Below are 56,724 nucleotides of genomic sequence, written 5' to 3' on the forward strand. Positions count from 1 at the left end.
GATACCCCGCAGAGCGTCACCGTGCTTTCCGAGACGCTGCTCAAGGAGCAGAACGCCCAGAGCCTGAAGGACGCCCTGCGCAACGTGCCGGGCATCACCTTCAACTCCGGCGAGGGCGGTGGTGGCGTCGGCGACAGCCTGACCATCCGCGGCTTCAACGCCGACGGCAATATCTACCGCGATGGCGTGCGCGACCCGGCCAAGTACTCGCGCGACGACTTCTTCAACACCGAAGGCGTGGAGGTCTTCAAAGGCTCCAGCACTGCCGCCTGGGGCGTCGGCGCCGTCGGCGGCGCGGTCAACCTGGTGACCAAGACCCCACAGCTGGACGACTTCAACCTGCTCAGCGGCGGCGTCGGCACGGCCAACTTCAAGCGCGGCACGCTGGACGTGAACCACCGCATCGACGGCCTCGGCGAAGGCGCGGCCTTCCGCGTCAACGTGATGGGCGCCAACACCGGCACCGACGGCCGCAACTGGGTCGGCGACGAGCGCTACGGCTTCGCGCCGTCCCTGGCGCTGGGCCTGGGCACCGACACCCGCGTCACCCTGGCCTATGAGTACCTGCACGACAACGCCACGCCCGACTACGGCATCCCCACCGTCAACGGCAGCAACGGCAGCTCGCCGCACCGCGCCGGCGGCGCCAGCTGGAGCAGCTACTGGGGCTGGCGCAACCTCGACTACGAGAACAACGAATCGCACCGGGTGAACCTGAAGTTCGCCCACGACTTCAACGACGCCCTGAGCCTGGACAGCCGTTTCACCTGGTTCCACCTGGACCACGACTTCTTCGTCACCACCCCCGGCGGCGACCCGAACGCCGGCGCGCCCGGCATCCAGGCCGGCAAAGGCATCTACCGGCGCAACATCAACACGCCACTGCGCGAGCAGACCAACGAGACCTACAGCAACCAGACCAACCTGACCTGGCGCGTCGACACCTTCGGCATCGGCCACACCCTGGTCGGCGGCTTCGACCTGAGCAAGCAGACGCTGGACTCGAAGACCGGCGCGCTGTCCGCCGCCAGCCGCAACGCCATGGGCAACCTGCCGGTGACCAGCAACGACTGGTCGAAGTACCCCTACGCGCTGGACACCTACACCTCCGCCAAGCAGTCGGTGGAGCAGCTGGACAAGGCCTTCTACCTGCTCGACACGCTGAAATTCGACGAGCACTGGCAGCTGCACCTGGCTGCCCGCCAGGATCACTTCGACACCCGCGTGCTGGACAGCCAGACCCGCGCCAGCCAGAGCGCCGCCTGGGTCGACAAGGGCAGCTCCTCGCAGAACGAGAAGCTCACCAGCGTGCACACCGCGCTGACCTACAAGCCGGTGGAAAACGGCAGCCTCTACGTCAGCTACGCCAACGCCAGGCAGCCTTCGGGCGTGCTCGCCGTGGCGCAGACTGGCAGCATCGCGTCGACCAAGGGCGACCGTGGCAAGACCTACGAAGTGGGCAGCAAGTGGGAGTTTCTCGACGGCCAGTTGGCGCTCAATGGCGACGTTTTCGAGACCAAGCGCCAGTTGACCTACATCGATGACGAGGAGCTTTCCGCCTACACCGGCGGCGAGGAGCGGGTACGCGGCGTCGAGCTGTCCGCCAGCGGCAACATCACCCGCAACTGGTCGCTGTACGCTGCCTACGTGCACCAGAACAGCAAGCTGGTGAAGCCCTACAACGGCTCGGACAAGGGCGTGCAACTGGCCAACACCCCGCAGAACGCCCTGAGCCTGTGGAGCACCTGGCAACTGCCGGACGACCTGGCTCTGAGCTATGGCGTGCAGTACGTCGACGACGTGAAGATCTACCCCGGTCTGGGCTCGACAATGACCCGCGCCGGCCAGACCACGGTGCCCGGCTACGTGGTGCACGACGCCATGATCAGCTGGCAGGCGACCCAGGACGTGCAGCTGCGCCTGAACGTCAACAACCTGTTCGACAAGCACTACTGGAGCCAGTACAACGGCCGCGGCTACGGCGTGCCCGGTGCGAGCCGGGGTGCGGTGCTGAGTGCGGACTATTCGTTCTAAGTGAGGACAGCCTGCGCCGAGCCTGCTTTTCGTAGGATGGCGTGGAGCGAAGCGATATCCATGCTGCAGTCGGGTATCGAGGCCGCTCGGGGCCGGTTACGGAAACGCTGCTGGCCCGTCCATCTCTTCAACCGCGAACCTGTCCGCCAACAGGACTCCCTCCCCGGAAACCCGGCGTGCGGGTTCGCGACCCAATCCCCGCTCCTGCAGGGGAATCGAAACCTGTCGATTGTCCGCACGAGGGCCGGCGGGATTTTGTAGGGGTGTTCTACTTCAGGCCCCGCGGTCGAACAGCAGCGTCGCTTCCAGCCCGCCACCGTCGCGGTTACGCAACTCCAGCCGACCATGGTGCGCCGCGGCGATGGTCTGGGCGATGCTCAGCCCCAGCCCATAGCCGCCGGTGGAGCGATTGCGCGACGGCTCCAGCCGGTAGAAAGGCTCGGTCACTCGCTCCAGCTGCTCCGCTGGAATACCTGGCCCGCGATCCAGCACACGGATACGCAGAACCTGTTCGCTGTCCTCGACCTCGATATCAGCACCACCGGCATAACGGATGGCGTTCTCCAGCAGATTGAGCAGCGCCCGCTGCAGGCTCAGCGGGTAACCGGCCAGCGGTTGCAGCGCGCGCCCGGACAGCGAAACCCGCTCGCCCTGCTCCTCGAAATCCGCCTGCAGGCTCTGCAGCAGCGCGTTCACATCGAGGTGCTGCCGCGCCTCGTCGAGGTCGCTGCCGCTGATGAAATCCAGGGTCGCGGTGACCATGCCTTCCATGTCGTCGAGGTCCTTGCGCATCTTCTGTCGCGCGGTCTCGTCGTCAAGCATCTCGGTGCGCAGGCGCAGGCGGGTGATGGGCGAACGCAGATCGTGGGACACGGCCGCAAGAAAGCGCATGCGCTCGCCGAGGTTGTGGATCAGCCGCTGCTGCATGGCATTGAATGCGCGGGCGGCGCGGCGCACTTCCAGCGGGCCTTCCTCGGCCAGCGGCGGCCGCTGGATGTCCTTGCCCAGGCCTTCGGCGGCGCGCGCCAGCTTGTCCAGCGGACCGATGGCCAGGCGCACTGCCAGCAGGGCCAGCAGCACCACCACGAGGATGCGCAGCAGGTACAGGCGCAGCAGGTAATCCAGCGCCACGTCGAGGGTCGACTGGCTGCTCCAGCCCTGCCCTTCGATCATCGCGATGCGCAGCCAGCGGCCATCGTCCAGCGGCGCCTCCAGCAGCAGGTGCGCCTTGGCGCCATTGCCGGTGAAAAGCCCGGTCAGCCCGCTGCGCTCGCTGGCGCCCTCATGCAGTTCCACGCGCAACAGGCGCAGCCCTTGTGAGTCGCCGCCCTGATCGTGAACCGCGCGACGAAGCAGGCGCTCGGCCGCTGGATCGAAGGAGCCATCCGGCTCGTCCGCCGAATCCACCAGGCGCGCCTCGAACCCCGGCCGATCGAGCGCGCTCAGCGCCTGCGTAAAGCTCTCCGGCTGACGCTGGTGCAGGTGCTGCAGATCAGTCAGCCGCGCGGCCGCCAGGCGCAAGGGAATCTCCAGCGCCTGGGTGTGGCGCACGTCGTACCAGATGCTGCCGGTGAGCACCTGGGCGGCGATCATCCCGCCCACCAGGATCACCACCAGCCGCCCGAACAACGTGCGCGGCCACAGGCGCATCAGGCGCTGACCACGTCTTCGGCGGTGAGCATGTAGCCCTGGTTGCGCACGGTGCGGATCAGCTTCGGTGACTTCGGGTCGTCTTCCAGGTGCTGGCGCAGGCGACTGACGCAGACATCGATGGCACGGTCAAATGGCAGGCGCTCCTTGTCGAACACCTGGCGCAACAGGAAGTCACGGCCCAGCGGGCGATTGGGATGCTGCAGCAGCAGGCGCAGCAGGCGGAAATCCGAGCCGGCCAGGGCGATGCTCAGGCCGGCCGGCGAGCGCAGGTGGCGGGCGCGGGTGTCCAGCTCCCAGCCGGCGAAGCGCAGGGTCGCCGCCTCGTCCACCTGGGCGCGCTGCGGGAAGCTCTGCACCCGTCGCAGCACCACCTTGATCCGCGCCAGCAGCTCGCGCGGGTCGAAGGGTTTGGGCAGGTAGTCGTCGGCGCCCATCTCCAGGCCGATGATGCGGTCGATCAGCGTGCCGCGCGCGGTGAGCATGATCACCGGCACGTCGCTGCGCGCGCGCAGGTCGCGGCACAGGGTCAGGCCGTCCTCGCCGGGCAGCATCAGGTCGAGCACCACCAGGTCCACCGGCTGCACTTCCAGCTGGCGCTGCATCTCGCGGTCATCAGCGGCGGCGGACACCTGGTAGCCCATGCCCTTGAGGTAATCGGCCAGCAATTGGCGGATCTCGGGATCGTCGTCGACGACGAGGATGTGGTCTGGCCTGGACATCGGGAAACTCGCGGCGGGTCGCTATCGTTCCGGCTGTCGGCAGGGGCTGCACGGCGCAAATGTAATGGAATGTTGTGGCGCGGGATTTCGCGCCCCTCCAATACAAAGCCGCCCGGCTCGCCCGCGACGGCAGCGGTAGAGTGGATTGCAAATGCGATTAATTCTACTTCATGCCCAGGTCGTTCCGCATGCCCTTCCTGTCGTCCCGCGCTTCCCGCTCCCGCCTGACTCAGTCCCTCGCCACCCTCGCCCTGCTCTGCCTCGGCTGGTTCGGCCTCGCCCTGCCCGCCCAGGCGCTCACCGTCACCGACGTGCTCGGGCGCAAGGTCGAAGTGAACGGCAACGCCCAGCGCGTAGTGCTGGGTGAAGGCCGACTGTTCTTCGCCCTCGCCCTGCTCGACCGCGACAATCCCTTCCAGCGCGTGGTCGGCTGGCAGAACGACGTGCGCCTGCTCGACCCGCACACCTTCGACGTCTACGCCCAGCGCTTCCCCCAGGTGAAGCAGATTCCGCTGATCGGCCAGGCCTCGGAGCAGAGCGTCAGCGCCGAACAGATTCTCGCGCTGAAGCCAGACCTCGCGGTGTTCAGCATCGCTGGCGAAGGCCCGACCCAGCACAGCCCGATTGCCGACATCCTCGCCGCCGCCGGCGTGCCGGTGCTGTTCGTCGACTTCCGCGTGCACCCCATCGAGGGCGTGCGAACCAGCCTGACCGCGCTGGGCTCGGCGCTCGGTCGGCAGGCCGAGGCGGACCAGTACCTGAAGTTCTACGACACCCACCTGCAGCGCATCCGCGATGGCGTGGCCGGGCTGGACGACGCGCACAAGCCCAGCGTGTTCCTCGAACTGCTGGCCGGCGTCTGGCAGGCGCCGGGCCACACCACCGGCAAGAGCGGCCTGGGCAGCGTGATCGACACGGTGGGCGGACGCAACATCGCCGCCGGCGTGGTGCCCGGCGCACTGGGCGACATCAGCGTGGAGTACGCGCTGTCGGCGAAACCGGATATCTACATCGCCACCGGCAACCGCAATCCGGGGCTGATCCTCGGCGCCGGCGTCAGCCAGCAGCAGGCCCGCGAGAGCCTGCAGAAAGTCCTGCAGCGCCCCGAGTTCGCCACCCTCGACGCCATCCGCAACGGCAAGGCCCACGGCCTCTGGCACGACTTCTACAACTCGCCGTTCAACATCCTCGCCATCGAAGCCATGGCGCGCTGGGTCCACCCGGAACGCTTCGCCGATCTCGACCCGGCAAAGACGCAGGCGCAGATCAACCAGGACTTCCTGCGCATCAGCCTGGACGGCACCTACTGGATCGACGCCGGCCAGTCTGAATGAACGCCGCCCTGGACAAGATCGACCTGCAGCAGGCACGCCACGAGCGCCGGCTGCAACTGCGCCGCCGAGGGGCGGTGCTGGTCGCGCTGCTCGTCTTGCTGCTGGGCTCAATGGCCTGGGACCTGCTCAGCGGGCCGTCCGGGCTGACGCCCGCCGCGCTGTTCCATGGCCTGCTGCATCCGGGCGAACTGGAGCCGAGCCAGCGGGTGATCATCTGGAACGTGCGCCTGCCCTACGCGGTGATGGCGCTGCTGGTAGGCGGCGCGCTGGCCCTGGCCGGCGCGGAAATGCAGACCATCCTCGACAACCCCCTGGCCAGCCCCTTCACCCTTGGCGTGTCCTCGTCCGCCGCACTGGGCGCCTCGCTGGCGATCTTCTTCCATCTGGGCAACGCCTGGCTCTCGGCCAACGCTGCGGTGTCGCTGGCGGCCTTCGTCTTCGCCTGCCTGTCGCTGGTGCTGCTGCAACTGCTTTCGCGCCTGCGCGGGGGCGGCGTGGAAAGCCTGGTGCTGTTCGGCATCGCCCTGGTGTTCAGCTGTAATGCGGCGGTGGCGCTGCTGCAGATGATGGCCAGCGAGGACGTGCTGCAGCAGCTGGTGTTCTGGACCCTCGGCAGCCTCGCCCGTGCCGACTGGCACAAGGCCGGCGCGCTGGCCCTGGTGCTCGTGCTCTGCCTGCCGTTCTCCCAGGCGGCGGCGTCAAGACTCACCGTGCTGCGCATGGGCGAAGACCGCGCCCGCAGCCTCGGTGTGGACGTGCGCCGCCTGCGCCGCTTCGCCCTGTTGCGTATCTGCCTGCTGTCGGCGTGCGCGGTGGCCTTCGTCGGCACCATCGGCTTCGTCGGCCTGGTCGGCCCACACATTGCGCGCATGCTGATCGGCGAGGACCAGCGTTTCTACCTGCCGGCCAGTGCGCTGGTCGGCGCGCTGCTGCTATCGCTGTCGTCGGTGGCCAGCAAGCTGCTGATGCCGGGATTGATCGTGCCGGTGGGCATCGTCACCGCGCTGGTGGGTGTGCCGATTTTCATCACGCTGATCTGCCGGGGAGGACGCAGCGCATGAGCCTGCTCGCACAGAACCTGACGGTTGCCTACCGCCATCACGCGGTGGTCCACGACGTGACGCTGCCGGAGCTCAAACGCGGCACCCTCACTGCCCTGATCGGCCCCAACGGCGCGGGCAAGTCCACCCTGCTGCGCGGCCTTGCGGGCCTTGAGCGTGTACGCGGCGTCCTGAGCCTGGACGGTCAGTCACTCGCCTCGCTGTCGGTTGGCGAACGCAGCCGGCGCATCGCCTACATGCCGCAGAACCTGCCCGGCGGCATCGCCCTGAGTGTGCTCGACGCGCTGCTCGCCAGCCTGCGGGTCAACCCATTCGACACCGAACTGCGTCGCGCCGACCCGCTGGCCGCCGCCCTCGAAGCGCTGCGTCGGGTCGGCATCCTGCACCTGCGCGACCAGCGCCTGGACCGCCTCTCCGGCGGCCAGCGGCAGATGGTCAGCCTGGCCCAGCTGCTGGCGCAACGCCCGCAGGTGTTGCTGCTGGATGAACCCACCAGCGCGCTGGACCTGAACTACCAGCTGCGGGTCATGCAGTGCGTGCAGGAAGAAGTGCGCCGCCACGGCCTGATCGCCATTGCCGTGCTCCACGACATCGGCCTCGCCGCGCGCTATGCGGATCAGCTGGCGGTGCTGAACCAGGGCCGACTGGTGGCTGCCGGGGGCGCCGAATCCATCCTCACGCCGCAACTGTTCGGCGAGGTGTACGGCGTGCAGGCGCGGGTAGAACGCTGCTCGCGGAAGACCTTGCAGATCATCATCGACGAATTGGCCTGCTGAGCCCTCAACCTTCGCGGCGCTCGGGCTGGGTGGCGTGCACGAACACCGTGTAGGTGTCCGCTGGGTGCGCCACGCCGGCCTGATCCAGCGCGCGGGCAATGGACCCACGGTGGTAGGTGGCGTGGTTGAGGATGTGGAAGAAGATCTCCTCGCGGGTCAGGCTGCCGCTGCGGCCATCGGTGAAACGGAAGCGGATGACTTCCGCCGCGCGCTCCGGAGTCAGCGCGGCAAGCTGTTCGACGTACCACTGGCCGGAGGTCAGCAGGCGCTCGCGCAGCTCGGCATAGCCAGGCACCGACTGGGTATTGGTGGCCGGGTGCGGGTCCGCTTCGCCCTGCAACCGCGCGCGGAACAAGTCCTCGACGATGGCCAAATGGTTGAGCTGCTGGAGGGCAAAGGCGTGTTCCTCGGGGAAACGCTCGGGCTCGATCCGGGCGATGGCATCCAGTGTCCGGCGGTCCGACCAGCATTTGTAGGCGAAGGCCTGGATCAGCATCGCGATTCCTTGTCAGCAGCTACTCAAGACGAAGGCCGCACTGTAGCGCATCCAGCGCTTGGGTTGTGCCGGCCCAGCTGCCAGACTGCAGCCAGCCCCAAGGACGATTCGCTGCCATGAAAACCCCTGATATAGAAGCTATCCGCGCCTTCCTGCTGGTCGCCGACCTGAAGAGTTTCACCCGCGCCGCCGAAGCCACCGGCGCCACCCAGGCGGCCATCAGCCTGAAGATCAAGCGCCTGGAGGAATCCCTCGGCCGTCCGCTGCTGGAGCGCACGCCGCGCCGCGTCACGCTGTCGGCCCACGGCGCGGTGTTCCTCGCCAGTGCCCGCCGCCTGCTGGCGAGCTACGACGAAACGCTGCGCTGCTTCGACACGCCGCGCCGTACCCTGCGCATCGGCGTCAGCCACCACATCCTCGGCGCCGACCTGAGCCATTGGCTCAAGCGTCTGGCACAGGCCGATCCGGAGGTGATAGTCGCCTTCAGCCTCGGCACCTCGCGGCAGATGCTGGAGAGCTACGAGGAAGGCGCGCTGGATATCGCGCTGATCCTGCGCCACGACAACCGCCGCCAGGATGGCGAGGTGATCGGCACGGAGCGTTTCGCCTGGATGGCCGCCGGATCCTTCGAGCTGGCCGACGCCGCGCCGCTGCCACTGGCGATCCAGCCGGCGCCCTGCGGCATGCGCAGCATGGTCGAAAACGCACTGCAGACGCAGGGCCGCAGCTGGAGCGAAGCCTTCGTCGGCTCGGGGATTCTCGCCATCGGCGCGGCGGTGTCGGCCGGCATCGGGATTGGCGCCATGGTCGAACGCATGGCGCCGGCGGGCTGCATGGATGTGCGCGAACGCTTCGGCTTGCCGGAGCTACCGCCCCGCGACGTGGTGCTCTACAGCGCCCATCGCGACGCCCAGACCCGCGCGCTGATCAGCACGCTGAGCCAGGCCATCGCCGCCTGATCCTCAGTGCAGCAATACACCCACACGCGCCAGGAATAACACCAGCGCGAGGATCAGCGAGCCGCACAGGGCAACGGCGGCAAAGTGGGTGAAGGCGAAGTCGCGGGCATCAATTGGTTCGTGGTCCATGAACGGCACTTCCTGAACGGCGGTTGGGAGCCGCCAGTATCGAAAGTGCCGTGCGGGACAAACAGCGCGCGCCGGCTATTTCAGTGATAAGCGAAACGTGTCAGTAACCGGTCTGGCGATTCACCGTGTGCAGCAGCTCGGCGCCCTCCAGGTCGCGCAGGATGTTCTTCGCCACCACCGCCGCGCCGCCTTCCACCTGCATGGTGCTGGCGATGTGCGGAGTGACCCAGACGTGCGGGTGCGACCACAACGGATGGCCCTCGGGCAGCGGTTCCTGCTGGAACACATCGAGGATCGCCGCGCCGACCTGCCCCGCATCCAGCGCCGCCACCAGATCGGCCTCCACCACGTGCTCGCCGCGGCCGACGTTGATCAGCCCGGCCCCCTTTGGCAGTTGCGCCAGGGTCTCGCGGTTGAGAATGCGGCGGGTGCTGTCGGTCAGCGGCAGCAGGTTGACCAGGATGTCGCACTGCGACAGGAAGCTCGCCAGTTCCTCGGGGCCGGTGTAGCTCTGCACCCCGTCGATCTGCCGCGCGGAGCGGTTCCAGCCCAGCAGCTGGAATTTCAGGTGGCGCAATTGCGCAAGGCACGCCTGGCCCAGCTGGCCGAGGCCCATCACGCCGACGCGGCTGGTCGCCGCTGGCAGGATGCTCAGCGGCTCCCAGACCTGACTGGCCTGCTGCACGCGGTAGGCCGGCATCTCGCGGTGCAGGGCCAGCGCCGACATCACCACGAACTCGGCCATGATGTCCGCCAGGGAGTCATCGACCATGCGCACCAGCGCCACCGACTCGGGGATCTTCGACAGGTCGAACTGGTCCACCCCGGCTCCCGCCGCGAACAGCACGCGCAGGCCGGTGTAGCGCTCGATATCCTCGACCGCCTTCCAGGTCATCAGGTAGGTGACACGCGCCGGGTCGACCTTGTCGAAGCCTTCGACGAATTCCAGGTCCGGCACCTGGGCGGCCAGCAGGGCTCGCCACTTCTCGGCGTGTTCGGGTTCGGCGTTGTAAAGAAAGATCACGTCCTGTTCCTCGCTCTTGTTGTTCGCACGTCCTGGCAGTTAACCAGCCGACCTGCGGGAGGAACACCATTGGAGCAGTACTGCGGGCCCGCAGACCGGCCCGTCCTGCTCACTTCGCCGAGCGCACGCAGCCGAAGCGCACTTCCTTCGACGGCGAATGGCCGAAGAAGGACGTGTAGCACTTGCTGAAATGGCTGGGCGAAACGAAGCCGCAAGCCAGCGCCACTTCCACCAGCGACAGGTCGGAATGCTGCAGCAGACGCCGGCTTTCGGTGATGCGCAGCTCCAGGTAATAGCGCACCGGCGAGGTTCCCAGCTGCTCCTGGAACAGCCGCTCCAGCTGGCGCTTGGAGCGGCCCACGCACTCGGACAACTGGTCGGTGCTCAGCGGCTCCTCGATGTTCGCACTCATAAGGTTGAGCACGTCGCGCAGCGGCTGGGTCATCTTCTCGTGCAGTGCCGGGCGGGTGCGGCGGTAACGCGATTCCTCGAAGGCGAGGATGTCGACTATGCCCTCCACCAGCTCGCGGCCGTGCAGGCTGTGAATCCACTCCAGCACCAGGTTGAAGGCACCGGTCGGGCTGCCGGCGGTCAGGCGGTTGCGGTCGAGGATGTAGCTCTCGGCGGTCACCACGCTGTTGCGCGCAACCTCCGCCAGCGAGGCACGGTTTTCCGGGTGCAGCGCGCACTTGTACCCATCCAGCAAACCGGCCTTGCCGAGGAACCAGGCGCCGTTCCACAGACCCGCCAGGACGATGCCGCGCTCGTCGGCGAGGTGCAGCAGACGACTCAGGTTGGGCATGTCCTTGAGCGGCGTGCGCAGGCCGCCGCAGACCACCAGCAGGTCCATGTCCAGGTATTTGCTTTCCAGCGCGGACGCCGGGCAGATGACCAGCCCGAGGTCGCTGGTGACCGACCCGCCATCGAGGCTGTAGGTGCGCGTGGCGAAGGCACCTTCACGGATCAGATTGGCAGTGACCAGGGTGTCCAGCGCCTGGGTGAAGGCCGGGAGGGAGAAGTTCTCCAGCAGGACGAAACCGACCTTGCGCGGGCGCTGCGGCTCGGCCTTGCGATCGCCGACGAAGCGCAGGTTCTGCCCCTGCATGGACTCGCTGAACTGTCTTCTTTCCACTGCTGCGTACCTTTGCCAATTCTTGTCGGCAGACAGGGATCGCTCGGGCCATCGCCCGGCACAGAGCCTGTCCCGCCTCTTGTGGAGGGGGATTATACAAATGCTTCCGCCTCCGGATACCGACGTGCGACCTGCCCGCGAATGGCACTTACGAATACTCCCTCAAACTTCACTCCCGACACCTGCACCACGTGGCCAGCACGAGCATCTCCGGCGCAGCCCAGTGGACAGCGCATCACTGCAAAAACCCAACCTGATCTTCACGAATTCTTAAGCAGTCTGCGCGCAGCCTCGAACTACAGCGCGGTAAAGGATGGCAGGAGGCCAGGCTGGAAGACTCGGGCTCGACGCTTGCCCATCGGGTTGACGGACAAGCACGGAGCCACGTGAGGGTTTGAAGAGAAGGATGTGATTGTTCTGCCCTGTTCATTGGCGTACTGCTGGCAGAGTATTCAATTGGACATTCAATCGACTCCGGGTCGCCCGCCGACCTATCTGGTCACCGCCATCGGATCGTTCTGCGCCGAGGCGGTCATCCATTCGCTGCGCCAGGCCGCCAGAGCCCGCGTAGTGGGCATCAGCACGCTGCCTCGGGAATGGACCGCCACTTCGGCCCTGCTGGACGCCTTCCATCGCGCTCCGCCCGCCAGGGACGTCCCCGGCTACATCGCCCGCGTGCTGGACATCTGCCGGCTGGAGCAGGTGACCCACGTGCTGCCGCTGATTGACCTGGAGGTCGACGCGCTCACTCTTCACCGGCAGGAGTTTTCCACCCAGGGCGTCGTCCTGTGCATGGCTCCCGCCGAAACCGTCCGCATCAGCCGGGACAAATGGCTGGTCTATGACACCTTCCGGGATCACTCGCTCATCCACCCGATTCCGACCTGGAAGATGGAAGATCCCGAGGTGGATGGCCTGCCATTCCCGCTGCACGCCAAGCCACGCGATGGCCGAAGCAGCGAAGGACTGGCACGAATCCTCGATGCGGATGATCTGGGCTACCTGCGAAAGAAGCTACGGACTCGACCCTACGTCGTGCAGCCACTGCTGGATGGCGATGTCCACGTGGTGGATATCGTCCGCCGACGGGCTACCGGGCAATGGGCCGGCATGGCGCGCAAGGAGCTGGTACGAACCTCCAACGGTGCGGGTGTCACGGTCAGGATGCTCGACGAACCGGCACTGCTCGACGCCGCCGCCCAGGTGGCGATTGCACTGGATCTCGACGGCTGCATCAATATCGAGTTCCTGGTCGGAGGCGACTGGCCGCTGGTGATGGACGTCAACCCGCGTTTTTCCGGCGGGGTCGCGTTCAGTCATCTCTCCGGTTACGACATGGTGACCAACCACCTGCGCTGCTTCTCGGGAGAGGCACTCGATCCTCCCGTGGTCCCGGCGCCGGCTATCCATGCACGACGTTACGTGGAAACCACCTTTGCACTGCCCGATGACCTGGATACGCGGACCTTACTGGCGAGCTGAGGGTGGTACGGTCGCGCCACCGACTCCGGGCATCAGACACAAACCCCGGCAGCGCGCCGAAAGCCCAGCCAGACCAACAGGGCCGCCAGGACCTGACTGCAAGCAAAGAGCAGGAACACCGCCCCCGTGCTCCACTGCAAGACGAGCAGGCTCCCGGCGACGGCGGGCGAGATGATCGCCCCCAGCCGCCCGGTCGCCAGCACCAGCCCCACGCCACTGGCGCGAATCGCCGCGGGGAAGGACTGCGGCGCGAGGACGAACAGCGCCGCGATCGCGCCATTGAGCGCCATCCCGGCGATGACGCCAACGGCAACCGGCAGCGCCGATTCGGCGACCAGCGATGCCATCAGCACCATCACCAGCGCGTTGAGCAGCAGCAGTCCGAGCAGTAGAGCCCGTCCTCTACTGCGGTTCGCCGACAAGCCCACCAGCAACGCGCCGAACATGCCACCGCAGGACAGCAGCAGCCCATCGACGGCCCCTTGCTGCTCGCTGAATCCGTTGCGGACCATCAGTGTCGGCGTCCAGCTCATCACGAAGTAGAAGCTTGCCATCGCCAGGAACAGCGCCAGCGCCAGCGATGCGGTCAGTCGCCACTGCCGGGCAGCGAACAACTGCCCGTAGACCTCGCTGCGCGGCACTCGCGGCGTGGTGGCTGCGAGCCGGATGAACTGCGGCGACTCGCGCAGCCAGAATGCGCCCGCCACCGCGCCAGCCAGCGTGACTCCGCCACCGGCCAGGAATACGTAGCGCCAGCCGATCCATTCATTGAACTGGTGCGCCAGCAGCCCGCCCAGGCCCGCGCCCAGGGCAAAGGCGACCGATTGCAAGGCAATGGCCAGGTTCCTCCGGCGTGGGCTGGCCGACTCGTAGGCCAGCACATTGGCACCCACCAGCACCGCGCCGATGCCCAGACCGGTGAGCACCCGCAGAAGCAGCAGCTGGTAGTAGTCCTGGCTGCAGAACGACAGCAGCATGCTCAGGCCGCTCAACGACAGCGCCGCCAGCAGCAGTGGCCGGCGGCCGTGCAGGTCAGCCCGGGAGCCGAGCAGCGAGCCGCCGGCCATGCCCAGCAGGCTGGCGCTGAGCAACACGCCAAGCTGGCCCGCACCCAGCCCCCACTCCGCAGACACGCGGCTGCCGGTAAAGGCCATCGCCATGGCGTCCAGCCCGTCGATGACGTTGAAGAGCATGCACAGGACAACGACGCTCCACCGCGTGGGCACGTCTGCGTCGCTATGGGTCAGGTCCTGGGGCACAGAGCGTTCCTGGGGCTTCGGGTATTACAGGGCATAGCCGCCATCCAGCGTCAGGCTCGAGCCGCTCATGTGGGCCGCCGCCGGGCTGGCGAGATACGAGACCAGGCCGGCAATCTCCGCAGGCTGGGCGACTCGTCCCAGCGGGACGAGTTCAGCCAGCGCTTCCAGGTGCGCCTGCGTCATGTCCGTCGCGGTCGGGCCGGGCTGGATATTGTTGACGGTGATCCCGCGCGGCGCCAGGTCCAGCGCCAGCCCTTGCACCAGCCGCGCCACGGCGGCCTTGGTCATCGAGTACACGGCGCCCTCCACCGATGTGCGGCCGGATGCCGTGTTGCTGCCGATGGTGATCACTCGCCCACCGTCCCGCATGCGAGCCACGGCGGCCTGGATCGAGAGGATGACGCCACGAATGTTCACATCGAGCATCAGGTCGAGATCCTCGACGCTGAGCGTGTCGATACGCGCCAGCCGCAGCACGCCGGCATTCACCACCGCCACATCGAGCTCGCCGAAGTGTTCGACCGCCTTCGACACCGCATTGCGAATGGCGCCGGCGTCAGCGCTGTCAGCCTGGATGGCAATTGCCCGACCGCCGCCGGATTCGAGCTCGGCGACCAGCGCCTGGGCGCTGTCCGGCCGCGACACATAGGTCAGCGCCACCGAGAAGCCGTCGGCGGCAAGCTGCCTCGCCGCCGCCGCGCCGATGCCTCGGGAGCCGCCAAAGACCATGGCAACCTTGTTGCGAGCTGTTTCGTTGCTGTTCATCGTCTCACCCGTATTGGCTCATCAGCGCAGCGCTTGCCGCCCGAAGGCCCTGCAAATCGTAACAATCCCCGGACGCCACAAGCGAGGTGCCCTCCGCAAACGGGCATCAGGCGATGCCCGAATCCTGCGACGAAGCCACACGCTTGCCCAGCGGCGTTCTGCCGAAACCATCGGCGGCAAGCGTCTGCTGTGCCGGTACTTCCGAGTTCACACGCATGCCCAGCGGGGTGCGACTGAAGCCATCTTCGGCAAGGGTCTGCTGCGCCGGTACTTCCGGATTCACGCGCATCCCCAGAGGGGTGCGGCTGAAGCCATCTTCAGCCAACTGCGGAGCTGCGCTCTTGTCAGCCAGAGGCGTCAGCTGGAAGCACACGGCGCTGTGGGAGCAGCTGGCCTCGGCAGCGGCATTGGCGTGCACAGCCACGCCGGCGAACGAGAAGGCAACGGCGGTCAGGAAGGTCTTCAGATTTTTCATGGCATCGATCCTCAAGGGTAAGGGGGCAGCTCATCCGGGAGGGACACAAAGCACTGGTGAACCTTGAGGTGCTTGCCGTGCCGCTGAGCTGTTGGAGCCCATTAAGAGCCCTTGGGGTATCTGCACCGTGTCGAAAACAGCCGCCGCCATTTCCGCAGATGTCAGAGCGGTCGCCAGATACAGTGGAATACAGAGGGACCGAGCGGGAGGCCGGAATGAGCGAGCGTCGAGCGTGTAATCACTTTCCTACAGGTCGTGACTGGATTTCGCGCTCTCATCTCCTAAGCCCCGGCGAATAATGCCGCCAAGGGAATCCACTTCCCTGCTTGCTTTCCTCTCATTGAATACCCCCAGAAGGATGTTCCATGCGCACCTTGCTCGCAGTCACCGTCACCGCCTTCCTCCTGGCCGGCTGCTCAAGCCCGGCGCAGCGGATGTCCACCTGCCTGGCGCAGGGAGTCAGCCGCGAGGCCTGCTACATGGCCGAGCAGAACCGCCAGACCGCCATCACCGCCGCGGCAGAAAAACAGGCGCTGGAGAACGCCAGAAACCAGTAGGAACGGCGCTGCGTAACTCCCGTGGCGACGTTCGTTGTTACGCGGGTTCGAAGTCGCCACCACCGCGTCAACGGCATCTGCCGACAGCGTCGGGATCCGGCATCCTGTTAAAATCCTTGCGTAGCGACTAGCCTCGCCGTCCGGTCCGGGCTGATCCGCCGTTGCCTATCAAGGAAATCTGATGCCGCTTTCCCTGCAGTTCGAACAGGTCGATGTCTTTGCCGAACACCCCCACGAAGGTAACGCGCTGGCAGTCGTGGTGGCTGCCGACGAGCTGACTACCGAGCAGATGCAGGCCTTTGCGCGGTGGACGCAACTCAGCGAGACCACCTTCCTGCTGAAGCCGAAAACGCCGGAAGCGCATTACCGCGTGCGCATCTTTACACCGCTGCGCGAGCTGCCCTTTGCCGGCCACCCGACGCTGGGCAGCTGCAAGGTATGGCTGGATCAGCAGGCAGCCCCCGAACTTGCCGAGATCATCCAGGAGTGCCCGGCGGGCCTGGTTCGTATCCGCCGGCAAGGCCCGCAACTGGCGTTCTCCGCCCCGCCGCTGCTGCGTAGCGGGCCGCTGGATGCGGTGACGCTGAACCGTATCGAACAAGGCCTCGGCCTCGCTGCCGGGCAGGTCCGTGCCAGCCAGTGGGTAGACAACGGCCCCGGCTGGGCTGGCGTGCTGTTGGCCAGCCGCGATGAAGTGCTGGGGATCAGGCCCGACTACGCCGCACTGCAAGGGCTGAACGTCGGTGTCATCGCTCCGTGGACGGGCCAGGACGCTGAAGCCGACGTGGAAGTCAGAGCCTTCATGGGCGAAGAATGCAACGAGGACCCCGTCACCGGCAGTCTCAATGCCGGCCTGGCTCAGTGGCTGATCGGCGCGGGCACCCTGAGCGACCGCTACACCGTCAGCCAGGGCACCGCCCTGGGACGCAGGGGTCGACTGCAGATCGAAAGCATCGGCGCAATCCTGTGGGTCGGCGGAGCGGTACAGCGCTGTATTTCCGGCAGGGCTCTCTTCTGATCGGCGATCAGCAAGGGTGACCGCCACAAGGATTCAAAGCCCGCCGCCGAAGCGGTACTGCCAGGCGATACCCCAGACGTCATAGGTGCTGCCGGTGCGGGTATGCGCGCCGTTGCTGGCGAACAGTTTCAGCGAATGCTGGCGGCTCACCGGCAACGCGAGGGTGCCGCCGTAGCGCGAGTTTTCCTGGAAGTCATGGTTGCCGACGCCATCGATCCTCGTGCTACCACCCTCGAAGTAGGTGCCGTCCAGCGCCGCCCAGACGCCATTGGCGAAGGCGTAGATCAGGTGCGTCTGCACCTGGTAGACCGGGTTCTGGGACAGCTCCCGGCCGCCGTAGTAGTCGTCGTTGTCGGTGAAGAAGGTTGCCGCCGTGGACAGTTCCAGGGTCACGGCGCCGATGCGTTTGGAGATGCCCAGTTCCGGCTTGAACGACCAGCGATTGTTGCCCAGGTTGATCAGCCTGCCCGGATCGTATTGGCCCAGTGGCGGCGTCACCGCAAAGCTGGCGCCGATGATGACGTCCTGCTGGTAGCCGGGGAATTCGGCGAGGGACATCGCCGGGGCGCCGTAGAGATTGACCGAGAAGCGCAGCCGGGGATCGATCAGGCCGCTGACGTCGCGCTCGCGGGGTTCGCCGGCAAACAGGGCGGAGCCTGTCAGGTGAGCTCGCGGCAGGACGATATCGAATTTCCCCGAACGGCCCCAGACGTCCAGCGAGCGGGCAAAGGCGAAGACGGTCGTGCGGATATCGAGCCTGGCATCCGTCAACTGGGTCGATGGGTTGGCGGTCACGCTGCCATCCATGTCGCTGTATCCCAGGATCAGGAAGTTCATCCCGACCGGCGTATTGGCGTAGGTCCGGGGCTCGAGGTCTTCGGCGACGGCGTGGGAGCCCACTGCGATCAGCGACGCGGATACCAGGCGAACGAGCCCGAGGACATGAAGTTCGCGTTTCATCATCACCCGCTGGCCGGAAGTCTTCCTAGGTCAGATCAGTGTAGTAGCGGATTGGCCGCTCTCGGGCGGATTGCGCGGCCTCGAAGCGCGATACCCCAAGCCCGTGTGGGAGTCGCAAAGCCGGCTACGCTCCTCCAGTCTACCTCTGGAGAGTTCACCATGATCCGCTCCCTGCTGACCGCATCCCTGCTGGTGATCCTGAGTGTTCCGGCCCAGGCCGGCGTAGTGGCTTTCCCCTCCTCCTTTCGTACCCAGGACGTTGCCGTAGAGGGCGCGACCATCCACGTGCGCGTTGGCGGCAAGGGTCCGGCGGTAGTGCTGCTGCACGGGTTCGGCGATACCGGCGACATGTGGGCGCCGCTGGCGACTGACCTGGCCAAGGACCACACCGTGGTGGTGCCGGACCTGCGCGGCATGGGTCTGTCGTCGATCCCCGCCGCCGGCTACGACAAGAAGACCCAGGCCGGCGACGTTCGCGCGGTACTGGCGTCGCTGGGCATCGAACATTCGGTGGTGGTCGGCCATGACATCGGCACCATGGTCGCGTACGCCTACGCCGCCCGATATCCGCAGCAGACCGAACGCTTGGTGGTGATGGACGCTCCCGTCCCCGGCATCCCGCCGTGGAACGACATTGTTCGCTCGCCGATGCTCTGGCACTTCGACTTCGGCGGCGCGGACATGGAGCGCCTGCTGGCCGGGCGCGAGCGCATTTACCTGGACCGTTTCTGGAACGAATTCGCCGGCGACCCGCACAAGGTCGACGAAGCCACCCGGCAGCACTACGCCAAGCTCTATGCCCGACCCGGTGCAATGCATGCGGCCTTCTCCCAGTTCCGCAGCATTCGCCAGGATGCCGTGGACAACGAGGCGTCGAACAAGACTCGGCTGACCATGCCGGTGCTCGCCGTCGGCGGTGAAAAATCCTTCGGCGCCAACGAGGCCATCGTCATGCGCAACGCCGCCGACAACGTCACCGAGGTGGTGGTGCCGGGCGCCGGGCACTGGCTGATGGAAGAGGCGCCAACCCAGACGATTCAGGCGGTTCGAAAATTCATGTCGCCTTGATCCTTGGAAAATGTGCGGCAGCCTCTGGCCTAGCGATACCAGTACGGAGTGCGCTTCGCCGCCTCCGAATTCGGGAACCGGCGGTGCAGCAACTGGAAGGCAACCTGGCCACTGGGCTGCTGGCCCAGCATGCCGCCCGCTTCCCCCCGGTTGAGGCGAACAACCTGCCCGAGTGCCTGCGCCATCAGCTCCTGGTCAATCAAGAGCCGTTTCAGCCAGCTATCGGACTCGCTGTCGACCCACTCTACGATGTCGCGGCTGATGGTATGGCTCAGGCCATTGCCCTCCACCAGCCGGGGCATCTCATCCCAGGCGACAAGTCGCCCCAGATGGTCATCTGGCGAGTCCGGGCTCATCCTGAACAAGACAGGGGGCACAACGGCAGCAGGCTTGGTCCGAGACGTGGACGCGTAGTTTCGATCCAATGCGCCCAGTACATAGCCGTGCATGCCGAGGAACCGATCCCATTTTTGCGGCAGCAGCAACCAGGCCTGCAGGTCCTGCTCTATGGCCATCGAATAGGCGAGTTCACGTGGCAGGTCTCGCCTAGGCCTGGAGTTGCGCTGTTCGATTGCGACATCGTCTTCGTTCACATCCGCCGTCACCAGCCAAGTGGACATCTGCGGATTGTCCAGGGCGATCAGCTCCAGGCGAATCTGCTGTGGCAGCGCCTGGCCAAGCCGCAGGTCAATGGCCGGCGCCTGCTCCGGCGCAACTTGCTGCAACAGCGGAAGCAAGTGCATGGCCTGTTCCACATTGCCCAGCGCCACATGTCGCGCAAAGGCTGTCATGACCAGTGCCTTGCGCATCTCTGGCGTAAGAGCGGGGGTTTCCGCCAGCCGTGCAAGGTTGGCGGCCGACAAGAGATTGAATGCGCGCGCGGATTTGGCCTCCACCTTGTTATCCCGATGGATAGTTATCAGCTCTTCGAGTGTCGACGCCAGATAGGTGCGAGCCACGTTCACCCACGGCGACAGGTCGACCGGCGATAAGCGGGCGACCCCGGCAATCGCTTCCAGGCGAGCGGCAGAATCATCGGGCCAGGTCGGCGGGTCAAAGCTTGCAAGCAGGGTTGCCCAGGACCAGTTGCGAATGACCATGCGCTGTGCGGAAACCGGCAATTGCTGGAACAGCAGCGAAAGATCGGAAATCTGTTCTGCCCCCATCCGGCTCGCTACCCAGCGCGTCGGCGCTGTCACCGCCCACGCCGCGTATTCACTCTGGGAGGCACTGCAGCGTTCCACCCTGCTTTGCCAAAGCTGGAACAGCCCGGCTGCTTTTGCATCGGTCTCGCCAATGGGCAGGAGTGCCTGTGCCGCAACCGCCCATGCGATGCCGCCGGTTTTCTCGTAACGCTTCCAGGCCAGGTCTTTCAGCCGGGCAAACGCCGGCAGCCGGGGGTCGCCCGCCTGCATCAGGTGGGGGACTATTGCCCAGGGAGCATCCGAAGCGTTCATGACCAGCTGCAACCAGGTCCACTGCGGTGAATAACTGTCAGCATCGCTGAGCCAGGAATCCACGGGCTTGGAAATCCTGCCGGCCAGGTCCAGCCCGACAATGGCATCGAACTTCTGCTCTGGTTGCAGTGGCGAGCCATCGACCTGTTCGGCAATCCACTGGTGCTGCTCCGAGAGCACGGGCTCGTCTTCCGGCGGAAGAACGTACTGCCATCCGAGTTGAAGTTCACGAAGATGCCAATCCGGCAGATCACGCCAGAGACGATAGAGATCCAGCGTGGCGCCTACATCATCGATGCCATGCCAGTGGTCGCCGCCGGAATAGAGCGTGTCGTATTTGCGTAGGGCTGCTTCGACCATCTCCCTGGTGTTGCTGTATTGCCCCGAGCAGTACTCCGCTGACCAGAGCAGCGAAGGGAACAGGATCAGCATCACTGCCGCGAGCAGGCGCACCATGGGCTCTCCTTGAAGGTGTCGTATCAGTCCCTGAGCTCCGGCGCTCATCCATCTCGTTGGCCGAACCGTCGATAGACGATAGCTCCGACATCGCAGGCCTGCTCCAGCCTTTGTGATAGCAGGCATCGCTGGACTGGCGCGATTCGGGTTCAGTCAGAGGCCATATCCAGTGCGGCGGTTTTGAACACGAAATGTACCCATCGTATGCACATTGAACCGCGCGGAACCGCAGGTTTCAGCGATCCGGACCGTCTACAGCCGGCGTCGTATCAACGCGAAAACTTCACTGCCGTCTGTCACAAAATTCCTACAAGCAGGTTGACCATCAAAATCTGCGCCTCTAGTTTCCTACCCTTCTTTCGCCGGGGTGCGCTGCGCTCAGGCGATCACAACGGCAAAGGAATGTCCGATATGTTCAAGCCCCTCAGGCCCTGGCTGCCTGCTCTGCTGCTTTGCAGCCCGCTCGCCGCGCAAGCGGAAGGCCCCTCTGGCGATTTCTGGCTGATTCACCAGCAGGGCAGCCTCTACAAGAACGAAATCTTCGTCATCGATGGCGACCCCGCCAACATCTACGACCGCAAGAACGGCGTGCGCTCGCTGGGTGTCTACGAATTCTACGAGGAAGGCGCCAAGCCGACCTTCACCGCCTATGACGTTGAGGTCGACTGCGCGAAGAACCGCGTGCGCCTCAACGGCGCGCAGAACTACGACAAGTTCTACAACGACATCCGCCCGAAGAAGGTTTCCAAGGAATGGCAGAAGAAGCCCGAGGCGTGGATCGCTCAGAGCCGCGACTTCCTCTGCAAGCCGGACGCCCACGTTGAACAGAAGATGTACCCGCTGGGCAAGATGCCCATGCTGCAACTGGTCTCCGCTGCTCCTGGCCTGTTTCAGCTGCGCAACCGCGAGCACGCCAAGAACCTGATTCTGGAAATGGTCGACAAGGGCTTCGAGCAGATGCCCGTGAAGAACGCACCAGCCAAGGAGGGCGTGCAATGAAAGGACTACTCGCACTGGGGATGATCGCCATCCTGCTCGTCGGCTGCTCCGCCATTCCCACCCTGCCCGAGGCGCAGGCCCGCAGCTACTGGAAGGGCCGCCCGGCCGGCGACGCCATCGACCACTTCGGCGCGCCCAGCGACATCGGCCTGGCGCCGGAGAACGACTGGGTCGTGCTGATCTATCGCCGCGACACCTCCTACGTCTCCCGCGAGGCGCTCGGCACCTACACCGGCCCGCAGAACGGCCAGCTGGTGCATACCGAGTACTGGGGCGATGTGGTCCATTCGGCCAGCTGCGAGATCCGCGTCGCCATCAACCGAGCCCGGCAGGTGGACTACTTGCTGACCCGCGGCAATTGCGGCGGCATCGCACTGAAGCCGGAAGCCTGAGCCCAGCCCCCCTCAAGGACGAGACAAAACCATGGCTAACCTGAACTATCTGGCGAAAGCCGTCTTTGCGCTGCTCGGCCTCCTGGCCATCGGCTCGCAGGCCTCTGCCGAAGAGGTCAAGGTGACGGAACTGCTGCGCAGCGGCTACGAAGTGAAAGCCGCCTACGTGGCGCCGGGGCGGGTCACCCAGATTCATTTCCTGATCCTGCAGAAGGGCACGTCGGTCTACCAGTGCGGTACCTACGAGGCCAGCTCCCTCGCCCAGCAGTTCTACGACTACTCCAACACCTACTCCTGCTCGGCGGTTGGTGACTGGGTACCGAAGAACGCGATTCCCGGCCTCAAGCAGTAATCCCGCGAAGGTCAGCATCCACGATGCTGACTGGACCGCCCCCCAGCCAAGGATGAGCCTCCCCATGAAACTGCGCGTGCTGCCCGCCAGCCTGCTGCTGGCCTGTACCCTCGCCCAAGCCGCCGAGCAACCGCCGGTGCCCAAGCCCCTGGAAGAACAGGTGAGTCGCCTGGTGGAGCTGTACAAGGACAGCTTCGCCACCGGCTACCCCGAAGCCACCCATGTGCAGGCCCTGAAGACCGGCCAGGACAGCGAGATCATCCTGGCGGTGTTCACCATCGAAGGCTTCGACATGGGCAACAACTACTGCCAGTACCTCGCCGTCTTTTCCTCCACACCCAGTGAAGAAGGCCAGGAGCACTACAGCCTGCTCGATGCGATGCAGATCGGCGGCGGTGGCTGGCGTTCGGTCGAGAAGCTGGACGCCCGGCTGGTTGCCGACCCGGCGGGCAAGCGTACCCTGATCGACATCCCGGTGATGGAGAACAGCGACGACGATGCGCCGAACTTCCCCAGCCGCGCCGGCGTGATCCACCTGGCCCTGGAAGGGTCACAGGCACCGCGGCTGGTGGAGCAGAAATGAGGGGGTGCGCCTGAAGTACCAGGCCCGATACCAAGTCGATAACAAACCGCTCTAAATTTCTCTTCCTGGCGGCCGCCATTGCGGATAACCCTCCTCAACGGAAATCCGTCCATGACTACCATCAGCGCCGTCAGCGCCACCAACGTTCGCTACACCACCACCTCGACTTCGGCCGCCTCGACCTCTGCCACGAGCAGCGAGGACAGCGCCACCAGCGATGCCACCAGCACTTCCCAGACGACGGCCAGCTCTTCGGCACAGGCGGCGGGTGGAGCAGCTGGCGGCGGTGCCGCCGGCGGGGCGAGCGGCAGCTCCGACAGCAGTTCCGACACCACCCTGGAGAAACTCAAGCAGGCCATGGAGCAGGCGCAGAAGGAGCTGGAAGAGGCCGAGCAGGAACTGGCCAAGGCCAGCCAGGGCGGTGGCCAGACCGAGGAAGAGAAGCAGGCCCAGCAGATCGCCGCGCAGGCTGCCCAGGCACGCGTCTCGTCCGCCTCGGCCGCGGTAGCGGCGGCCACCGCGGCCTACTCAGAAGCCCTGACCGAGTCCGGCAGCAGCACCAGCGGCACCTCGGTGAATACCACCGTCTGAACCACGCTGGCAGTGGTTGGCACTTTCGCCAAAGGCGCCAGGAACCGCCACCGCCATCCCCCGCCCTCCCCTAGCGGGATGCTGCGCCTTCGTTCATCAGGTATGTCACCAACTGCCGGGCGTGGGAGGAAAGTGCATCCCAGTCGGAGACACAGAGACGCAATTCACGGGTGGCCCAGGCGTCGGAGAGAGGCACCACCGCCGCCGGCAGCTCCTGAGCCATGCGTGTAGCAGCCGCCTCAGGGAGCATGGCCACGCCCACTCGCTGGGCGACCAGCTGGGCAATGGCATCGAAGCTCGGCGCGCGCACGCGCACCTTGAGCGGCACGGCATTGCGCACCGCCATCGACTCGACGAAACGCTGCATGGCGCGCTCAGCCGGCAGGCAGACGAAGGGAAAGCTCAGTGCATCGCGCAGACTAGGCAGGTGCTGGCTGGCCAGCGGATGATCCTGCGGCACCAGCAGCACCAGCTTGTCGTTGCGGAACGGTAGCGACAGCAGGCCGGCGGTGGGCAGGTTGCCGTCGTAGACGCCAATGTCGATCTGCCCTTCCTGCACGGAGCGCACCACGTCCTTGCTGTTCTGCTCGGTCAGTTGCAGGTCCACTTCCGGATAGTCCGCCAGGAACGGCCCCAACGCGGTGGGCAGGAAGGTGCTGTTGGCCACCGTGGAAGCGGCCAGGCGCAAGGTGATGCGCCGCTCTCCGCTCAGCTCCTGCAGGGTGTCCCTGAGCTGCCGGGCTTCCTTCAGCACACGCTGGCCGGCCTCCAGCACTAGGCGGCCGGTTGGCGTGAGGGTCATACCGTCGCTGTGCCGGGCGAACAGGGAGAGCCCGCAGCGTTCCTCGAACAGGCGCAGGCGGTTGCTCGCCGCCGAGACCGCCACCGGCACCGATGCCGCCGCCTTGCTCAGGCTGCCGGTGCTGGCGATGGCGGCGATCAGGCGCAGATCGGCAAGATCGAAATGCATGGGGTATTCTCCAAAAACGAAAGCCACGTTCGCCAAGTTGCGATTCTAGTGGAATGGCCTTCTCTCTAGAATAAAGCCTTTCCCCTGCCTTGCATCCGTGCCGCCATGAATAGCCTGACCTCCCTCTACCAGCGCAGCCTGCGCAACGGTGTGTTCTTCGCCGTGCTGTCCGCCACCGGTTTCAGCCTCAAGGCGGTCTTCGTGAAGCTCTCCTATGCCGCCGCGCCGGTGGATGCGGTGACGGTGCTGGCCATCCGCATGGGCCTGGCGCTGCCGCTGTTCCTCTGGCTGATCTGGCTGAGCCGCAGCCCGGAACAGCCCCGTCTGACGCTGACCGATGGCGTGCGCATCCTGCTGCTCGGGTTGTTCGGCTACTACCTGTCCAGCCTGTTCGACTTCTACGGCCTGCAGTACATCAGCGCCGGGCTGGAACGACTGATCCTGTTCACCTACCCAACCCTGGTGCTGCTCCTGCAGATGGCCGTCAACCGCGAACGCCCCGACTCCCGGACCCTGGTCGCCATGGGCTTGTGCTACCTGGGCCTGGGCATCGCCCTGGTGCATGACATTCGCGTGGAAGGCGGTGACGGACAGATACTGCTGGGCGCGCTCTGGGTGTTCGCCAGCGCCGTCACCTATGCCCTCTACTACATGGGCACGGCCGCCGTGGTGCGGCGTGTGGGCTCGATGCGCCTGGCCGGGCTGGCCGGCGGCGCTTCATCGGTGATGGTGCTGATCCACTACGCGGCGAGCAGCGACGTGCAGCAACTGGCGACCTTGCCCGGCGCGGTGTGGGTCCACGGTTCGCTGATGGCGCTGATCTCCACGGTGCTGCCGATCTACTGGATGGCGCTGGCGATCCAGCGTATGGGCGCCACTCATGCGGCCGCGTTCGGCAACCTCGGCCCGGTGCTGACCGTATTTGCCTCCTGGGCGCTGCTCGGTGAGGCGATCACGGTCTACCAGATTGCCGGGCTGGCACTGGTGCTGTTCGGCGTGTCGCGGTTGTCCGGGGCCAAGGCAGCGCCTCAGCCTGCGCCGAAGCAGCAGGCCGAGGATTGCAAGGCAACCGGTTGAGCGCGTCCGCTCGGATGACCCGCAAGCTCGCAGCGGGCGTAAAGCCCGCGGCGTGCCAGTAGAGCTGCGGCACTGACACGCCGGGGTGATTACTGCACGTTGCCGCTGTCGAGCTGGCGCTCTTTCTCGGCCAGACCATTGGCCAGGGTGGTCAGCTTGGTGTCGGGGGCGTTGCTGGGCAGCGGATCGACGCCGGCCGACGCGAATACCTGGCCATAGCTGTTGCGCAGTTCGGCATAGGCCAGGTCGCGGCGCAGGTCCGCCTGCAGCGCATTGAGTTCGCCCTGGATCAGGTCCAGCTCACCGATGCCCTGCGCCTGATGGCGGTTGCGCAGCTGGCCGACGATCTGGTTGTCCAGACTGGCCAGCTCCTGGGTGGTGACGAACTGGCGGCGCGCCTCGTTGTAGTTGGCGTTGGCCACGTAGAGCTGCGCCAGCACGGCCATCGACATGGCCTGCCGGCGCGCCACGTTGACGTCTTCACCGGCCTTGGCAACATCGATGGCCGCCGGGGCGGACAGGACGTTGAACAGGTTCCAGGTTACCTTCACGCCGTAGTCGGCCCAGCGGTTGTTGACCAGGAAGCTGTTGGAGTCATAGTGCCCACCGGCAGAGAACTCCAGCCCCGGCAGCAGGCGCAGCATGGCCTTGCGGGTTTCCGCGGCACTGATGCGCGCCTGGTAGTCCTGCTCACGCAGTTCCGGGCGGCTGGCCAGGGCCTGCTGCTCCAGTTGCTCGAGGCCGACCTTCAGCTCCGGCACGTCGTAGCCTTCCGGCGCGGCGAGGGTCAGCTCGGTGCCCAGCGGCAGGTTGATCAGGGTGGCGAGTTCGGTCTTGGCCAGCGACAGCGCACGGCGCTGTTCTTCCAGCTGGCGGCTGGCCTCGATCAGGGCGCGCTGGTAGCCCAGCGCCTGGACCTGGTCGCCGATGCGCTGCTGGCTCATCTGCTGGCTGTCCTTGCGCGCGCCGTCGACCCGCGCCATCAGCGCGTCGATACGGTCGAGCAGGCGTTGTGCGGCCACCGCGCGCCAGTATGCCGAGCGCACGTCCTGGATGATGGTCTGCACCACCTTGCGGCGGCGCTCCTGGACGATCAGGCGCTGGTCGGCCTGCTGCTTGGCGCTGACATAGCTGACGCCGAAGTCCAGCACGTTCCACACCATGGTCAGGTCGGCGACGTCGCGGTCGCGGTCCTGCGAGGTGGAGGGTTCCAGCGACTGGGTGTTGGTCAACACGCTCTGGCTGCTGGAAGCGCTCTGGTTGTTGCGCCCGGCGTAACCGGCCTCGAGCGCCATGCGCGGCAGCATGTCAAAGGTAGCGAGATCGAGTTGCCGGCGCGACAGCGCCTCCTCCATTACCTTCAGGCGCGACTCGAGGTTGTACTTCACCGCACGGGCCATGGCCTCGTGCAGGGTCAGCGGGCCGCTGAGCGGCTCCTGATCCTTGAACATCGCCTGCAGGTCGTCGCGGGCGCGTTGCTCGCTGACGCTACGGTCGATGGGTTGCGTGGTGACGGCGCAGCCGGACACGGCAAGCGCCAACAAGCTGATCCCTAGCAAGGTCGTGTGTTTTTTCATCCCTGGCCGTCCCCCTCGTTACGGCTTCGTTCTTGTGCTTTTTCTACTTGGCGATGTGGTCATCAGGATGCGTCGCGGTCCTGGGCTACTTGCCCCAGCGCCCAGGCCAGCTCGCGCAATGGTTGTTGTTCGGATTCGTGGATCTGCTGCAGTTGCTGCGTCAGGCTCGGCGCGCCGAAGATGCCGCGGATGCCCTGGTCGATATCGCCGCTGCGACGGTCGAAGGCCTTCAGCGGCGAGCTGTCGTCGAAACCGTCGCTATCGAAGATGCCGGCCAGCGTGCTGCTGCCGAAGACGCCTGCGTCACCGCCGCCGAAGCCCAGGAAGCCCTTGCCACTGCCGTCGCCGAACGACGAGCTGCCAAAGGCCTGGGCAATGAAGCTCTGCGACGGTGCGCCGTTGTGCACGAAGATATTGCCCAGCGGTGGCAGGCCACCGGTTCCTTCGCTGGGGAACAGCGACGGCGGCAGCACCGGCGAGGTGCCTTGCGGCGTGACAACCACCGGCACATCGGGTTGCAATGGCGTGGGCGACGGCAAGGCCGGAACGCCCGGCGTGGTGACACGGAACTCCGGATCGCCATCGGACAGCGAGCCGATCACATAGCTGTCGCCCCGCAGCGAGTTCGCCAGCGCGTTGCCGGCCGCATCGCTGATGCCGCCGGCGTTGACCGCAAGGCCCAGGCTGCCCTGCCCGCTCACGCTGCCGACGGTTACGCGGTAGATGCGGGCATCCACTTGCACGACGGAGAGTATGCTGCCGCTGGCGGAGTTGCTGGTCAGCAGGGAGAAATCGCCGGCATCGACGCCGCTGACGTCCTCGTCGAAAGTCACCAGGAAGTTCACCGTGCTTGCGCCGGTGGGCGACGGGTCCAGCCGCACGACCCCGGTGGCGGTGGGCGCGCGGGTATCGACCAGCACGCCATGGCTGTCACCGATGCCGTTCAGCGAAGGATTCAGTGCGTTGCCGGTGGCGTCGCGCAGGGAGCCGCCGTTGGCGGAAAGCCCACTGACCTGGATGCCGTCGGCGTCGTTGTCGCCAGCCTGAACGGTGTAGCGGAACACCAGGCTGTTGCTGCCCGAACCGCTGACGTAATCGGCGTAGACGGTGCGCCCGCCCATGTCGATGGCCAGCTTCGGTGCGCCGTCGACCACCACGGCTTCGCTGGTCTGAACCACGAAGTCGAGGGTATCGCCCGCATTGTTGAGACTCCCCGCAGGCACGCTGACTGCGGTAACGGTCGGCGCATCGCGGTCGACGCTGTACACCGCACCCGTCAGCCCGCCGCTGAGGGCGTTGCCCGTTGCGTCGACGATGTCGGTAGCGCTGCTGTTGAGATTCAACCCAAGGGTGCCGGTGCCGGACACGCCGCTGACAGTGATCTGGTAAGTGTGCGCATCGATCTGCTGCAGACCGCTCAGGGTGCCCGCCGCGGTCCCGGTGCCGACCAGGGCGAAGTCGCTCAGGTCCACGCCGCTGACGTCCTCGCTGAAGGTCACGGTGTAACGCACGCTGCCGGCATTGGTCGGCGACGGGTCGAGGGTGACGATGGCGCTGGGCGTCGGCGCATCCCGGTCGACGCTGTATACCGCGCCGGTCAGGCCGCCGCTGAGGGCGTTGCCTGCCGCGTCGAGGATGCCGGTCCCGCTGCCGTTGAGATCCAGGCCCAGGGTTCCGGTTCCGGACACACCGCTGACGGTGATCTGGTAAGTGCGCGCGTCGATCTGCAGCAGACCGCTCAGGCTGCCGGCGGCGGTGCCGGTGCCGACCAGAGAGAAGTCGCTCAGGTCGACGCCGCTGACGCCTTCGCTGAAAGTCACGGTGTAGCGCACGCTACCGGCACTGGTCGGCGAAGGGTCGAGGGTGACGATGGCGTCGGGCGTCGGCGCCAGGGTGTCGATGATGATGCCGCTGGTGGAGCCCACGCTGTGCAGCGCCAGATCCATGTTGTTGCCGGTGCCGTCACGCAGGGAGCCGCCATTGGCGGAAAGCCCGCTGATCTGGATACCGTCGGCGTCGTTGTCGCCGGCCTGGACGGTGTAGCGGAACACCAGGCTGTTGCTGCCCGAGCCGCTGACGTAGTCGGCATAAACGGTGCGCCCGCCCATGTCGATGGCCAACTGCGGCGAACCGCCGACCATCACCACCTCACTGGTCTGTACGACAAAGTCGAGGGTATCGCCCACGCTGTGGAGCGCACCCGGTGGCACATTGACTGCGGTCACGGTCGGTGCATCGCGGTCGACGCTGTACACCGCACCGGTCAACCCGCCGCTCAGGGGGTTGCCTGCCGCGTCGAGGATGCCGGTTCCGCTGGCGTTGAGGTTCAGGCCCAGGGTGCCGGTCCCGGACACGCCGCTGACGGTAATCTGGTAGGTACGCGCGTCGATCTGCTGCAGGACGCTCAGGCTGCCCGCGGCGGTACCACTGCTGGCCAGGGAGAAGTCGTTCAGGTCGACGCCGCTGACGCCTTCGCTGAAGGTCACGGTGTAACGCACGCTGCCGGCATTGGTCGGCGACGGGTCAAGGGTGACGATGGCGCTGGGTGTCGGTGCCACGGTGTCGACGATGACGCCGCTGGTAACGCCCACATTGTTGAGCGTCAGGTTCATGTTGTTGCCGGCGACGTCGCGCAAGGTGGCGCCGTTGGCAGACAGACCGCTCACACTGATGCCGTCGGCGTCGTTGTCGCCCGCTTGGACGGTGTACTGGAAGACCAGGGTCGAAGTGCCGGAACCGGAAACCAGATTGGCGAATACCGTGCTGCCGCCGATATCCAGGAGCAGCCTCGGGACGCCGTTGACCAGTACCGTTTCGCTGGTGTTGACCGTGAAGGTCAGGGTGTCGCCGGCATTGTAGGCAGCGCCGGCCGGCACGCTGACACTGCTGACAGTGGGCACCACGGCATCGACCAGCACGCCGGTCGTACTCGCCACGCTGTTCAGGGCTGTGTTGATGTCGTTGCCAGCGCTGTCACGCAGGGTGCCGCCGCCGGTCTGGATGGTCGAGCCAAGGCTGATGCCGTTGCTGTCAAACTGACCACTGGATACCACCAGGCGGAACAGCAGGGCCGTGCTTCCACTGCCACTGAGGTACTGGGCCAGTACGGTGCCTCCGCCATCCAGCGTCACGAGGATGTTCGGCGTGCCGCCACTGGTGTCGACGATCACGTTCTCGCTGAAGTTGACGACGAAATCGAGGTTCTGCCCCGCCACGTAGGTGCCGTTGGCCGGCACCGTGACACTGTTGACGACAGGCGCCACGCCGTCGATCACCAGGTTGGCGCGGCTTGCCAGGCTGTCGATGCTGGCCGGGTCCGGCAGGTCACTGAAGGCATCGTCCAGGCGCGCGTTGAAGATCCTCGCGCCGTTGAGCGACAGCGCGCCGATGCCGGCAATGTTGAGGTCCGCACTCTGGTCACCGGCCTGCACGGTATAGAGGAACGACAGGATGTTGCTGCCGCCGCCGCTCAGGTACTGGGCGGTGCGGTCGATGGTGCCGGTTTCCAGCAGCAGGCTCGGCCTGCCGGAGGTGGTGTCGACGCTGACGCTCTGGTCGAACTCGACGAGGACCAGAATCTGATCACCGACCTTGTAGGTGCCGTCCGGGGTGCCGGCACTGACGCCGACGATACGCGGGTTGGGCTGCTCGACGTTGATCGAGATGATATCGGTATCGGTCTGCTGGCCACCGGAGCCGGACTGCCCCTGGTCATTGGTGATGATCTGCAGCGAAGCCGCACCGTGGTAGCCGGCCATTGGGGTGAAGCTCAGCCCTGCCAGCGCATTGTTGATGTCGGCGAGGGAGCCATCGAAAGTCATGATGGCATCGACTGTGCCATCACCGGCCAGGAACGACAGGCCCGAGATGCTGCCCAGGGTGATCAGACCGTTGATGCCGACGAGCGTCACGCGCAGGTTCCCACCCGCGACATCCACGTCCGAGATGGAGATCGCGTTGCCATTGCCGGCGCTGAAGACCAGCGTTTCGTTCGAGATCACCGTCTGGGCACCCGGCACGCTGTTCACCGGAGCGTCGTTCACCGGGCTGATGTCCAGGTTGAAGGTGGCCGATGAAACCTTGGCGCCGCCCGTGCCGGTATTGCCGCGGTCATCGAGGCTGACCGTCACGATGACGATGCCCGAAGCGTTGGCCGCCGACAGGTAGCTCACCTGGCTGCCGGCGATGAAGGCGTTGATATCGCTGAGGCTGCCGCTGAGCACCAGCTGGTTGGTGCCCGAGCCTGTCAGCGTCACGCCGGCGCCGGCCAGGGCACTGAAGGTGCCGCTGCCCGGGGCGACACTGAAGGTCGCCTGGACCACACCCGATCCGGCATCGATGTCGCTGAAGCTGATGCCATTCAGCACCAGGGGTACGTCCTCGCTGCCGCTCACCGGCAACAACGGCACCACGGGGGTGCTCGGCGCATCGTTCACCGCGTCGACCTGCAGGATCAGGCTGCCGCTGTCGGTCTTCGCCGGGCCACCGCTGTTGCCCAGGTCAGTGATACTGACACCGAGGGTGACGTTGCCGTTGAAGTTCGCGTTCGGCGAGTAGAAGAGGTTCATCCCCGCGATGTAGGCGTTGATGTCCGCGACCTTGCCGGTGAGGGCGATGGTGTTGAGCCCCGTGTCAACCGCGATGTTTCCGCTGACGGTCGCGAACAGGATGCCGCTGTTGGCCGGCAGCGTGAAGGTGACCTGAACGTTGCCGGTACCCGCGTCGACGTCGGAGACAACGATGCCGGTAATGATCCCGGTAGCGTCTTCGCTGAGACTGATCACGCCGGGCAGGCTGAGCTGAGGGGAATCGTTGGCGGCCGTCACGGTCACGCTGCGCGTGGCGTCGGCGCTGTCGAGCTGGCCGTCGCTCACGCTGAAACTGACGCTGCGCGTGGTGGTGTCCGGGGTGTCCGAGCTGTTGCTGTAGGTCACCGAGCGCAACGCTGCCTGCCACTGGGCCGCGCTGGCGCCACTGGCGGAAGTGAAGGTCATTGTGCCAGTGGCGGCGTTGTAGCTGCCGCTGATGTCACCCATGGTGGCAGGATCGTTGGTGAATCCAAGCACATCCTCGGAGGGCCGCAAATTGCCAGTGATCTTCACCGAGGCGCTGTAGAGCAGCGGCGAATCGTTGTCCGACACGGTGAGGCCGCTGTCGACCACCACCGGCGTGGACGCCACGTCCGCCCCTTCGACGAACGCCGCGCTGCCGCCACTGCTAGTGACCGTCGGCGCATCATTGACTTCGACGACTGTAACGCTGGCGGTATCGCTGACCAAGGAGAACGGCGTGGTGCCGCCGCTGCTGGAAGCATCGAGCTTGAACCCCTGCTGGCCGGCGGTGATGCCGCTCTGGTCCCAGGCCTTGAAGGTGAAGCTGGCAGTGGTGCCATGGACGCCGTCGGGCACGAAGCGCACGCGATCGCTGCTGCGCAGCAGCAGCGCCGAAGCCGTGGAAACCGTACCGACGTCCTGCCAGCTGGCGCCGCTGTCCAGGCTGAACTGCCAGGTGCCACCGACGCCGGAGTTCAGGCCGGTGATGGCAATGCCCTGCACCGCGCCCGTGTCCACGTCGCTGACCTGACCGGTGATGAGGCTGGAAACCGCCTGTCCGACGTTATTCACGTCACCGTCGGTCAGCGTGTTGAGCATCGGGCTGGAGGGGATCAATACAGGCGCATCGTTGACGCTGCTGACGCTGATCGTTGCCTGCGCGATGCCTGTCGAGAACGCCGTGCTGCCGCCGTTGGAGCTGGTATCGGAGGTGGAGCGAATGCCGTTGAGGGAAGCGATGCCGAGGTTCTGGTCCCAGGCGCGGAAAGTCAGTGTGGCCGTCCCACCGTTTTTGCCATCGGGCACATAGCGAAGCAGGGTACTGCCCGACAGCAGCAGCGCGCTGCCATTGGACACCGCGCCGACATCGGTCCAGGTCACGCCATCGGTGGAGTACTGCCAGACGCTGCTGCCGGTGCTGGCCGTCAGGGCGATTCCGCTGGCGGGGCCATCGACGTCGGCGTAGGTAACGCCGGCCAGCAGGCTGCTGACCGTGACGGCCTGGGAGCTGGTGTCTTCGTTGGTACCCACCCAGGTGTAAGGGCCGCCGGACAGGGTCGGCGCGTCGTTGATGGCGGTGATCGCCACCTGGACGACGGCGGTGTTGGAGTCGTCGCCAGCGCTGTCGGTGACCACGAAATTGATCTGCCGGCTGGTATCGGAACCGCCGAAGGTCGGATCATCCGAGCTGGAGGAAAAACTCACCGAGCGCAGGACGGCCTGCAGCGCCGCGGCATTGCCGGCCCCGGTGATCGTCAGGACGCCGGTGGCGCTGTTGTAGCTGGTGGCGAAAGCGCCCGGGCTGCCGACGGTGAGGGAGTCGCCGACGCGCAGATCGCTGATGGTGACCGTGGCCTTCTGGAAGCTGCTGCCGTCGTCCACCAGGGTCAGCGTGGGGCTCAGCGCCACTGCGGCGGCGTTCTCGGTATAGCCGATGACGTTGTTGGCCGGCGCGAGCATCGGGGCGTCGTTGGTGGCGATCACACTGAGGGTGACGTTCGATGCTGCACTGGTGCCGCCATCGCCATCGGAGACGGTCACGCTGATGGTGCGCGTTGCGGTGTTGGGGTCGAGCCCGTTGCTGTTCACGTAGGTCAGGTTACGCACCAGCGCCTGGGCTGCCGCCGCGGTGGCCGCGGAGTTGAAGGTCACCACCAGGTTGCTGCCGCCGATGCCCCCCGTGTAAGTACCGATGAGCACTCCGCCGTAGGAGATGTTGGCGCCGGAGACGCTGATCTGGCCGGCAGCGGTCCCCTGGTTGCGGATGCCCAGGACGTCCTCCAGCGATTGCTGGCCGGAGGTGATCGCCACGCGCAACTGACCGCCATCGAAGTTCGCCGAGTCGCTGTCGCTCACCGTGGCCAGGCCCGCCGCATCGATCAGCGTCGGCCCGCTGTCCTCGGTGAAGCTCGCGGTCTTGCCATTGAGCCCGCCGAGCACAGGGTCGGCGTTGGGTCCCTTCAGATCGGTGAGAAGGACCTGCTGCAGGTCCATGTTGCCAACCGATTTAGAGCCGTTGAGCTGGGTGACACGCAGGGTAAAACCGCTGATGTCGTTGAACAGTGAACTGTCGATGTTGACGGTCAGCGGCCCCTGTGCACCCGAGAAGGTGAACGACTGGGTAACCGTCGCGCCCCCGGAAATCGCGCTGACGTCCAACCGGTAGTTGCCGCCGAAGGACTGGATCACCAGGCCGTCCAGGTCGAACTTGCCAAGATCGACGTTATCCGCGGTCCAGGTCAGCTGGTAGTAGTAGTTGCTGTCCCCATCGGCCACGGAGCTCGTGCTGAAATAGATCGAGTCCGGCGAGCTCTCCCGCACCGCCCCCGTGGATTCACTGAGGGTGAAGCCATCCACCGTGTTGCCGCCGGTGTTGTTGGTCCAGTAGATGTCGCCCAGCGACTGGTTTGCCGAGGGTAGCGCCAGCAGGTCGGCATAATCGGGGCCGCTGTCGGAAGCCCAGGGGCGCTGCGTCTCGATGCTGCCGGTGTGGGCTTCCAGCGTCCAGTTGCCGCCCAGGGCCGCGGCGCCGGTGCGATCGGTGGAGGCAGCCACGTCGGCGCGGGTGAGCGCCGATAGCTGCTGAAGCAGCACTTCGCCGGAGCCCTTGGCCACGTCGCAGCCGTATAGAAGGATGTCGCCGTCGGCATCCAGGCTGTCGCCGATGGCGGACAGTTGCGAGGCCTTGCTGGCCAGGTTGTCGGCGCTGAGCACGGTGTTGCCCAGATGCACCTCACCCTCTTCGCCGTGGCTGAGGATATGGATGGCGTCGATGCCGGTGCGGCCGTTGAGGTACTGGGCGATCTGCTGCAGGCCGTCCTTGTTGCCGTCGAGCACCACCACTTCGGTACCCGGCTTCAGGCTGGCGACCAGTTGCTGGTAATTGGCGACCTTGCTGTCGACGAACACCACTTCATGGCGCTGATCGGAGGAAGCAGTGGGGGCTGCGGCGAGGGTGTCGTGGGCGGACGAGTCGGTGGGTGTCTTGTCCTGGGCGGCGGGATGATCGGCCGCCTGGCTGGAGGCGGTATCCGCGACGGTGGCGGCGACCGCGCCGTCGAACATCATCCTGGCTTCGAGGCTCAGGGCCAGTGGGGAGCGCATGGCGCCGGACTGATGCTTGCGAACGGCCGATGACGCGAACCAATGCCTGAACATATGGCCTCCTCCCTGAGAGCACACACGCAAAGCCGCACCGGCTCCGGTACGACGACTGCAAGCTGGCAAATTGTTATTGGATTGATCTCACCATAATGCCTGATGGAAAGCTGACGTCAATGGCCCGATAGCCGGCATTCGCCGGCAATTCGCTCAATAACCGCGAGCCCGACGCTCTCATGGATATCGTCTATGTTTCCTCTCGGCCCGATCGCCAGCGGAATGGTCGGCGGGCCAGTCCCGTGATGAAGCGATAACAACTCAAAGTAGGGAAATGATCATGAGTGAACAGTCCTATCTCGGCTCGATCAGCGGCTGGGCCCCGAACTTCGCACCGCGCGGCTGGATGATCTGCGCCGGGCAGATCCTCGCCGTCCAGCAGAACTCCGCGCTGTTCTCGCTGCTGGGCACCAACTTCGGCGGCAACGGCCAGACCACCTTCGGCCTGCCCAACCTGCAGGGCCGCGTCCCCGTCGGCGTGGGCCAGTCGCCGGGTACATCCATGTACGCGCTCGGCCAGGTGGGGGGCACGGAAAGCACCACCCTGACCACCGCGCAGATGCCGATGCACACCCACGCCGCCACCGGCACCCTCAGCGCCTCGTTGCCGACCAGCAGCGCAGCAGCCACCTCGGCCACGCCCAGCGCCACCTCGGTGCTGGCAGCCGCCAATGGCGCCTACGGCCGCGATGCCGTCGACGTGAAGATCTACGCGCCGGCACCGGGCTCGGTGAACCTCCCGCTGTCCAGTTCGGCGACGGTCAACGTCCAGCCGGCCGGTGGCTCCCAGCCGCTCTCCATCGTGCAGCCGTTCCAGGCCATCAACTACATCATCTGCGTTTCCGGGCTGTATCCCTCGCGCAACTGACGACTCAAGGAGCACCACATGGATGTCGAAAGCTATATCGGCGTCGTCGCACCCTTTGCCGGCAGCTTCGCGCCGAGAAACTGGATTACCTGCAATGGCCAGCAAATGAGCATCTCGCAGAACCAGACGCTCTACGCGCTGCTGGGCACCACCTACGGTGGCGACGGCGTCAACACTTTCTGCCTGCCCAATCTTGGCGGACGCGCCGGCCTCGGCCAGAACGCCAGCTACCCGCTGGGTGCCGTGGCCGGTACGGAACACACCACCCTGCTCACCAGCAACCTGCCGACCCATACCCACGGCGCCACCGCGGAGGCCACCGTGCTGCTGTCGGAGTCCAGCAGCGCCGCCAGCGCCAGCCAGGCGACGACCAGCGATACGCTGGCGCAGTCGCTGGGGGCCGCCGGGCGTGATGCCGTCACGGTGCAGATCTACGGTCCCGCGCCGGGCTCGGTGCAACTGCCGGCACAGGGGCAACTGAACGTGACACTGGCGGCGGCCGGCGGCAGCCAGCCTGTCTCGATCCTGCAGCCCTATCTGGCGCTGACCCAGTGCATCTGCGCCCTCGGGGTCTTCCCCAGCCGCAACTGATCGACCCGGCCCGCTGCCAGGCCCTAGCTGAACAGGGCCTGGTAGTGGCGCTGGTCGCCGGGCGTTGCCGCCAGCGGCGCCAGGTAAAGTTCGTAATCGCGCCCGCTCGGGCTGCTCAGGCGATACTGGGCCTCGAGCAGCAGTACATTCATCGGCGTGGTGAAGATCAGCGAGAAAGGCGTGCGGAAACCACCGCCGACCTCGCGCCCTTCGATCACGTTGTGCAAAGTCAGCTGGACCGGATCGGGAACGGTGTGCGCAGTGAACACCTGGCCGAGTTCAGAACTGAATGCCTGGGCCGTCAGGCCCTGGAGGTCGATGAGCATGAGGTCACTCCCTGATCGTTGAATGGCAGGCTCCGCCTTCGCGAAACCTGGAAAACCTGAGCCTGAAACCCTGATCCTGAATGCCTGATCACGAAATCCAAGCCTGGAAAACTACAACAGCCCATGAGCGAGATAAAGACCCGCCCCACCCTGCTTCGGCGCCCCGCCGACAGCGCCGACGAACCCTGGCTGAAGCGCCTGTTCGCGCAACTGCGCGGCCTGGACGCGGCGCTGATCGCAGCCTGCCCCGCCCTGCTCGACCAGCAGTGGCAACTGCAGCAGCGCATCTTCGCCAGTGACTATCCAGGCGCCCTTACCGAACTGATCCTGCTCGACGGCGAAGCAATCGGCGTGCTGACCCTGGACGACCGCCCGGACAGCCTGCGCATCCTCGAAATCGGTCTCGAACTGCATCAGCGCGGACGCGGTTTGGGTGAGCAGCTGCTGCGCGAGGTCGTCGCCCACGCCGACCATCAGGGCAAGGCGCTTGAGCTCGCGGTGATGCGCCACAATCCTGCAGTGCGCCTGTACCAGCGCCTGGGCTTCGAGAGCCTGGGAGGAGCGCCGGACGAAGCGCAATGGCAGATGCGCCGCGAGCCCGTTCAACCCGCCTGATCCCTGCGCAACGCTTCCAGCTCCCGGTAAGGCGCATCGGCCCAACGAGCCACACTGTCACGCAGTAGCGCAGAAGCGGAGTTGCGCTTGTCGCGGGAGTCCGCCACGAAAGCCTCACCCGGACGCTTGGCATTCTGCCGGCTCACCGCCATGGCCTGCTCGACCTGCCCAGACGTCAGCCGCAGGCGCTCGCGCAGGCGTCCGCCCAATACCTGCGGCAACTCCTCGTAAGCCACTGCCAGGCCGCCCTGTCCGCGGCACGCTTCCACCGCCAGCGCCAGTAACCGCCCCAGGCGTCGAGCGATGTATTCCTCGCGGGGTGCCACCGGCTCATCGACCAGGTTCAACGGCGACGGACTCAGTTGGCCCGGGATCATCTGCATGCCCGGCATCTTCAGGTGCGATGCAGCGATCTCCAGCGGGTCGCGGTAGAGGAAGATCCACGGCGTTTCGGGGAAGCAACGGCGAATCAGCGGCAACTCGAACAGATTCCACGCATCGAGCTTCACCACCAGATGCTGCGCCGGCGACCCCGCGTTCTGCGCCAGCGCTGACAGCATCGCGATGACTGCCCGCTCCTGCCGGCCTGCTTCCCACTCGTAGAGGTAGTGACTGCGCAACAGGCTATCCAGCGGACCGGGCTCGGACAGCACCAGGTGACTGTCGAGCCCGGCGAGCATCTGCGCCAACAGCGTCGAGCCGCAGCGCGAGGCGTGGAAGACCAGCAGGCTCGGCGCCAAGCCGGGGCTCGCGCGCTGCCAATCGAGCAGCTCCGTCAGGCCGGTTTCGCGACGGAACGCCAGGTTGAAAGGCAGGCGCAGGGCCTGCTCCACGTCGTCATGGAAGAATGGTCGGGTCAGGCGCTGCTCGCCGAACCAGCACCAGTCCAGGCGCCAGTCCCGTGCGTCACACCAGGCACGAATGGGCCGCCAGCCACTGAGGTCCAGCACGGGGCTCAGGCTCTCCATTGGTCACTCCAGGCTCTGCGGGCCAGGCGCATCGTGGCGCGAACTTCAGCGGCGGAAAAGTGCAGGTCGCGAGCGGCCCCCAGAGCGACCACCCGCGCAACGAAGTCTGCGCTGTCGGTCATCGAGCGCAGCGCCTGGGAGAGCTCAGGCTCCTGCGCGACCTGCACGCGGAACTGCTCAAATGCCAGGGCCGCCCGACCAGGACGCAGGTTCGGCGTATCCGCCAGCCCCTGCTCGATCAACGCCAGCAGCCAGTCGTTGCGCTGGCAGTCGAGGACCAGATGGATGCGCTCCCCGGGCCCCGGATTGTCGACCCGGTGTGGGCGGGCGAGGTCGATGAACCAGCACTCGCCCGGATGCATCGGCACCTGCAGCCCGTCCACCAGGAACTCGACGCCCTCAGGGCTCAGCAACGGCAGGTGCAGGCGCAGGTCACTGTCGGGCAGCCCCAGATCAGGATCGCAGTGCTCGTGAATCCGCGAGCCGCAGCCCAGGCGCAGCAGGCGCGCGCTACGGATAGTCGTACGGAATGCGCCCAGTGCGGCCTGCCAGGCCGCGCTGCGCCGCAACAGGTCGCTGGCCAGCGGTGCGCCCTGCCCCGGCGCCAGCGGCATCAGGGCGTCATCGGGGGTGATCAGTGCAACGCCGCTCCAGTCCCCTTCGTAGAAGCCACTATTGAAATGCCCTTGCCACGCCGTCTGGTCCACGGCAGCCAATGCGTCGAGCAACGGCTGCAACGGGATGTCCAGCGCGAGCCGGGCGCAGCGGGGTAACGATGTCGCGCTCATGGAACTCTCCCTGCTCCGAGAAAAGCCGCCGCCTCAGAATCCGCTTTCCCTCACACCCAATGCCGCCAGCCGCCGCCAGGCGAGCCCCAGGATCGACTGCCCACTGCCGTCCAGTACGACCATGCCGCGCTGCGGCTGCGCCAGGGCCCACGGGGCATCGCGCAGGCTCAGGCGCACACCGTACTGTGCCTGGACCGGCTCCGCGCGCTGCTGGGCATCGCGGCGCACGGCAATCGGGCCATGATGATCGGAGCTCAGCGCCTCCAGTTCGACGAAGACCGCGCCGTTGGCGTCCACTTCATCGAGCTGCACCAGCACGGCAGGGCGGGCCGGGTCGTCGGCGATGAAGCGCCCCTGCGCACCGCTCTGCACACGCCACAGGTCGGCCTCCGCCAGATAACCGCGCAGGCGCAGGCCTGGCTCCACCACACGCACCAGCACATCGGCAGGCTTCAACCATCGCCCCGGGCTCAGGTCGGGCAGCAGGTCGCGGATGACCCCGGCCTGCGGCGCGCGCAGTTGCAGGCGCTCGCGCTGGGCAGCGAGGCCCCGGTACTGGGCCACCGACTCCGCCAGCCGTTGTTCGAGAATGCCGACATCGGCAGCCGTCTCGCTACGGCCGGCCTGACGGCGCAACTGCAACTGCAGCAGATCGATCTCGCGGCGCACGATGAGCTGTCTGGCATCGAGGTCCGGTGAAGTCAGCTCCAGCAGCAACTCGCCCTGCTCCACCGTCTGGCCATCGCGCACCAGCAGTCGCCCGACCTGGGCAGCCGCCGGTGCATGCAGCGCCACGGCACGCGTCGCCTCCAGCTGCGCCGGCACTTCCACGGCACTGCGCCAGGGCACGACCAGCAGAGCCAGCAGAGCCAGCAGCGCCAGGCCAAGCCCGACGACCTTGTGCGGTGCAGCCTGCTCGCGGCGCTGCCACCATTCATGCAGCTCCCGCCAGATCGGCAGGCCGATGAACCAGACCAGCTCCACCAGCATCAGGAAGATGCCCAGTAGCTTGAAGAACAGGTGGTAGACCGCCAGGGCGATACCGAAGAACAGCACCGCGCGCCAGATCCACGAGCCATACCCCCAGATCAGCAGACGCCGGCGCAACGGTAAGGGCCAGGGTTCAGGCATCGGTTCGCCGTAGCCGAACAGCGCCTCGCGCAGCCGCCAGCGACACAGCGCGAAAGCCCGCGCCTGGAGGTTCTCCACGCCGAGCAGATCGGTGAGCAGGAAGTAGCCGTCAAAACGCATGAAAGGATTGAGGTTCACCAGCACCGTGGTGATCCAGGTGGCGCTGGCCAGCATGAAGGCCGAGGTGCGAAGCGGCCCGTCCGGCAGCAGCGACCAGGCCAGCAGCGCGAGCACCGCCAGCACCAGTTCGGCCAGCACTCCGCCGGCGCCGATCAGCAGCCGCGAACGTCGGTCGCTGACGCGCCAGGCATCGCTGACGTCGGTGTAGAACATCGGCAGCATCACCATGAACGCCACCCCCATGCTCTGCACCCGGCAACCGGCCCGCTTGGCCATGAAGGCATGGCCGAACTCGTGGCAGAGCTTGGCGAAGGTCAGCGAAACACCGAAGGCCAGCGCCCCGCCCAGGCTGAACAGATGCGGGAAGGTCGCCAGGAAGCGCTGCCAGTCCCGCGCCACCAGGAACAGCCCGAGGGCGAACACCAGCGGCAAGCCCCAGTGCAGTATCCACCCGCCGTTGCGCTGCAGGACCGGCCAGGCGCGATTGAGAAAGGCATCCGGGCGCCACAGCGGAATCCGGAAGAACAGGTACTGGTGCAGCACCTTCTGCCACAGGCTGCGCTTTTGCAGCTGCGCCTTCTGCCCATAGCTGGCGCGCTGTTCGGCATCCACGGCGGCGATCAGGTCATGCCCGCGCAGGAAGCGCAGGAACTCTTCCAGCTCCTGCGCCCCCAGGGACTCGCCAGTTTCTGCATTGGCCGCCCCCAGCACCCGCTGCGGGTCGCCCAGCGCCCAGTGGCGCAACAGCCGCACCGCAGCGCCGCCGAGTTTGAAGTAGCGCCCGCGCAACGGGTCGGCCAGCGTCCATTGCGGTGCTCCGTCCAGCGCCGGTGCGGCTGGCGACAGCTGCAGGTCCGGTCGCAGCGCCGGCAGCATCACAGGCCCAGGCTCTGCCGCGCTGCCGCCAGCGGCCGGCGCAACAGGTAATAGGCCAGCGGGGCGCGATCGCCATACAGCTTGGCGGTGCCGCGCAGGCCGATGCGCGGGGGCGCCTCGTCGAACGCCGCGTCCAGCCGATACGCCAGTTGCCCGGCGGCAGTGGTCTGGGCCTCGTACGCCGCGCGCTGCAGACGAGCGTCATGGCGGCGTAGCGGATCGCTATCGAGCAACAGTACGACCTCCGAGCCTGGCTCGAGGACGATGGCGTCACCCACTGCCAGGTCGATGCGCAGCTCCGCCTGGTGCGGATCCGCCAGCTCCATCAGGCGCTCGCCGGTCTGCACCGGCTTGCCGGTCCAGCGTTCAGCGTCGGCAAACACCGCAATGCCGTCACGCGGCGCCCGCACTTCGGCACGGGCCAACAGGTCGCGGGCATAGTCACGCTCGGCGCGTTTCTGCTCCACCCGTGCGGCCAGCAGATCAACCTTCGCGCCGGACTCGGCATCGGAGAAAGCGCGTTGTGAATTGGCCTTCAGTTCGGCTTCGGCCACGCCAAGGGAGCGTTCGGCAACATCGGCCTGGGCTTGCAACGTGGTGGCGTCGAAGCGCACCAGCAGGTCGCCGGACTTCACCGCCTGGTTGGGTTTGACCAGCACCTGCTGGATCACGCCATCCAGCGGCGCGGCGATTACCTGGCCATCCAGCGGCACCACTTCGGCCGGCGCCAGCACTGACTGGCGCACGGGCGCAAGCAGCAGCAGGCAGAGCACTGCGGCAATCGCCAGCAGCTTCTTCTTCGGCCAGCGCAGCCGCCACGGCTTGCGCGGCTGCAGGGCCGTCCAGGCATGCGCATAGGCATCGCCCAGTTGCACCAGCAACGCCTGCTCTGCCTCGCTCCACGACTGCTCGCGGGCCAGCCAGAGGCCACCAAAGACTGCGCCGTGACGATCAGCCAGCGGCAACCAGAAAACCTCGCCGGCGGAGAGTTCCTGCCAATCGATCTGCTGTTGTGCGCCCAGCTGCTGGAAGTCCACGCGCTGCGCCTTGCCCAGCGCATCGTGCTGGTGCAACTGGCCGCAAGCCTGCTCGACGAAAGCCACGAAGGGGGCGTTGGGCTCCACCACGCTGATGCCGGTGAGCGCCCGGACCTTGCCCGCGATCATCAGCGCCGCATGGCGGTAACCGAACAGCGCCTGGGCGTCGTTGACCATGAGATACGCCAGTTGCTCCACCGTCGAGCAAGCCCGCGCCTGCCGCTCCAGAGCGAGAAACTGCGCGAAGACCCGCTCGGCCAGACCGACCTGCGGGGCGTTCATGGCGTCTCCGCGAAGCGCGCGGTGCCACTCATGCCAGCCAGCAGGCCCTTGGCGTCCCCCGGCAGCGAAGCAATCAGCGGCAGCATCTGGCTACCCTCGTCGATCCGTGCGCCCAGGCGTTTGACTTCCACCTGCAGCGGCTGGCCAGTCTCATCGGGCACGAAAGTGAAGGACTGCCCCACCTTCAACCGGGACACCCAGCGCGAAGGCACCAGCAGGCGGATTTCCAGGCTGCGGTTGTCGACGATTTCCAGCAGCGGCGCACCGCCGGAGACGCTCTCGAACGGCTGCGCCTTGCGTTGCACCACCTGGCCGTCGAAGGGTGCGACGACCGCACAGCGGCCAACCTGGACCTTGTAGACCTGCGCCTGCGCCTGGGCTTCGGAGAGCTTGGCTTCGGCCAGTGCGACCTCGAAGCGCCCCACGGAGTTGAGCGCCGCCAGCTGGCGGTTGTGACCCAGTTGTTCGCTGGCCGCCTTGGCGCCGGCCTGGGCAGCATTGAGCTGGGCCTGATAGGCCGAGCAGTCGAAGCGCACCAGCACATCGCCCTTGCGGAAGGACTGACCGTCTGCGAACGGCATTTCCAGGATGCGCCCGGCAAGCTCGCTCGACAGCATCGCCTGGTCCCGCGCCCGCAGGATGCCGCGGACATCGCCTGAACCAGCGGAGGACGGCGGGCTCGACAGCAAGGGGTCGTCCTGAGCGGGGTCCGCGGCATAGGCCGCTCCCGCCACGCACAGCGACACCCCAAAACCCAGCCAGATCCCTTTATGCATTGTCAGCTCTCCCTGCAGATCGGCGGAGTCTACGGTACTCCGCAAGCGGCGGATATTGGCCGCAGCAGAATTCCTCCGTAGGCTGGGCTGCCGGTCAACGCCGGCGAAAACCCGGCACAACGCGTCAACCGCTCTAGGCCGGGCCCATCGGACAGACCTCAAGGACCACCGGCAAATGGACGCAGCCAAATTCGATCACCAGCGACTTCACGCCGAAGGTTACGCCCTGCTGCGCCAGGCGATCCCCCTCGCCCTGCTGGAGGAGCTGCGCGCGGCTTTCAATGCCAACGTCCTGCCCTCGGATCGCTGGCCCGTGCCCCGTGGCGTGGACTGGCGCCACGCTCAGATCGACCTGGAGCCGTGCGTTCAAGCGGCTTGTCGACTGCCGCCGCTGCTGGCGGCAGTCGGTGCGTTGATCGGCGAGCGATTCTTCCTCGCCCAGGCCGAGGGGCGTGAACCCCTGCCCGGAGGCGGTCATCAGCAACTGCACCGCGATCTGTCCGCCCTGCGCCCGGGGGACATGGTCAGCGCCCTCGCCTTCCTCGATGACTTCTCGCCAGAAAACGGAGCCACCCGCCTCGCCCCCGGCAGCCACCGACCCGCCCCTGGCCAGCCACCCTTCGACTTCCTCGACGAATCCCACTCCCTGCAGTTGAGCGGCCGGGCCGGCGACATCCTGGTGTTCGACGTCGACCTCGTGCACGCCGGCAGTCTGAACAGCAGCGGCGCGCGGCGCCGCACGATCCTGATCAGCTACCGGGCCGAGCCTCTCTATGCAGCGCACCTGGAGACTTTGGGCCTGCGCAATGTGCGGATGGACACCGCCGAGCGTTTCGATCCGCCGCAGTCGTGCTGAGCGGTACGCCGACTAGCCGGCAACCGCAGCGGACTTCTCCCCCAGCCGCTGGACGAACCGCTGCAGATCGATGATCGCGCGACGATGGGTGCCGGCGCCGATGACGCCCGCCTCGTCGCGGCACTCGACCCGGAACACCAGCGACTTTCCATCGATGGCAATGAGTTCCACCGACGCCGTCACCTTCATCCCCACCGGCGTGGCGGCGATGTGGCTGACGTCCACCTGGGTACCCACCGTGCGCTGCTCAGGTGTGAGGAGGGGGCGCAGTCCTTCGATGCAGGTCTGCTCGATGAAGCCGATCATCATGGCGGTGGCGAACACCGGCGGCATGTCGGCAAAGCCAGGCCAGTCGGTCGCCACCTGGGGCACCGTGTGCCGCTGCGCCACGATCAGGGTTTCATTGTGGGTCAGTCCAACGGCAAGCACTGGCGGGTTCATACGCGTCCGATCCTCATGTTGATGGGCCAGCTGACCCGGTGCCGCGCAGTGGGATCGCCCCAGCGCTCGGCCATGTCGGCTGCGAAGTCATGCAGCAGGTCCTCGCGCCCGGCCTCGCGGGCGCTGCGCACCGCCGACCAGGTGGAGACGTAACCGAGGAACTCCCCGAGGTTCCACTCCAGGCGAATGGCGATCTCCGGGCCGGGAAACTCGGCGAAGGGGAAGTCGAGGGTGGCGTAGCCGCTGTCCACCAGCTTGCGTTCGGCCGGCCAGTAGGGGCCGATCTCCTTCCAGTAGAACTGCTCGAAGCGCTCGCCCAGCGCCCCCTCCAGCCGGAGCACGCCATAGCTGATCAGCGCCAGGATCGCGTTGGGCTCGGCGACCCGCCGCACTTCGGCGTAGAACCTCGGCAGATCGAACCAGTGCGCGGCCTGCGCGGCGGTGATCAGGCTGGCGCTGCGGCTGAGCAGCGGCAGGTCCTCGGCCGGGGCGCAGGCGTAATTGACGTTCTCCTGCGGCGCGGTATGGGCGATCTGGTCCGCACTGGGATCGAAGCCGACCACTGCATTGAAGTGCTCGGCCAGTTGCCGGGTCAGTTGGCCGCTGCCGCAACCGACATCGACCGCAAGCACCCGGTCGGGTGCCATCGCGGCCAGATGTGCGGCCAGCTCGGCGGGATATTCGGGACGGAAGCGCGCGTAGGCCTGTCCGCCTTGGTCGAACCAGTTGCGCAGGTCGCTGGACGGGTTACTCATGGCTGGCGACTCCTGTCTTGAGGGCGTGCTTGGCGTGGCTCAGACGCTCGGAGAAGCCCTGTGCTTCCAGCGCGCGGGCGGCGTCTTCCAGCACGCGTCGCAGCGGATGGCCGATCTCGGATTCCAGCTGCTCGATGGCTTCGAAGGTCGCCGCCCAGTGGGTGTTGAGCTTGCTCACCAGCTTCTTCCCGACCGGCGTCAGTTGCAGCACGCTCTTGCGGCCGTCTTCGGCGCGCTGGCGGGTGATCACCCCATCCGCCTCCATCTGGCCGACGGTCTGGCTGATGGCGCCCTGGGTCAGGTGGGTACGCGCGGTGATCTCGGTGACCGTCTGTGCCCCGGAACGGATGGCTCGCAGCACCGGCGTGTAGCGGGCCCGGTAGTTCATGCCCATCTGCTGGTAATGCTCCTCGGCGCCCAGTTCTACCAGTTCCGAGACGTAGCGCAGCAGTTCACCCAGGCCGGGTTCGTTCTTTCTGTTCATCGCAGCCCTCTCCATCGAGGGCTTCAAATTACATTAGCACTAATGCAAATGGCAAGCCGGTACGCAGATGAACGCGGCAGGACCGGCCAGAGCTTGCGCCCTGCCCGGTCCATTGCGCGGTCAGACCTGAGCCATGCCGCCGTCGACGAACAGCTCGATGCCGTTGATGAAGCTGGCGGACTCCGAGGCCAGGAAGGCCACCGCCTTGCCGATCTCCCGCGGCTCGCCCAAGCGGCCCAGCGGTACTTGGCTGGCCAGCGCGTCGAACAGACCCTGGCGGGCTTCTTCGGGCACCAGGTCACCCAGGCCGGGAGTGCGCACCGGGCCGGGGCTGACGACGTTGACGCGGATGCCACGGTCCTTGAGGTCCAGTGCCCAGGAGCGGGCGAAGTTGCGCACGGCGGCCTTGCTGGCGCTATAGACGCTGAAGTTGGCAGTGCCCTGGATCGAGGTGGTGGAGGAGGTAAGGATTACCGACGCGCCATCGGTGAGCAGCGGCAGCGCCTTTTGTACGGTGAACAGTACGCCGCGCACGTTGGTGCCGAAGATGCGGTCGAAGTGCTCCTCGGTGATCGCACCCAGCGGCAGCATGTCGCCGCCGCCGGCGTTGGCGAAGAGGATGTCCAGACGGCCGGCGCTCTTCGCGATCTGCGCATACACCGCATCGAGGTCGGCGAGCACCGAGGCGTCGGCGCGGATCGCCGTGGCGGCCGGGCCGATGGCTTCCACGGCGGCGTCCAGTTCGGCCTGGCGACGGCCGGTGATGAACACGCGGGCGCCCTGCGCGGCGAGCTCCTGTGCGGCGCCGAGGCCGATGCCAGTGCTGCCGCCAGTGACCAGTGCAACTTTACCAGTGAGGGACTTGTTCATGATGAGCTCCTGAGATTCGCGGTTGAGGGTTCTGCCTCGCAGCCTGCGTCTGGTGCGGCTTTGCGGTGAGGCATGGCGCTACTCTAGGGCTCGTTGATTGATGGAAAAAGCGCATACAATGGAATGACTATCCATAGCCATGGATAATAAAATGATCCCTTCAGAGGAATTTCCATGGATCAGCTCCAGGCCATCCGCGCCTTCGCCCGCGTCGTGGAAGCCGGCAACTTCACCCGCGCCGCCGACTCGCTGGACATGCCCAACGCCACCCTGAGCAAGCTGGTGCAGGAGCTTGAGGCGCACCTGGGCGTGCGCCTGCTGCAACGCACCACGCGGCGCGTCACGGTGACACCGGAAGGCCAGGACTATTACGCCAAGGCCACCCGCGTGCTGCGCGACCTGGAAGACATCGACTCGACGTTCAACATCGCCCGCAGCAAGCCACGCGGCCACCTGCGCATCGACGTCGGCGGCTCCACCGCGCGTGACGTGCTGGTGCCGCTGCTGCCGGACTTTCTCGCGCGCTATCCGGACATCCGCATCGACCTGGGCGTGTCCGACCGCTCGGTGGACCTGATCGGCGACAACGTCGATTGCGTGATCCGTGGCGGCGCGCTGGACGCCTCGTCACTGGTAGCGCGCGGTATCGGCCAGGCAACCATGGTCACCTGCGCCTCACCCGAATACCTGCGCCACAACGGCATCCCCGCCTACCCCGAGGAGCTGCGCAACGGCCATCGGCTGGTCAGCTACCTGTCGCCGCAGAACGGCCGGGCGGTGCCCTTCCGCTTCGAGCGTGACGGCGAACGCAGCGAGCTGAAACTCGAACACCGCATCGGCGTCAACGAAAGCAACGCGCACCTGGCCGCCTGCGTGGCCGGTCTGGGCATCGTCCAGACCTTCTCCTACGCCGCCGCAAGCGCCCTGCGCGACGGCACGCTGGTGGAGATACTGGCGGACTGGCGCCCGGCCCCCTACCCCTTCCACGTCGTCTACCCGCACAACCGCTACGTCACGCACCGCCTGCGGGTGTTCATCGACTGGCTGGTCGGGTGCTTCCCGGCGAAGGTCGCCGGCTGAGTCCTCAGGGCTGCTTGTCGGCCAGCGACTCGAGTAGTTCGGCCGAAGGCACGAAGAACAGGCTGCCGGTCACCGCCTTGCTGTAGTCCAGCAGGCGGTCGTAGTTGCCGGCCGGGCGGCCGACGAACATGTTTTCCAGCATCTCCTCCACCGGCGCCGGCGAGCGCGCGTAACCGATGAAGTAGGTGCCGAACTCCCCGGCTCCGGGCCGGCCGAACGGCATGTTGTCGCGCAGGATCTTCACCTCCTGGCCGTCCTTTTCCAGGGTGGTCAGCGAACTGTGCGAGCAGCTGGGCTTCACATCGTCGCCCAGCTCGATGTCGGCCAGCTTGGTGCGCCCGATGATGCGTTCCTGGGCTTCAGTGGAGAGCTGGTTCCAGCCGGTCATGTCATGCAGGTACTTCTGCACCAGCACATAACTGCCGCCGGCGAAGCTCGCGTCCTCGTCGCCGATCAGGGTGAAATGCGCGACCTCGCGGCCTTCCGGATTCTCGGTGCCATCGACGAAACCGATGATGCTGCGCATGTCGAAGTAGCGGAAGCCCTGCACCTCGTCGACCACCGTGACCGCATCGCCCAGGCGCCCCACGAGTTGCGCCGCCAGCTCGAAGCACAGGTCCATCTGCTCGGCGCGGATGTGCAGCAGCAGGTCGCCCGGCGTGGACACCGCGACCCGCTCGCCGCTGCCGATCTCGCGGAAGGCATGCAGGGACGCCGGGCGTGGAGCGCCGAACAGCGCATCCCAGGCCGCCGAACCGAAGCCCACCACGCAGGACAGGTTGCCCGTCGGTACACGCTTGCCGACCGAGCGCACCAGCGCGGCAACGTCTTCGCAGAGTGCGCGCACCGGGCTCCAGTCCTTGCCCGGCGTCAGGGTGGCGACGAGGAAGATCGCGCTGCGGGTGATCGGGCTATCGACGGATTGGGGTTCGGGGGATTCGTTGAGCATGGTTTCCATTCGCCGCCAGTGGAATCAGGGGGATGAGATTATCAAAGCAGCCCGCTCGCAGCGTTGACAATGCGGGTTGCAAAAAACAAAGGGCCGGTCTTTCGGGCCGGCCCTTCGCTCAAACGGATGCAGCGTCGCTCCCTAGCGCATCGCCGCCAGCTTGATGCCGAAACCAAGCAGGCAGGCGCCGGCCAGGCGCTCCAGCAGATTGGCCACCCGCGGGTTGGCGCGCATGCGCTCGGCCAGCTTGTGGGTCAGCAGCACAGCCACCAGCCCATAGAGGAAGGTCACCACCGTCACGGTCGCCGCCATGAAAGCGAAGGTCACCAGCCCCTGGTGCTTCACCGGATCGACGAACAGTGGCAGGAAGGCCATGTAGAACACGATGGCCTTGGGGTTGAGCAAGGTGATCAGCATCGTCTGGCGCAGGTAGTGACCGTTGTCCAAGCGGCTCTGCCGCGGCGCATCGCCGGGCTTGCTCATCAGCATGCGCAGGCCCAGCCAGGCCAGGTACCCCGCGCCGAGCCATTGCACCGCGTGGAAGGCCTCCGGGTAAGTCGCGAGCAGCGTCGCCACGCCCGCCACCGCCATCCACAGCAACACCTGGTCGCCGAGGATCACCCCGCAGGTCGCCGCGAGGCCAGCCTTCACGCCGCCCTTGCCGGTCGCGGTGATCAACGCGAAATTGCCCGGACCGGGGATCGCCAGGAGCACCACGAAGGCAATCAGGAAGGCGCCGTAATCGGTCACTCCGAACATGGGGAAGGCTCCTGGGCAAGGCAAGTCAGATGGGTAGCGGCGAGTTTACCACTCCAGTTTGCTGACGCTGCCTGTCGCCTTGCCGGACCAGGTCCGGCTAAAACAGGCTTCGACCAGGAGACGGCACTGCCTTCACCTATGAACAGCATCGAGCACCGTTTCCGGAATCTTTCCAAAACCGTCGGCTGATTACATAAATTCATTGTTCGCCCATCTGTCTGGCCGTTGGGCGTCATGCAAGAATGTGCAGACATTGGCCCATTGACGGGCGCTGGAATGCTCCGATCGTCTTCGATGGAGTGCCCTTATGCAGTGTGTGATCCACGGATGGATGACCAGCCCCCTGCTGTACACGCTGATCGCCGCATCCCGCTGTAGCTGTACCCATTCTCCCTTTCCCGTTTCACTCGACGCCTCCCGCGCCGGGCGAAGACTGCTGCCTATTTAATGGACTAAGACCATGGCAAAAATGTCGTCTGACGGTCGCACGCGCGACCGTGTTTTTGGGCTGGTGATGCTGATTGCGGTGGGTGTGCTGGGGATCTGCGGGGGGCCGGCGGGGCGAGCGCACGCGGCGGCGTCGGCAGTGGTGCCAGCGGCCGCCGGGGACGCCCAGCAAACGGGCAAGGCGGACAAGGCAACGGCGCAGCCGAAATTCGACCTGGAACGAGCAGCCGGCGAGCCCCGCAACGGCAACTCGGCAATCGTCCTGCAATTCAACCGCCCCCTGGCGCCGGTGCAGAAGTTCCAGGAACTGATATCCCTCAGGCGCGGGAAAAACTACGCCTACGGTTACTGGGTCCTGAGTGAGGATGGCAAGACCCTGTTCTACCCCAACGTCACGCCCAAGGGCAGTTACCAGGTGACGATCAATGCAAGCCTGAAGGCGGCCGACGGGACCGAACTGGGAGAGGAAGTAGTCAGCGAGGTGGCGGCGGGCGAACAGCCGGCCAGCCTGTCCTTCGCCTCCTCCGGCAGCGTTCTGCCGGCACGCGGCAGTCGCGGCCTGCCAGTGGTTTCCACCAATGTGCAGCGGGTCAACATCGAGTACTACCGTATTCGCGAAGACGCCTTGTCGACCCTGTTCTGCCTGTACCCCAACAACTCGCAGCGCAGCCGCTACGACCTGGGTGGCAGAAGCTACCGAACCTGTGAAGGGCGCCCCGTACAGGGCGGTCTGGACGATCTGGGCACCCCGGTGTACGCCAACTACTACACCCTCAAGAGCGAGACCGATGTACGCAACCTGACCTACATCCCCATCCAGAACGTGCCGCAACTGGCCGAGCCGGGGGTGTACATGGCCGTCCTGCGCAACGCCGAGATGGGCAGCTACAACCTGGGGTCGAGCGTGTTCTACGTCAGCGACCAGGGCCTGCACGTGCGCCTCTACGAGGACAATGCCTTCCTCCATGTGGCGTCCCTGCAGAACGGCAAACCACTGGCCGGGGTGCAGGTGAGCCTGAATGACGCGCACGGTGCCACCCTGTTCAGCGGCAGGACCGACAAGAGCGGCAACCTGCAGATCACCCACAAGGTCGAGCACGACCATGTGCTGATCGCGCGCCAGGGCAAGGACATCTCGGTGCTGCCCTTCAACCGGCCGGCACTGGACATCTCCAACTTCGATGTCAGCGGGCGTCCGCAGGCGCCCGTGGAAATCTTCACCTGGTCCGGCCGCGACCTCTACCGCCCCGGCGAGACACCGCGCGTTTCGGCCCTGCTGCGAGACTTCGACGGCAAGGCACTGCCCGCGCAGCCGCTGTTCGCGCGCCTGGTCCAGCCCGACGGACGCAAGCTGGCGGACGTGCGGCTGGAGGCCGGGGCCCTCAACCAGTTCGAGTGGAGCCAGGCCATCGCCAATGACGCGCCCACCGGCAGCTGGCAGCTGGAATGGCGGCTGGACCCGGCGAGCGCCAAGGCCGTGGGGGTCTTCAACTTCCAGGTGGAAGAGTTCCTGCCCGAACGCCTGAAGCTGGAACTCGCCAACGGGCAGTCCTACCTCAAGCCCGACGAGGCGTTCGAGCTGAAGGTGAAATCCAGCTATCTGTATGGCTCCCCCGCCGACGGCAACCGCTTTACCGCCAGGCTCGCGGCAAAGGCCGAAGTGCATCCGCTGCCGAACCTGACGGACACCTACTTCGGCAACCCGTTCGCCAAGGTCGTCAGCAGCGACAAGTTCGCCATCGACACCGAACTGGCCGCTGATGGCACGCTGGAGCAACAGCTGCCGCTGCCCGCCGAGGTGAAGCCGGACCGGCCCTACAGCCTGGTGCTGACCGGCAGCGTCTATGAAACCGGCGGGCGTGCAGTCACCCGCTCACTCAGCCGCACCTATTGGCCGGCCAATGCGCTGGTGGGTGTACGCCCGCTGTTCGACACCAAACAGGGTGCCAATTCGCTCTCTGAAGCGCCCTTCGAAATCCTGCGCGCCAACATTGCGGGCGAACTGGTGGCCGGCAGCAAACTGAAAGTCCGCCTGCTCGAAGAAGATCGCTATTCCTACTGGTACCGCGATCGCGGAGACGACTGGCAGGCGCAGCAGGACGTCGACCTGGAGCTGGTCGAGGAGCGCGTGCTCGACGTCCCGGCCGGGCAGTCCCTGAAAGTGAATTTCCCGGTGCGCTGGGGCTCCTACCGCTTGGAAGTGACGGACCCGCAGACCAACCTGACCAGTGTCTTCCCGTTCCACGCCGGGTACAGCTGGGAAGACGCGAACTCCGGCAAGGAAGCACTCCCGGACAAGGTCAAGGTAGCGCTGGACAAAACCGCCTATCGCGCCGGCGACACCCTGAAAGTCACGGTTACCCCGCCGCAGGAAGGCCCTGGCCTGCTGCTGGTGGAGTCCGATCATCTGCTCTACAGCAGGACGATCCAGGCGAAGGCCGGCGCCACCTTCGACATTCCGGTCACGGCCGACTGGGAGCGCCAGGATGTGCACGTGGTTGCGCTGGTGTTCCGTGGCGGCATGGCCAAGGACCTCACCACGCCGGCCCGTGCCATCGGCATCGAGCACGTCACGATGCAGCGCAATGACCGGCGCATCGGCCTGAAGCTGACCGCACCCGGCCAGGTGAGGCCGCAGGAGCCGCTGGAGGTCACCGTGCAGGCCGATGGCCTGGCCGGGCAGAAGGCTTTTGTCCGGCTGACCGCCGTGGACCAGGGCGTGCTGAATATCACCAACTACCCGGAGCCGGACGCCTGGAGTTGGCTGTACAGCAAACGCGCCCTGGGCACGGAGGCTTACGACCTGTATGGCCGGCTGATCGAGGCGATGAAGGGCGATACCGCGCGCCAGAGCTTTGGTGGTGATCTGGTGGGCCGCCCGCTGCCCAAAGCTGCGCGCCTGAACCCGCGCGTGCAGATCGCCGACCTGCTGGCCGAGCCGGTGCAGTTCGACGAGCAGGGCAAGGCATTGGTGAAACTGGATGTGCCGGACTTCAACGGCAGCCTGCGGGTATCGGCCCTGGCTTATGGCGAGCAGAGCTATGGCAATGCGAGCACCAGCGTCACGGTACGTGCGCCACTGCTGGTGGAGCCGAGCATGCCGCGCGTCATGGCCGGCGGCGACCAGGCGCAGATCAGCCTGGACGTGAAGAACTTCTCCGGCAAGAGCGGCGTCGCCAGGATCAGCGTGCGCGGCAGCGGCCCGATCGAGGTTCAGGAGGGCGAGCAGAACGTGGCGCTGGAAGATGGCGCCGGCGCGACCTTGCGCCTGCAGGTGAAGGCCCAGCCCGGCGTCGACGTCGCCAAGCTGGATATCCAGGCCGGGATCAACGACTACAAGGTCCAGCGGCATTTCGAGTTCGCCGTGCGCAGCGCCTGGCCACAGACCGTCCGCAGCGTACCGATGGCCTTGTCGGCCCAGCAGGAAACGATACTGGATGCCTCGTCGGCGCAGGGGCTGGTCGCCAGCACCCTGAACGGCCAGCTGACCCTGAGCACGCTGCCGCCGCTGCCCTACCGCCAGGCCCTCGAGGGGCTGCGCTACTACCCTTACGGCTGCATCGAGCAGACCACCAGCGGCGGCTACGCGGCGCTGGTCATGGACAAGAAGACCGTCAGTAGCCTGAACATCGACGGCTACTCGGAATCAGTCCGGCGCAGCACGGTCAACCGAGCGCTGGCGCGTATCGCCTCGTTCCAAACCAGCAGCGGCCACTTCACCTTCTGGGGCGGCAGCTCATCCATCGTCCCGTACATAACGCCCTATGTGGTGGACTTCATGCTCGATGCCCGCGATGCTGGCTTCGCGGTACCTGAAGCGGCCCTGCAGAAGGCTCTGGAAACCCTGAGCGAGGACCTGATCTCGGGCGACATAAGTTACTTCGACCAAGGCCAGCGGGCGCACCTGGATTTCGCTTACCGGGCCCATGCCGCCTTCGTCCTGGCGCGCGTCAATCGCGCCTCGCTCGGGGCGATGCGCACCCTGTATGACAACCACCGGCAAGACGTGGTGAGTCCATTGCCCCTGGTACACCTGGGCATTGCCCTGAAACTGATGGGCGACAACGAGCGTGGCCTGCAGGCCATTGCCCAGGGCTTCGACTGGAGCGCGACGCGACCGGTCTTCGTCGGTGACTATGGCTCGGAACTTCGCGATCTGGCGGTAATGGTGGCGCTGACCCATGGCTATGGCGTCAACCGACCCGAGTACGACGCAAAGCTGGTGGATTGGGCAAGGCAGGCCAATTCCCGCGTTCTGGACGCCAAAGCAGGCAGCTATTACTACGGCTGGAGCTGGTACTACATGAGTACCCAGGAGCGCGTCGCCATCGCTCGCATACTGCAAACCTTCAACGACCACCCGGCGCCGTTGTCCGTCAGTCTGGAGGTGGGCGGCAAAGGCGTGGAGGTTCCGGTCGGCAGTGTTTTCTGGACCCGAGAGGTGAGCCCGGCGGACCTCGCCAGCGGCGTGAAGCTGAAACCCACCACGGACGCACCGGTATTCGCCAGCTTCGATGTGGCGGGCATCAGCGAACAACCGCCGGTGGACGACGGCTACGGAATGCAGATCGAGCGTCAATACTTCCTCCCCGACGGCACGCCATGGCAGGGCAGCGCATTGAAGGAAGGTGACAGCCTGATCGTGCAGCTCAAGGTGCATTCGAACTGGAATGTGGTGGACGCCATGGTGACCGACCTGCTGCCAGGCGGCCTGGAGGTGGAGAACCTCAACCTCAGCGGGACGCAAGCCTGGGCCAATGTCGTGGTGGATGGTATTCCGATGGAGCGATATGAGCGCGAGGCGGAGATCGTCCATCAGGAATACCGCGACGATCGTTATGCGGCCGCCGTCAAGCTGCAAGCCTGGCGGGACAGCAGGTTGTTCTACCTCGTGCGTGCCGTGACGCCAGGGACTTACACCGTCCCGCCGCCGCAGGTCGAGGACATGTATCGCCCGGCCATCCGCGGTATTGGAGTCGCGCCGATGAAGACCCTCACGGTGGGGAGCCCATGAAGTCAGCCAGGGTGCGCCGCTACGTCCGCGCACTCGGGCTTTCGACGGGCGTTGCGCTGCTCGGCGCGCTGTTGCTCGACCGGCTGTTCCCCCTGCCGCTACCCGCCGGCGAAGGCGGCAGCAGCGTGGTGCTGGCCCGTGACGGCAAGCCATTGCGGGCCTTCGCCGACGAGCAGGGCGTCTGGCGTTACGAAACCAGCGCACAGCAGGTATCGCCGCTGTACCTGCAGGCGCTGCTGGGCTATGAGGACCGCTGGTTCTACCAGCACCCCGGCATCAACCCCTACGCCCTGGCGCGCGGCGCGCTGTTGTCGCTGCGCCATGGGCGAGTCATTTCCGGCGGGTCCACCCTGACCATGCAGGCGGCGCGTGTGATCTCCCCGATTCGCCATGACTACAGCGGCAAGCTGTTGCAACTGTTTCGCGCACTGCAACTGGAGGCGCACCTGAGCAAAGACGAGATTCTGGGCCTGTACCTCAATCACGCGCCCTTCGGCGGTGCGATCGAGGGGGTGGAGGCGGCGTCCTGGGCCTACCTGGGCAAGTCCGCCAGCCAGCTGTCCCATGCCGAGGCGGCATTGCTCGCGGTGCTGCCCCAGGCGCCGAGCCTGCTTCGTCCGGACCGCCACGCCGACGCGGCGCGCGTGGCCCGCGACAAGGTGCTGGAGCGCATGGCTGCACAAGGCATCTGGAGCGCCAGCGAGGTACGGGACGCGAAAATGGAAGCGGTGATTACCCGCTCCCTGCGTTCGCCCCTGAATGCCGCCCTGTTGGCCGAACGCCTGCACCAGCGGCAACCTGGCGCGCAACGCATCCAGAGCACCATCGATGCCTCGCTGCAACGGGCGGTCGAACAGCGCGTGGGCGACTACGTGGGTCGCCTGCCGGCACGGACCTCCGCGGCGGTACTGGTCATGGACAACCGCTCCCTGGAGACACGGGTGTACGTCGGCACCGCCGCCTTCGCCGACCCCAGGCGACTGGGTCATGTGGACATGGTGCGGGCCTGGCGTTCACCGGGCTCGACCTTGAAACCCTTCCTCTACGGCATGGCGCTGGACGACGGGCTGGTGCATTCGCAAAGCCTGCTGGTGGATGCCCCGCAGGATTTCGGCAGCTACCGCCC

48 protein-coding genes (2 of these 48 running past the window's edge) are annotated in these 56,724 nt (G+C 66.1%); 22 read left to right on the plus strand and 26 right to left on the minus strand.

Annotated features, from left to right (window positions below):
- Window positions 1–2,034, plus strand: the 3' portion of a protein-coding gene (locus tag IB256_RS25575) for a TonB-dependent receptor (protein ID WP_192404592.1). The gene continues 237 nt to the left of window position 1, outside the view; only the last 2,034 of its 2,271 coding nucleotides appear in the window; the start codon falls outside the window, past its left edge; its stop codon occupies window positions 2,032–2,034.
- A 273-nt stretch (window positions 2,035–2,307) separates the two neighbouring features.
- On the opposite strand, the gene IB256_RS25580 is transcribed toward IB256_RS25575, so the two are convergent.
- Window positions 2,308–3,684 carry an ATP-binding protein gene (locus IB256_RS25580; RefSeq protein ID WP_192404593.1) on the minus strand — a complete coding sequence of 459 codons (1,377 nt, stop codon included), beginning with the start codon at window positions 3,682–3,684 and terminating at the stop codon, window positions 2,308–2,310.
- A complete protein-coding gene (locus IB256_RS25585) occupies window positions 3,684–4,406 on the minus strand; it encodes a response regulator (protein WP_192404594.1) in 723 nt (240 codons plus the stop codon). Before IB256_RS25585 ends, IB256_RS25580 begins: the two co-directional genes overlap by 1 nt.
- A gap of 188 nt (window positions 4,407–4,594) precedes the next feature.
- Between IB256_RS25585 and IB256_RS25590 the strand changes: the two genes are divergently transcribed.
- Genes IB256_RS25590 through IB256_RS25600 form a run of 3 tightly spaced genes read left to right on the plus strand, consistent with a single transcriptional unit; the run spans window position 4,595 to window position 7,577 of the window.
- A complete protein-coding gene (locus IB256_RS25590; protein ID WP_192404595.1) occupies window positions 4,595–5,740 on the plus strand; it encodes an ABC transporter substrate-binding protein in 1,146 nt (381 codons plus the stop codon).
- A complete protein-coding gene (locus IB256_RS25595; protein ID WP_192404596.1) occupies window positions 5,737–6,801 on the plus strand; it encodes a FecCD family ABC transporter permease in 1,065 nt (354 codons plus the stop codon). Before IB256_RS25590 ends, IB256_RS25595 begins: the two co-directional genes overlap by 4 nt.
- Complete coding sequence (locus IB256_RS25600; RefSeq protein WP_192295601.1) at window positions 6,798–7,577, plus strand: ABC transporter ATP-binding protein; 780 nt, start codon at window positions 6,798–6,800, stop codon at window positions 7,575–7,577. The genes IB256_RS25595 and IB256_RS25600 overlap by 4 nt, the downstream gene beginning before the upstream one ends.
- A 4-nt stretch (window positions 7,578–7,581) precedes the next feature.
- Here the strand turns inward: IB256_RS25600 and IB256_RS25605 are convergent, their stop codons facing one another.
- On the minus strand, window positions 7,582–8,073 hold the full coding sequence (locus tag IB256_RS25605) for a DinB family protein (protein WP_192295600.1): 492 nt from the start codon (window positions 8,071–8,073) through the stop codon (window positions 7,582–7,584).
- Between the two features lie 116 nt (window positions 8,074–8,189).
- Here IB256_RS25605 and IB256_RS25610 point away from each other — a divergent pair, with 116 nt between their 5' ends.
- Window positions 8,190–9,032 carry a LysR family transcriptional regulator gene (locus IB256_RS25610; protein WP_192404597.1) on the plus strand — a complete coding sequence of 281 codons (843 nt, stop codon included), beginning with the start codon at window positions 8,190–8,192 and terminating at the stop codon, window positions 9,030–9,032.
- A gap of 3 nt (window positions 9,033–9,035) precedes the next feature.
- On the opposite strand, the gene IB256_RS30815 is transcribed toward IB256_RS25610, so the two are convergent.
- From IB256_RS30815 to IB256_RS25620, 3 genes are all read right to left on the minus strand, one after another.
- Entirely contained in the window at window positions 9,036–9,161 is a 126-nt protein-coding gene (locus IB256_RS30815; RefSeq protein ID WP_263864850.1) for a hypothetical protein, read from the minus strand.
- A 100-nt stretch (window positions 9,162–9,261) separates the two neighbouring features.
- The gene (locus IB256_RS25615; RefSeq protein WP_192404598.1) at window positions 9,262–10,185 is read right to left on the minus strand and encodes a 2-hydroxyacid dehydrogenase; all 924 of its coding nucleotides are present in this window, start codon (window positions 10,183–10,185) and stop codon (window positions 9,262–9,264) included.
- Window positions 10,186–10,294: 109 nt separating this feature from the next.
- On the minus strand, window positions 10,295–11,317 hold the full coding sequence (locus IB256_RS25620; protein ID WP_285888146.1) for a GlxA family transcriptional regulator: 1,023 nt from the start codon (window positions 11,315–11,317) through the stop codon (window positions 10,295–10,297).
- Between the two features lie 456 nt (window positions 11,318–11,773).
- On the opposite strand from IB256_RS25620, the gene IB256_RS25625 reads away from it, so the two are divergent.
- Window positions 11,774–12,799: an ATP-grasp domain-containing protein gene (locus IB256_RS25625; protein WP_225601955.1), complete on the plus strand. Its 1,026-nt coding sequence runs from the start codon at window positions 11,774–11,776 to the stop codon at window positions 12,797–12,799.
- A gap of 32 nt (window positions 12,800–12,831) precedes the next feature.
- Here IB256_RS25625 and IB256_RS25630 read toward each other — a convergent pair whose 3' ends face one another.
- The 3 genes from IB256_RS25630 to IB256_RS25640 all read right to left on the minus strand — a co-directional run bounded on the left by IB256_RS25630 (window position 12,832) and on the right by IB256_RS25640 (window position 15,298).
- On the minus strand, window positions 12,832–14,058 hold the full coding sequence (locus IB256_RS25630; protein WP_285888145.1) for an MFS transporter: 1,227 nt from the start codon (window positions 14,056–14,058) through the stop codon (window positions 12,832–12,834).
- 24 nt (window positions 14,059–14,082) lie between these two features.
- A complete protein-coding gene (locus tag IB256_RS25635; protein ID WP_225601956.1) occupies window positions 14,083–14,823 on the minus strand; it encodes an SDR family oxidoreductase in 741 nt (246 codons plus the stop codon).
- Between the two features lie 106 nt (window positions 14,824–14,929).
- Window positions 14,930–15,298 carry a hypothetical protein gene (locus IB256_RS25640; RefSeq protein ID WP_192404599.1) on the minus strand — a complete coding sequence of 123 codons (369 nt, stop codon included), beginning with the start codon at window positions 15,296–15,298 and terminating at the stop codon, window positions 14,930–14,932.
- Window positions 15,299–15,663: 365 nt separating this feature from the next.
- Between IB256_RS25640 and IB256_RS25645 the strand changes: the two genes are divergently transcribed.
- Together IB256_RS25645 and IB256_RS25650 are read left to right on the plus strand one after the other, a co-directional pair.
- Window positions 15,664–15,855, plus strand: coding sequence for a hypothetical protein (locus tag IB256_RS25645; protein ID WP_192295596.1), 192 nt, complete (start codon window positions 15,664–15,666; stop codon window positions 15,853–15,855).
- Window positions 15,856–16,036: 181 nt separating this feature from the next.
- On the plus strand, window positions 16,037–16,873 hold the full coding sequence (locus tag IB256_RS25650; RefSeq protein WP_192295595.1) for a PhzF family phenazine biosynthesis protein: 837 nt from the start codon (window positions 16,037–16,039) through the stop codon (window positions 16,871–16,873).
- 33 nt (window positions 16,874–16,906) lie between these two features.
- Here IB256_RS25650 and IB256_RS25655 read toward each other — a convergent pair whose 3' ends face one another.
- Window positions 16,907–17,833, minus strand: coding sequence for a transporter (locus tag IB256_RS25655; protein WP_225601957.1), 927 nt, complete (start codon window positions 17,831–17,833; stop codon window positions 16,907–16,909).
- A 159-nt stretch (window positions 17,834–17,992) separates the two neighbouring features.
- Here IB256_RS25655 and IB256_RS25660 point away from each other — a divergent pair, with 159 nt between their 5' ends.
- On the plus strand, window positions 17,993–18,901 hold the full coding sequence (locus tag IB256_RS25660) for an alpha/beta fold hydrolase (protein WP_192404600.1): 909 nt from the start codon (window positions 17,993–17,995) through the stop codon (window positions 18,899–18,901).
- Between the two features lie 29 nt (window positions 18,902–18,930).
- Here IB256_RS25660 and IB256_RS25665 read toward each other — a convergent pair whose 3' ends face one another.
- Window positions 18,931–20,814 (minus strand): hypothetical protein, encoded by a 1,884-nt coding sequence (locus IB256_RS25665; RefSeq protein WP_192404601.1) that lies wholly within the window; start codon window positions 20,812–20,814, stop codon window positions 18,931–18,933.
- Between the two features lie 411 nt (window positions 20,815–21,225).
- Here IB256_RS25665 and IB256_RS25670 point away from each other — a divergent pair, with 411 nt between their 5' ends.
- From IB256_RS25670 to IB256_RS25690, 5 genes are all read left to right on the plus strand, one after another.
- Window positions 21,226–21,813, plus strand: coding sequence for a hypothetical protein (locus tag IB256_RS25670; protein WP_081516919.1), 588 nt, complete (start codon window positions 21,226–21,228; stop codon window positions 21,811–21,813).
- Window positions 21,810–22,205 carry a hypothetical protein gene (locus IB256_RS25675; protein WP_192404602.1) on the plus strand — a complete coding sequence of 132 codons (396 nt, stop codon included), beginning with the start codon at window positions 21,810–21,812 and terminating at the stop codon, window positions 22,203–22,205. Before IB256_RS25670 ends, IB256_RS25675 begins: the two co-directional genes overlap by 4 nt.
- Window positions 22,206–22,236: 31 nt before the next feature.
- Window positions 22,237–22,557 carry a hypothetical protein gene (locus IB256_RS25680; protein WP_192404603.1) on the plus strand — a complete coding sequence of 107 codons (321 nt, stop codon included), beginning with the start codon at window positions 22,237–22,239 and terminating at the stop codon, window positions 22,555–22,557.
- Between the two features lie 64 nt (window positions 22,558–22,621).
- Window positions 22,622–23,140 (plus strand): hypothetical protein, encoded by a 519-nt coding sequence (locus tag IB256_RS25685; protein ID WP_192404604.1) that lies wholly within the window; start codon window positions 22,622–22,624, stop codon window positions 23,138–23,140.
- 111 nt (window positions 23,141–23,251) lie between these two features.
- Window positions 23,252–23,731: a hypothetical protein gene (locus tag IB256_RS25690; protein ID WP_192404605.1), complete on the plus strand. Its 480-nt coding sequence runs from the start codon at window positions 23,252–23,254 to the stop codon at window positions 23,729–23,731.
- Window positions 23,732–23,801: 70 nt separating this feature from the next.
- On the opposite strand, the gene IB256_RS25695 is transcribed toward IB256_RS25690, so the two are convergent.
- Window positions 23,802–24,701 carry a LysR family transcriptional regulator gene (locus IB256_RS25695; protein WP_192404606.1) on the minus strand — a complete coding sequence of 300 codons (900 nt, stop codon included), beginning with the start codon at window positions 24,699–24,701 and terminating at the stop codon, window positions 23,802–23,804.
- Between the two features lie 105 nt (window positions 24,702–24,806).
- On the opposite strand from IB256_RS25695, the gene IB256_RS25700 reads away from it, so the two are divergent.
- Window positions 24,807–25,778, plus strand: coding sequence for a DMT family transporter (locus IB256_RS25700; RefSeq protein ID WP_192295588.1), 972 nt, complete (start codon window positions 24,807–24,809; stop codon window positions 25,776–25,778).
- Between the two features lie 89 nt (window positions 25,779–25,867).
- On the opposite strand, the gene IB256_RS25705 is transcribed toward IB256_RS25700, so the two are convergent.
- Complete coding sequence (locus IB256_RS25705) at window positions 25,868–27,355, minus strand: TolC family protein (RefSeq protein ID WP_192404607.1); 1,488 nt, start codon at window positions 27,353–27,355, stop codon at window positions 25,868–25,870.
- A 62-nt stretch (window positions 27,356–27,417) separates the two neighbouring features.
- Window positions 27,418–35,511 carry a DUF4347 domain-containing protein gene (locus tag IB256_RS25710; RefSeq protein ID WP_225601958.1) on the minus strand — a complete coding sequence of 2,698 codons (8,094 nt, stop codon included), beginning with the start codon at window positions 35,509–35,511 and terminating at the stop codon, window positions 27,418–27,420.
- 334 nt (window positions 35,512–35,845) lie between these two features.
- On the opposite strand from IB256_RS25710, the gene IB256_RS25715 reads away from it, so the two are divergent.
- Window positions 35,846–36,433, plus strand: a complete 588-nt coding sequence (locus tag IB256_RS25715) for a phage tail protein (protein WP_192404609.1) — start codon at window positions 35,846–35,848, stop codon at window positions 36,431–36,433.
- 18 nt (window positions 36,434–36,451) lie between these two features.
- Window positions 36,452–37,024 carry a phage tail protein gene (locus IB256_RS25720; RefSeq protein WP_192223195.1) on the plus strand — a complete coding sequence of 191 codons (573 nt, stop codon included), beginning with the start codon at window positions 36,452–36,454 and terminating at the stop codon, window positions 37,022–37,024.
- 23 nt (window positions 37,025–37,047) lie between these two features.
- Here IB256_RS25720 and IB256_RS25725 read toward each other — a convergent pair whose 3' ends face one another.
- Complete coding sequence (locus IB256_RS25725; protein WP_081516909.1) at window positions 37,048–37,350, minus strand: DUF6916 family protein; 303 nt, start codon at window positions 37,348–37,350, stop codon at window positions 37,048–37,050.
- A gap of 123 nt (window positions 37,351–37,473) precedes the next feature.
- Here IB256_RS25725 and IB256_RS25730 point away from each other — a divergent pair, with 123 nt between their 5' ends.
- The gene (locus tag IB256_RS25730) at window positions 37,474–37,965 is read left to right on the plus strand and encodes a GNAT family N-acetyltransferase (RefSeq protein ID WP_192404610.1); all 492 of its coding nucleotides are present in this window, start codon (window positions 37,474–37,476) and stop codon (window positions 37,963–37,965) included.
- Here the strand turns inward: IB256_RS25730 and IB256_RS25735 are convergent.
- From IB256_RS25735 to IB256_RS25755, 5 genes are read right to left on the minus strand one after another with little or no spacing between them, the layout of a single operon-like run.
- Window positions 37,953–38,933 (minus strand): sulfotransferase family protein, encoded by a 981-nt coding sequence (locus IB256_RS25735; RefSeq protein ID WP_192404611.1) that lies wholly within the window; start codon window positions 38,931–38,933, stop codon window positions 37,953–37,955. The two genes, IB256_RS25730 and IB256_RS25735, sit on opposite strands and share 13 nt — an antisense overlap.
- The gene (locus IB256_RS25740) at window positions 38,921–39,721 is read right to left on the minus strand and encodes an aspartyl/asparaginyl beta-hydroxylase domain-containing protein (protein ID WP_192404612.1); all 801 of its coding nucleotides are present in this window, start codon (window positions 39,719–39,721) and stop codon (window positions 38,921–38,923) included. The genes IB256_RS25735 and IB256_RS25740 overlap by 13 nt, the downstream gene beginning before the upstream one ends.
- Window positions 39,722–39,754: 33 nt before the next feature.
- Window positions 39,755–41,851, minus strand: a complete 2,097-nt coding sequence (locus tag IB256_RS25745; protein ID WP_192404613.1) for a biotin/lipoyl-binding protein — start codon at window positions 41,849–41,851, stop codon at window positions 39,755–39,757.
- Entirely contained in the window at window positions 41,848–43,167 is a 1,320-nt protein-coding gene (locus IB256_RS25750; RefSeq protein WP_192295580.1) for an efflux RND transporter periplasmic adaptor subunit, read from the minus strand. The genes IB256_RS25745 and IB256_RS25750 overlap by 4 nt, the downstream gene beginning before the upstream one ends.
- Window positions 43,164–43,943 carry an efflux RND transporter periplasmic adaptor subunit gene (locus tag IB256_RS25755; protein WP_192295579.1) on the minus strand — a complete coding sequence of 260 codons (780 nt, stop codon included), beginning with the start codon at window positions 43,941–43,943 and terminating at the stop codon, window positions 43,164–43,166. Before IB256_RS25755 ends, IB256_RS25750 begins: the two co-directional genes overlap by 4 nt.
- Window positions 43,944–44,118: 175 nt before the next feature.
- Here IB256_RS25755 and IB256_RS25760 point away from each other — a divergent pair, with 175 nt between their 5' ends.
- Complete coding sequence (locus IB256_RS25760; RefSeq protein WP_192295578.1) at window positions 44,119–44,799, plus strand: phytanoyl-CoA dioxygenase family protein; 681 nt, start codon at window positions 44,119–44,121, stop codon at window positions 44,797–44,799.
- A gap of 12 nt (window positions 44,800–44,811) precedes the next feature.
- Here IB256_RS25760 and IB256_RS25765 read toward each other — a convergent pair whose 3' ends face one another.
- From IB256_RS25765 to IB256_RS25780, 4 genes are all read right to left on the minus strand, one after another.
- Window positions 44,812–45,240 carry a thioesterase family protein gene (locus IB256_RS25765; RefSeq protein WP_192295577.1) on the minus strand — a complete coding sequence of 143 codons (429 nt, stop codon included), beginning with the start codon at window positions 45,238–45,240 and terminating at the stop codon, window positions 44,812–44,814.
- A complete protein-coding gene (locus IB256_RS25770; RefSeq protein ID WP_192295576.1) occupies window positions 45,237–45,995 on the minus strand; it encodes a class I SAM-dependent methyltransferase in 759 nt (252 codons plus the stop codon). Before IB256_RS25770 ends, IB256_RS25765 begins: the two co-directional genes overlap by 4 nt.
- Window positions 45,988–46,479, minus strand: a complete 492-nt coding sequence (locus IB256_RS25775; protein ID WP_192295575.1) for a MarR family winged helix-turn-helix transcriptional regulator — start codon at window positions 46,477–46,479, stop codon at window positions 45,988–45,990. The genes IB256_RS25770 and IB256_RS25775 overlap by 8 nt, the downstream gene beginning before the upstream one ends.
- 120 nt (window positions 46,480–46,599) lie before the next feature.
- A complete protein-coding gene (locus IB256_RS25780) occupies window positions 46,600–47,349 on the minus strand; it encodes an SDR family NAD(P)-dependent oxidoreductase (protein WP_081516898.1) in 750 nt (249 codons plus the stop codon).
- A gap of 174 nt (window positions 47,350–47,523) precedes the next feature.
- Here IB256_RS25780 and IB256_RS25785 point away from each other — a divergent pair, with 174 nt between their 5' ends.
- Complete coding sequence (locus tag IB256_RS25785) at window positions 47,524–48,429, plus strand: LysR family transcriptional regulator (protein WP_192295574.1); 906 nt, start codon at window positions 47,524–47,526, stop codon at window positions 48,427–48,429.
- Window positions 48,430–48,433: 4 nt separating this feature from the next.
- Here IB256_RS25785 and IB256_RS25790 read toward each other — a convergent pair whose 3' ends face one another.
- Together IB256_RS25790 and IB256_RS25795 are read right to left on the minus strand one after the other, a co-directional pair.
- Window positions 48,434–49,378 carry a Dyp-type peroxidase gene (locus tag IB256_RS25790; protein ID WP_192404614.1) on the minus strand — a complete coding sequence of 315 codons (945 nt, stop codon included), beginning with the start codon at window positions 49,376–49,378 and terminating at the stop codon, window positions 48,434–48,436.
- Window positions 49,379–49,519: 141 nt separating this feature from the next.
- A complete protein-coding gene (locus IB256_RS25795) occupies window positions 49,520–50,137 on the minus strand; it encodes a LysE family transporter (protein WP_192404615.1) in 618 nt (205 codons plus the stop codon).
- 460 nt (window positions 50,138–50,597) lie between these two features.
- Here IB256_RS25795 and IB256_RS25800 point away from each other — a divergent pair, with 460 nt between their 5' ends.
- Window positions 50,598–55,598, plus strand: a complete 5,001-nt coding sequence (locus tag IB256_RS25800) for an alpha-2-macroglobulin family protein (protein WP_192404616.1) — start codon at window positions 50,598–50,600, stop codon at window positions 55,596–55,598.
- Window positions 55,595–56,724, plus strand: partial view of a penicillin-binding protein 1C gene (gene pbpC, locus IB256_RS25805; RefSeq protein WP_192404617.1) — the start only. It continues 1,219 nt past the right edge of the window; 1,130 of the gene's 2,349 nt are visible here — the first part of the coding sequence; its start codon is at window positions 55,595–55,597; its stop codon lies beyond the right edge, outside the window. Before IB256_RS25800 ends, pbpC begins: the two co-directional genes overlap by 4 nt.

The organism is Pseudomonas sp. PDM17, assembly GCF_014851985.1.
Classification (GTDB): Bacteria; Pseudomonadota; Gammaproteobacteria; order Pseudomonadales; family Pseudomonadaceae; genus Pseudomonas.

What these genes read in the sequence shown, in the direction of transcription:
- IB256_RS25725 (WP_081516909.1), bottom strand. Translation starts at nt 37,350, where the DNA reads ATGCTCATCGACCTCCAGGGCCTGACGGCCCAGGCATTCAGTTCTGAA.
- IB256_RS25765 (WP_192295577.1), bottom strand. Translation starts at nt 45,240, where the DNA reads ATGAACCCGCCAGTGCTTGCCGTTGGACTGACCCACAATGAAACCCTG.
- IB256_RS25635 (WP_225601956.1), bottom strand. Translation starts at nt 14,823, where the DNA reads ATGAACAGCAACGAAACAGCTCGCAACAAGGTTGCCATGGTCTTTGGC.
- IB256_RS25775 (WP_192295575.1), bottom strand. Translation starts at nt 46,479, where the DNA reads ATGAACAGAAAGAACGAACCCGGCCTGGGTGAACTGCTGCGCTACGTC.
- IB256_RS25665 (WP_192404601.1), bottom strand. Translation starts at nt 20,814, where the DNA reads ATGGTGCGCCTGCTCGCGGCAGTGATGCTGATCCTGTTCCCTTCGCTG.
- IB256_RS25720 (WP_192223195.1), top strand. Translation starts at nt 36,452, where the DNA reads ATGGATGTCGAAAGCTATATCGGCGTCGTCGCACCCTTTGCCGGCAGC.
- IB256_RS25605 (WP_192295600.1), bottom strand. Translation starts at nt 8,073, where the DNA reads ATGCTGATCCAGGCCTTCGCCTACAAATGCTGGTCGGACCGCCGGACA.
- IB256_RS25690 (WP_192404605.1), top strand. Translation starts at nt 23,252, where the DNA reads ATGACTACCATCAGCGCCGTCAGCGCCACCAACGTTCGCTACACCACC.
- IB256_RS25585 (WP_192404594.1), bottom strand. Translation starts at nt 4,406, where the DNA reads ATGTCCAGGCCAGACCACATCCTCGTCGTCGACGACGATCCCGAGATC.
- IB256_RS25780 (WP_081516898.1), bottom strand. Translation starts at nt 47,349, where the DNA reads ATGAACAAGTCCCTCACTGGTAAAGTTGCACTGGTCACTGGCGGCAGC.
- IB256_RS25685 (WP_192404604.1), top strand. Translation starts at nt 22,622, where the DNA reads ATGAAACTGCGCGTGCTGCCCGCCAGCCTGCTGCTGGCCTGTACCCTC.
- IB256_RS25695 (WP_192404606.1), bottom strand. Translation starts at nt 24,701, where the DNA reads ATGCATTTCGATCTTGCCGATCTGCGCCTGATCGCCGCCATCGCCAGC.
- IB256_RS25705 (WP_192404607.1), bottom strand. Translation starts at nt 27,355, where the DNA reads ATGAAAAAACACACGACCTTGCTAGGGATCAGCTTGTTGGCGCTTGCC.
- IB256_RS25715 (WP_192404609.1), top strand. Translation starts at nt 35,846, where the DNA reads ATGAGTGAACAGTCCTATCTCGGCTCGATCAGCGGCTGGGCCCCGAAC.
- IB256_RS25800 (WP_192404616.1), top strand. Translation starts at nt 50,598, where the DNA reads ATGGCAAAAATGTCGTCTGACGGTCGCACGCGCGACCGTGTTTTTGGG.
- IB256_RS25760 (WP_192295578.1), top strand. Translation starts at nt 44,119, where the DNA reads ATGGACGCAGCCAAATTCGATCACCAGCGACTTCACGCCGAAGGTTAC.
- IB256_RS25580 (WP_192404593.1), bottom strand. Translation starts at nt 3,684, where the DNA reads ATGCGCCTGTGGCCGCGCACGTTGTTCGGGCGGCTGGTGGTGATCCTG.
- IB256_RS25660 (WP_192404600.1), top strand. Translation starts at nt 17,993, where the DNA reads ATGATCCGCTCCCTGCTGACCGCATCCCTGCTGGTGATCCTGAGTGTT.
- IB256_RS25645 (WP_192295596.1), top strand. Translation starts at nt 15,664, where the DNA reads ATGCGCACCTTGCTCGCAGTCACCGTCACCGCCTTCCTCCTGGCCGGC.
- IB256_RS25700 (WP_192295588.1), top strand. Translation starts at nt 24,807, where the DNA reads ATGAATAGCCTGACCTCCCTCTACCAGCGCAGCCTGCGCAACGGTGTG.
- IB256_RS25770 (WP_192295576.1), bottom strand. Translation starts at nt 45,995, where the DNA reads ATGAGTAACCCGTCCAGCGACCTGCGCAACTGGTTCGACCAAGGCGGA.
- IB256_RS25755 (WP_192295579.1), bottom strand. Translation starts at nt 43,943, where the DNA reads ATGCATAAAGGGATCTGGCTGGGTTTTGGGGTGTCGCTGTGCGTGGCG.
- IB256_RS25790 (WP_192404614.1), bottom strand. Translation starts at nt 49,378, where the DNA reads ATGCTCAACGAATCCCCCGAACCCCAATCCGTCGATAGCCCGATCACC.
- IB256_RS25655 (WP_225601957.1), bottom strand. Translation starts at nt 17,833, where the DNA reads ATGAAACGCGAACTTCATGTCCTCGGGCTCGTTCGCCTGGTATCCGCG.
- IB256_RS25735 (WP_192404611.1), bottom strand. Translation starts at nt 38,933, where the DNA reads ATGGAGAGCCTGAGCCCCGTGCTGGACCTCAGTGGCTGGCGGCCCATT.
- IB256_RS25740 (WP_192404612.1), bottom strand. Translation starts at nt 39,721, where the DNA reads ATGAGCGCGACATCGTTACCCCGCTGCGCCCGGCTCGCGCTGGACATC.
- IB256_RS25595 (WP_192404596.1), top strand. Translation starts at nt 5,737, where the DNA reads ATGAACGCCGCCCTGGACAAGATCGACCTGCAGCAGGCACGCCACGAG.
- IB256_RS25750 (WP_192295580.1), bottom strand. Translation starts at nt 43,167, where the DNA reads ATGAACGCCCCGCAGGTCGGTCTGGCCGAGCGGGTCTTCGCGCAGTTT.
- IB256_RS25670 (WP_081516919.1), top strand. Translation starts at nt 21,226, where the DNA reads ATGTTCAAGCCCCTCAGGCCCTGGCTGCCTGCTCTGCTGCTTTGCAGC.
- IB256_RS25610 (WP_192404597.1), top strand. Translation starts at nt 8,190, where the DNA reads ATGAAAACCCCTGATATAGAAGCTATCCGCGCCTTCCTGCTGGTCGCC.
- IB256_RS25710 (WP_225601958.1), bottom strand. Translation starts at nt 35,511, where the DNA reads ATGCGCTCCCCACTGGCCCTGAGCCTCGAAGCCAGGATGATGTTCGAC.
- IB256_RS25640 (WP_192404599.1), bottom strand. Translation starts at nt 15,298, where the DNA reads ATGAAAAATCTGAAGACCTTCCTGACCGCCGTTGCCTTCTCGTTCGCC.
- IB256_RS25650 (WP_192295595.1), top strand. Translation starts at nt 16,037, where the DNA reads ATGCCGCTTTCCCTGCAGTTCGAACAGGTCGATGTCTTTGCCGAACAC.
- IB256_RS25590 (WP_192404595.1), top strand. Translation starts at nt 4,595, where the DNA reads ATGCCCTTCCTGTCGTCCCGCGCTTCCCGCTCCCGCCTGACTCAGTCC.
- IB256_RS30815 (WP_263864850.1), bottom strand. Translation starts at nt 9,161, where the DNA reads ATGGACCACGAACCAATTGATGCCCGCGACTTCGCCTTCACCCACTTT.
- IB256_RS25730 (WP_192404610.1), top strand. Translation starts at nt 37,474, where the DNA reads ATGAGCGAGATAAAGACCCGCCCCACCCTGCTTCGGCGCCCCGCCGAC.
- IB256_RS25785 (WP_192295574.1), top strand. Translation starts at nt 47,524, where the DNA reads ATGGATCAGCTCCAGGCCATCCGCGCCTTCGCCCGCGTCGTGGAAGCC.
- IB256_RS25675 (WP_192404602.1), top strand. Translation starts at nt 21,810, where the DNA reads ATGAAAGGACTACTCGCACTGGGGATGATCGCCATCCTGCTCGTCGGC.
- IB256_RS25680 (WP_192404603.1), top strand. Translation starts at nt 22,237, where the DNA reads ATGGCTAACCTGAACTATCTGGCGAAAGCCGTCTTTGCGCTGCTCGGC.
- IB256_RS25795 (WP_192404615.1), bottom strand. Translation starts at nt 50,137, where the DNA reads ATGTTCGGAGTGACCGATTACGGCGCCTTCCTGATTGCCTTCGTGGTG.
- IB256_RS25600 (WP_192295601.1), top strand. Translation starts at nt 6,798, where the DNA reads ATGAGCCTGCTCGCACAGAACCTGACGGTTGCCTACCGCCATCACGCG.